General features: G+C 66.4%; 51 protein-coding genes, 1 tRNA gene and 1 pseudogene. 25 read left to right on the top strand and 28 right to left on the bottom strand.

Annotation, left to right across the window (positions count from 1 at the left end; translation table 11 throughout):
• The first annotated feature begins 16 nt into the window (after positions 1–16).
• Entirely contained in the window at positions 17–640 is a 624-nt protein-coding gene (locus K8V11_RS07725) for an alpha-ketoglutarate-dependent dioxygenase AlkB (protein ID WP_303912327.1), read from the top strand.
• On the top strand, positions 637–1,257 hold the full coding sequence (locus K8V11_RS07720; RefSeq protein WP_303912321.1) for a DNA-3-methyladenine glycosylase I: 621 nt from the start codon (positions 637–639) through the stop codon (positions 1,255–1,257). The genes K8V11_RS07725 and K8V11_RS07720 overlap by 4 nt, the downstream gene beginning before the upstream one ends.
• A 21-nt stretch (positions 1,258–1,278) precedes the next feature.
• Here K8V11_RS07720 and mgtE read toward each other — a convergent pair whose 3' ends face one another.
• Positions 1,279–2,625, bottom strand: coding sequence for a magnesium transporter (mgtE, locus tag K8V11_RS07715; RefSeq protein ID WP_303912318.1), 1,347 nt, complete (start codon positions 2,623–2,625; stop codon positions 1,279–1,281).
• 468 nt (positions 2,626–3,093) lie between these two features.
• On the opposite strand from mgtE, the gene K8V11_RS07710 reads away from it, so the two are divergent.
• Positions 3,094–4,206, top strand: coding sequence for a sorbosone dehydrogenase family protein (locus K8V11_RS07710; protein WP_303912315.1), 1,113 nt, complete (start codon positions 3,094–3,096; stop codon positions 4,204–4,206).
• 13 nt (positions 4,207–4,219) lie between these two features.
• Here the strand turns inward: K8V11_RS07710 and K8V11_RS07705 are convergent, their stop codons facing one another.
• Together K8V11_RS07705 and K8V11_RS07700 are read right to left on the bottom strand one after the other, a co-directional pair.
• The gene (locus tag K8V11_RS07705) at positions 4,220–5,248 is read right to left on the bottom strand and encodes an LLM class oxidoreductase (RefSeq protein WP_303912312.1); all 1,029 of its coding nucleotides are present in this window, start codon (positions 5,246–5,248) and stop codon (positions 4,220–4,222) included.
• A gap of 37 nt (positions 5,249–5,285) precedes the next feature.
• On the bottom strand, positions 5,286–5,888 hold the full coding sequence (locus K8V11_RS07700; protein ID WP_303912309.1) for a TM2 domain-containing protein: 603 nt from the start codon (positions 5,886–5,888) through the stop codon (positions 5,286–5,288).
• Positions 5,889–6,035: 147 nt separating this feature from the next.
• On the opposite strand from K8V11_RS07700, the gene K8V11_RS07695 reads away from it, so the two are divergent.
• From K8V11_RS07695 to K8V11_RS07675, 5 genes are read left to right on the top strand one after another with little or no spacing between them, the layout of a single operon-like run.
• Entirely contained in the window at positions 6,036–6,560 is a 525-nt protein-coding gene (locus K8V11_RS07695) for a TetR/AcrR family transcriptional regulator (RefSeq protein WP_303912307.1), read from the top strand.
• Complete coding sequence (locus K8V11_RS07690) at positions 6,557–6,967, top strand: multidrug efflux SMR transporter (RefSeq protein ID WP_303912304.1); 411 nt, start codon at positions 6,557–6,559, stop codon at positions 6,965–6,967. The genes K8V11_RS07695 and K8V11_RS07690 overlap by 4 nt, the downstream gene beginning before the upstream one ends.
• A complete protein-coding gene (locus K8V11_RS07685; protein WP_369693052.1) occupies positions 6,964–7,293 on the top strand; it encodes a multidrug efflux SMR transporter in 330 nt (109 codons plus the stop codon). Before K8V11_RS07690 ends, K8V11_RS07685 begins: the two co-directional genes overlap by 4 nt.
• Before the next feature lie 53 nt (positions 7,294–7,346).
• Entirely contained in the window at positions 7,347–7,682 is a 336-nt protein-coding gene (locus tag K8V11_RS07680; RefSeq protein ID WP_303912301.1) for a helix-turn-helix transcriptional regulator, read from the top strand.
• Positions 7,679–8,161, top strand: coding sequence for an SRPBCC domain-containing protein (locus K8V11_RS07675; RefSeq protein ID WP_303912297.1), 483 nt, complete (start codon positions 7,679–7,681; stop codon positions 8,159–8,161). The genes K8V11_RS07680 and K8V11_RS07675 overlap by 4 nt, the downstream gene beginning before the upstream one ends.
• Here the strand turns inward: K8V11_RS07675 and K8V11_RS07670 are convergent.
• The 7 genes from K8V11_RS07670 to K8V11_RS07640 form a co-directional block, all read right to left on the bottom strand.
• Positions 8,158–8,955 carry a siderophore-interacting protein gene (locus tag K8V11_RS07670; RefSeq protein WP_303912295.1) on the bottom strand — a complete coding sequence of 266 codons (798 nt, stop codon included), beginning with the start codon at positions 8,953–8,955 and terminating at the stop codon, positions 8,158–8,160. The genes K8V11_RS07675 and K8V11_RS07670 overlap by 4 nt on opposite strands.
• A gap of 110 nt (positions 8,956–9,065) precedes the next feature.
• Complete coding sequence (locus tag K8V11_RS07665; RefSeq protein ID WP_303912292.1) at positions 9,066–9,566, bottom strand: hypothetical protein; 501 nt, start codon at positions 9,564–9,566, stop codon at positions 9,066–9,068.
• A gap of 394 nt (positions 9,567–9,960) precedes the next feature.
• Positions 9,961–10,033 (bottom strand) — tRNA-Ala (locus K8V11_RS07660).
• Positions 10,034–10,126: 93 nt separating this feature from the next.
• Positions 10,127–11,482, bottom strand: a complete 1,356-nt coding sequence (gene glpR, locus K8V11_RS07655) for a gephyrin-like molybdotransferase receptor GlpR (RefSeq protein ID WP_303912288.1) — start codon at positions 11,480–11,482, stop codon at positions 10,127–10,129.
• Between the two features lie 214 nt (positions 11,483–11,696).
• Positions 11,697–12,329 carry a GNAT family N-acetyltransferase gene (locus tag K8V11_RS07650; protein WP_303912285.1) on the bottom strand — a complete coding sequence of 211 codons (633 nt, stop codon included), beginning with the start codon at positions 12,327–12,329 and terminating at the stop codon, positions 11,697–11,699.
• A gap of 93 nt (positions 12,330–12,422) precedes the next feature.
• Positions 12,423–13,835 carry a gephyrin-like molybdotransferase Glp gene (glp, locus tag K8V11_RS07645; protein WP_303912282.1) on the bottom strand — a complete coding sequence of 471 codons (1,413 nt, stop codon included), beginning with the start codon at positions 13,833–13,835 and terminating at the stop codon, positions 12,423–12,425.
• A gap of 76 nt (positions 13,836–13,911) precedes the next feature.
• The gene (locus K8V11_RS07640) at positions 13,912–14,817 is read right to left on the bottom strand and encodes a UTP--glucose-1-phosphate uridylyltransferase (RefSeq protein WP_303912281.1); all 906 of its coding nucleotides are present in this window, start codon (positions 14,815–14,817) and stop codon (positions 13,912–13,914) included.
• Between the two features lie 99 nt (positions 14,818–14,916).
• Between K8V11_RS07640 and K8V11_RS07635 the strand changes: the two genes are divergently transcribed.
• The 4 genes from K8V11_RS07635 to mscL all read left to right on the top strand — a co-directional run bounded on the left by K8V11_RS07635 (position 14,917) and on the right by mscL (position 17,428).
• Positions 14,917–15,543 (top strand): 5-formyltetrahydrofolate cyclo-ligase, encoded by a 627-nt coding sequence (locus K8V11_RS07635; RefSeq protein ID WP_303912278.1) that lies wholly within the window; start codon positions 14,917–14,919, stop codon positions 15,541–15,543.
• 92 nt (positions 15,544–15,635) lie between these two features.
• Positions 15,636–16,001 carry an FmdB family zinc ribbon protein gene (locus K8V11_RS07630; protein WP_303912275.1) on the top strand — a complete coding sequence of 122 codons (366 nt, stop codon included), beginning with the start codon at positions 15,636–15,638 and terminating at the stop codon, positions 15,999–16,001.
• A 173-nt stretch (positions 16,002–16,174) separates the two neighbouring features.
• On the top strand, positions 16,175–16,861 hold the full coding sequence (locus tag K8V11_RS07625) for an SAF domain-containing protein (protein WP_303912272.1): 687 nt from the start codon (positions 16,175–16,177) through the stop codon (positions 16,859–16,861).
• 138 nt (positions 16,862–16,999) lie between these two features.
• Positions 17,000–17,428: a large conductance mechanosensitive channel protein MscL gene (gene mscL, locus K8V11_RS07620; RefSeq protein WP_303912269.1), complete on the top strand. Its 429-nt coding sequence runs from the start codon at positions 17,000–17,002 to the stop codon at positions 17,426–17,428.
• Positions 17,429–17,708: 280 nt separating this feature from the next.
• On the opposite strand, the gene K8V11_RS07615 is transcribed toward mscL, so the two are convergent.
• The gene (locus tag K8V11_RS07615) at positions 17,709–18,278 is read right to left on the bottom strand and encodes a molybdenum cofactor biosynthesis protein B (RefSeq protein WP_303912266.1); all 570 of its coding nucleotides are present in this window, start codon (positions 18,276–18,278) and stop codon (positions 17,709–17,711) included.
• Positions 18,279–18,481: 203 nt separating this feature from the next.
• On the opposite strand from K8V11_RS07615, the gene K8V11_RS07610 reads away from it, so the two are divergent.
• The 4 genes from K8V11_RS07610 to K8V11_RS07595 are packed head-to-tail and all read left to right on the top strand — an operon-like array spanning position 18,482 to position 22,375.
• A complete protein-coding gene (locus K8V11_RS07610; protein WP_303912264.1) occupies positions 18,482–19,435 on the top strand; it encodes an ABC transporter substrate-binding protein in 954 nt (317 codons plus the stop codon).
• A gap of 5 nt (positions 19,436–19,440) precedes the next feature.
• On the top strand, positions 19,441–20,454 hold the full coding sequence (locus K8V11_RS07605) for an iron ABC transporter permease (protein WP_303912261.1): 1,014 nt from the start codon (positions 19,441–19,443) through the stop codon (positions 20,452–20,454).
• A complete protein-coding gene (locus K8V11_RS07600; protein WP_303912258.1) occupies positions 20,451–21,494 on the top strand; it encodes an iron chelate uptake ABC transporter family permease subunit in 1,044 nt (347 codons plus the stop codon). The genes K8V11_RS07605 and K8V11_RS07600 overlap by 4 nt, the downstream gene beginning before the upstream one ends.
• 14 nt (positions 21,495–21,508) lie before the next feature.
• Positions 21,509–22,375, top strand: a complete 867-nt coding sequence (locus K8V11_RS07595) for an ABC transporter ATP-binding protein (protein WP_303912255.1) — start codon at positions 21,509–21,511, stop codon at positions 22,373–22,375.
• Between the two features lie 4 nt (positions 22,376–22,379).
• On the opposite strand, the gene K8V11_RS07590 is transcribed toward K8V11_RS07595, so the two are convergent.
• The 6 genes from K8V11_RS07590 to K8V11_RS07565 all read right to left on the bottom strand — a co-directional run bounded on the left by K8V11_RS07590 (position 22,380) and on the right by K8V11_RS07565 (position 28,062).
• Positions 22,380–23,333, bottom strand: a complete 954-nt coding sequence (locus K8V11_RS07590; RefSeq protein WP_303912252.1) for a siderophore-interacting protein — start codon at positions 23,331–23,333, stop codon at positions 22,380–22,382.
• A gap of 91 nt (positions 23,334–23,424) precedes the next feature.
• Positions 23,425–24,870, bottom strand: coding sequence for a S1C family serine protease (locus K8V11_RS07585; protein ID WP_303912249.1), 1,446 nt, complete (start codon positions 24,868–24,870; stop codon positions 23,425–23,427).
• Positions 24,871–24,949: 79 nt separating this feature from the next.
• On the bottom strand, positions 24,950–26,551 hold the full coding sequence (locus tag K8V11_RS07580; protein ID WP_303912246.1) for a HAMP domain-containing sensor histidine kinase: 1,602 nt from the start codon (positions 26,549–26,551) through the stop codon (positions 24,950–24,952).
• Positions 26,552–26,718: 167 nt separating this feature from the next.
• Positions 26,719–27,402, bottom strand: coding sequence for a response regulator transcription factor (locus tag K8V11_RS07575; RefSeq protein WP_067476288.1), 684 nt, complete (start codon positions 27,400–27,402; stop codon positions 26,719–26,721).
• Positions 27,403–27,586: 184 nt separating this feature from the next.
• Positions 27,587–27,757, bottom strand: coding sequence for a 50S ribosomal protein L32 (rpmF, locus tag K8V11_RS07570; RefSeq protein WP_067476291.1), 171 nt, complete (start codon positions 27,755–27,757; stop codon positions 27,587–27,589).
• A gap of 44 nt (positions 27,758–27,801) precedes the next feature.
• Positions 27,802–28,062 (bottom strand): type B 50S ribosomal protein L31, encoded by a 261-nt coding sequence (locus tag K8V11_RS07565; protein ID WP_303912241.1) that lies wholly within the window; start codon positions 28,060–28,062, stop codon positions 27,802–27,804.
• Between the two features lie 799 nt (positions 28,063–28,861).
• Between K8V11_RS07565 and rpmB the strand changes: the two genes are divergently transcribed.
• The 5 genes from rpmB (at position 28,862) to K8V11_RS07540 (ending at position 31,190) form a co-directional block, all read left to right on the top strand.
• The gene (gene rpmB / locus K8V11_RS07560) at positions 28,862–29,098 is read left to right on the top strand and encodes a 50S ribosomal protein L28 (protein ID WP_303912239.1); all 237 of its coding nucleotides are present in this window, start codon (positions 28,862–28,864) and stop codon (positions 29,096–29,098) included.
• Positions 29,098–29,262 carry a 50S ribosomal protein L33 gene (gene rpmG / locus K8V11_RS07555; protein WP_067476300.1) on the top strand — a complete coding sequence of 55 codons (165 nt, stop codon included), beginning with the start codon at positions 29,098–29,100 and terminating at the stop codon, positions 29,260–29,262. The genes rpmB and rpmG overlap by 1 nt, the downstream gene beginning before the upstream one ends.
• 4 nt (positions 29,263–29,266) lie before the next feature.
• Positions 29,267–29,572 (top strand): 30S ribosomal protein S14, encoded by a 306-nt coding sequence (rpsN, locus tag K8V11_RS07550; RefSeq protein ID WP_303912234.1) that lies wholly within the window; start codon positions 29,267–29,269, stop codon positions 29,570–29,572.
• A gap of 6 nt (positions 29,573–29,578) precedes the next feature.
• Entirely contained in the window at positions 29,579–29,830 is a 252-nt protein-coding gene (rpsR, locus tag K8V11_RS07545; protein WP_303912232.1) for a 30S ribosomal protein S18, read from the top strand.
• 376 nt (positions 29,831–30,206) lie between these two features.
• Positions 30,207–31,190, top strand: coding sequence for an AEC family transporter (locus K8V11_RS07540; RefSeq protein ID WP_303912229.1), 984 nt, complete (start codon positions 30,207–30,209; stop codon positions 31,188–31,190).
• 27 nt (positions 31,191–31,217) lie between these two features.
• Here K8V11_RS07540 and K8V11_RS07535 read toward each other — a convergent pair whose 3' ends face one another.
• Together K8V11_RS07535 and K8V11_RS07530 are read right to left on the bottom strand one after the other, a co-directional pair.
• Positions 31,218–32,516, bottom strand: coding sequence for a TIGR01777 family oxidoreductase (locus K8V11_RS07535; protein ID WP_303912226.1), 1,299 nt, complete (start codon positions 32,514–32,516; stop codon positions 31,218–31,220).
• A gap of 134 nt (positions 32,517–32,650) precedes the next feature.
• Complete coding sequence (locus K8V11_RS07530) at positions 32,651–33,115, bottom strand: MarR family winged helix-turn-helix transcriptional regulator (RefSeq protein WP_303912225.1); 465 nt, start codon at positions 33,113–33,115, stop codon at positions 32,651–32,653.
• Positions 33,116–33,224: 109 nt separating this feature from the next.
• On the opposite strand from K8V11_RS07530, the gene K8V11_RS07525 reads away from it, so the two are divergent.
• On the top strand, positions 33,225–34,706 hold the full coding sequence (locus K8V11_RS07525; protein ID WP_303912222.1) for an MFS transporter: 1,482 nt from the start codon (positions 33,225–33,227) through the stop codon (positions 34,704–34,706).
• A 31-nt stretch (positions 34,707–34,737) separates the two neighbouring features.
• On the opposite strand, the gene K8V11_RS07520 is transcribed toward K8V11_RS07525, so the two are convergent.
• Positions 34,738–36,795 carry an acetoacetate--CoA ligase gene (locus K8V11_RS07520; RefSeq protein WP_303912219.1) on the bottom strand — a complete coding sequence of 686 codons (2,058 nt, stop codon included), beginning with the start codon at positions 36,793–36,795 and terminating at the stop codon, positions 34,738–34,740.
• 232 nt (positions 36,796–37,027) lie between these two features.
• On the opposite strand from K8V11_RS07520, the gene K8V11_RS07515 reads away from it, so the two are divergent.
• A complete protein-coding gene (locus K8V11_RS07515; RefSeq protein ID WP_303912217.1) occupies positions 37,028–37,690 on the top strand; it encodes an LppP/LprE family lipoprotein in 663 nt (220 codons plus the stop codon).
• Positions 37,691–37,780: 90 nt separating this feature from the next.
• The gene (locus K8V11_RS07510) at positions 37,781–38,836 is read left to right on the top strand and encodes an oxygenase MpaB family protein (protein WP_303912215.1); all 1,056 of its coding nucleotides are present in this window, start codon (positions 37,781–37,783) and stop codon (positions 38,834–38,836) included.
• 83 nt (positions 38,837–38,919) lie between these two features.
• Here K8V11_RS07510 and K8V11_RS07505 read toward each other — a convergent pair whose 3' ends face one another.
• The 8 genes and pseudogenes from K8V11_RS07505 to K8V11_RS07475 form a co-directional block, all read right to left on the bottom strand.
• Positions 38,920–39,480, bottom strand: a complete 561-nt coding sequence (locus K8V11_RS07505; RefSeq protein WP_303912212.1) for a hypothetical protein — start codon at positions 39,478–39,480, stop codon at positions 38,920–38,922.
• A 252-nt stretch (positions 39,481–39,732) separates the two neighbouring features.
• Positions 39,733–39,867 (bottom strand): annotated as a pseudogene (locus tag K8V11_RS14660) (type IV toxin-antitoxin system AbiEi family antitoxin domain-containing protein); the annotation flags it as partial.
• A 425-nt stretch (positions 39,868–40,292) separates the two neighbouring features.
• On the bottom strand, positions 40,293–41,921 hold the full coding sequence (locus K8V11_RS07500) for an AMP-binding protein (protein ID WP_303912209.1): 1,629 nt from the start codon (positions 41,919–41,921) through the stop codon (positions 40,293–40,295).
• A gap of 144 nt (positions 41,922–42,065) precedes the next feature.
• Positions 42,066–42,932: a CoA ester lyase gene (locus K8V11_RS07495; RefSeq protein ID WP_303912206.1), complete on the bottom strand. Its 867-nt coding sequence runs from the start codon at positions 42,930–42,932 to the stop codon at positions 42,066–42,068.
• A complete protein-coding gene (locus K8V11_RS07490) occupies positions 42,929–43,459 on the bottom strand; it encodes a MaoC family dehydratase (protein ID WP_303912204.1) in 531 nt (176 codons plus the stop codon). The genes K8V11_RS07495 and K8V11_RS07490 overlap by 4 nt, the downstream gene beginning before the upstream one ends.
• On the bottom strand, positions 43,456–44,601 hold the full coding sequence (locus tag K8V11_RS07485; protein WP_303912201.1) for an acyl-CoA dehydrogenase family protein: 1,146 nt from the start codon (positions 44,599–44,601) through the stop codon (positions 43,456–43,458). Before K8V11_RS07485 ends, K8V11_RS07490 begins: the two co-directional genes overlap by 4 nt.
• A gap of 18 nt (positions 44,602–44,619) precedes the next feature.
• Complete coding sequence (locus K8V11_RS07480; protein WP_303912198.1) at positions 44,620–46,728, bottom strand: acetyl-CoA carboxylase biotin carboxylase subunit; 2,109 nt, start codon at positions 46,726–46,728, stop codon at positions 44,620–44,622.
• Between the two features lie 9 nt (positions 46,729–46,737).
• Positions 46,738–48,318, bottom strand: a complete 1,581-nt coding sequence (locus K8V11_RS07475; protein ID WP_303912195.1) for a carboxyl transferase domain-containing protein — start codon at positions 48,316–48,318, stop codon at positions 46,738–46,740.
• A gap of 271 nt (positions 48,319–48,589) precedes the next feature.
• Between K8V11_RS07475 and K8V11_RS07470 the strand changes: the two genes are divergently transcribed.
• Positions 48,590–52,156 (top strand): indolepyruvate ferredoxin oxidoreductase family protein, encoded by a 3,567-nt coding sequence (locus tag K8V11_RS07470; RefSeq protein WP_303912192.1) that lies wholly within the window; start codon positions 48,590–48,592, stop codon positions 52,154–52,156.
• The last annotated feature ends 29 nt before the right edge of the window (positions 52,157–52,185 follow it).

Below are 52,185 nucleotides of genomic sequence, written 5' to 3'. Positions count from 1 at the left end.
CCCCCAGCAGGCGTGGATCGTGCGAGCCGCGCGCGAGCTCGGACGCGGCCCCGTCCCCTATCACTCGGCGAAGATCGGCAACGGGCAGATGAGCGTGAGCACGCTTTCCCTCGGCTGGCACTGGTACCCATACGGATACAGCCGCTCCGCGGTCGACGTCAACGGTCGCCGCGTCGCCGACGTGCCCGAGTGGCTTGTGCGTCTCGGCCACCGCGCCATCGAAGAGGTCACGGGCAGCCACGCCGAAGGGGCCGCCCACACGATCGACGCCGCACTGCTCAACTTCTACGACACCAGCGCCCGAATGGGCATGCACATCGACGGCGAAGAATCCTCCGACGCCCCGATAATCTCGCTGTCCATCGGCGATACCTGCACGTTCCGCTTCGGCAACACCGAAACACGCACGAAGCCGTACACCGACGTCGCCCTCGCCTCTGGCGACCTGTTCGTCTTCGGCAGCCAGTCGCGTCGCGCCTACCACGGCGTTCCCAAGATCACCCCGGGAACCGCGCCCGAGGGCTGCGGACTGGGCTCAGGCCGGCTCAACATCACCCTCCGTGTCACGGGCATGGCCGACGACTCTTCCTCGATAGCAAATAGCGCACCATCACACGAACACAGCGAAGGAAGCTCATGACCACCGAACCCGAATCCCCTGCCCTCATCGTCGGCGACGACGGGCTTTCCCGCCCAAGCTGGGCCGAATCCAGCGACCTCATGCGCGAGTACTACGACACCGAATGGGGACTCCCCGTCCGCGACGAGCAGGGCCTCTACGAAAGAATCACGCTCGAAGGCTTCCAATCGGGACTGTCCTGGGCGACGATCCTGCGCAAGCGCCCCGCCTTTCGCGAGGCCTTCCACGACTTCAACCCGGACGTCGTCGCAGAATTCACAGAGACAGATGTAGAGCGGCTCCTGGAAAACGCCGACATCATCCGCAACCGCGCGAAGATCAACGCCGCCATCAGCGGTGCCCGAGCCACACTAGATCTACGCGATGACGGCGGGCTCGTGAAGTTCGTCTGGTCGTTCCAACCCTCGACCACGCCCGCTCCGCGAACCTACGAGGAGATCCCCACCCAGTCCGAAGAGTCGAAGGCGCTCGCCAAGGCGCTGCGCGGGCGCGGCTTCCGTTTCGTCGGACCGACGACGATGTACGCGCTGATGGAGGCGATCGGCATGATCGACACCCATCTCGTCGGCTCCCACCGGCGCGGGTCGTCCGGGGTGTGGCCGGCGGACGCGCTTTAGGCCCGAGCCGCCCCGCTCAGCTCAGAGCCCGAGGACCGTGATGGCGACGGTGAAGTACAGCAGTAGGCCGGTGGCATCGCAGAAAGTCGAGATGAATGGTGTGGAGAACACCGCCGGGTCGACCTTGCACGCCTGCGCCACCAGCGGCACAAGACCGCCGACCGTCGCCGCAATCGGGCAGTTGAGGATGATCGTCAATCCGACGACCGTACCGATCCCCACGCCGTAAACCAGCGATGCCACCGTGAAGGCAAGCGCGCCAAGGGCGATGCCGAGAAGGAACCCGGTGCGGAGCTCCTTGAACGCGACTTTCATGAAATCGCGTTTGCGCACGTTGCCCAGGGACAGCGCTCGGGTGACGGTGGTCGCGGCCTGCGAGCCGGTGTTGCCGCCGATACCGGTGAGGAGGGGGATGAAGAGAGCCAAAGCGACGACCTGGGACAGCGTCTCCTCGAAGATCTCGAGCACCTGCACCGTGAGGACGGCGGAAATGGCCAGCACGAGCAGCCAGACCACGCGCGACTTGGCAACCGTGGCGACCGGCGTCAGCAAGTAGGGCCGGCGCAGCGGCTCGGAGCCGCCGGCACGTGCGGAATCCTCGTCGACCGCGCGCTTATCCAGCGCAGCAGCGTCGCCGATCGGGAACACCCCGACGAGACGCTTCTCGGTATCGACGACGGGGAACAACAAGTCCCCGGAGTCGAGAACGCGGCGAGCGACGGTCTCCGCGTCGTCTGAGGTGTACGCGTAAGGCGGATCCGACTCCATGAGCTCGGCGGCCTCGCGGTCGCCGTCGCTGCGGAGCAGGTCGATGGGGTTGAGTTTACCGACGAGCACCAGCACGTCGGAGACAACCGGGATCTCGGCGAGGGCTTCGAGCGAGGCGTGATGGGAGCGGATGCGGTGGAGCACCTGATCGACTGTCTCATGCTCCTTGGCGTAGACCGCCGGTTCCATCGTGCGGCCCACGGAGTCGCGGGGATAGCCGAGCAGCTTGGTGACCTGGCCATGGTCCTCTGCGGTCATCGCCGCCATGAGCCTCTTCGCCACGCGCGCCGGCAGCTCGTCGAGGAGGCGCGCCTGCTCGTCCGGTTCGAGGCCGGCAAACACCTCGGAAACCTTGGCGTCGCTGAGCTCGGCGACGAGATCGGCCTGGGCTGCGGTATCGAGATCGTCGAAAATCTCGATCGCCTTGGTCTTGTCGAGAAGGCGGAACAAGACGGCTGCGTCGCGGGTCGGGATCTCGTCGAAGGCATCGACGATTTCCCAAGCGGGCATCGTCGCGCAAATCTCCGAAAGCTCGGGCAGCTCGCGGTTCTCGATCAGAAAGTGCAGGTAGTCGGTGTGTACCCCGGTGGCGTCACTCATGGCTTGGTCCCCTGTGCACGCGTGCGACCGCAGCTCTTAGCTGCGGTCTCTTCGAATTCGCCTGACGTGCGCCCCTGGACGCCTATACAAGGGCCGCGGCGGCGCAGAACCGGACCATTGAGGCGCACCGAGATCGACTCATCGGATCCGACATCTCGCGCTCACCTCCTACGATCGTGCCCCACGCGAACCGTGTTCTACCGCCCACCACCGTAGCCGGAGTGTGCGCGCATTTGCATTTTTACCGCTCCCGACCCGGACCCGGCACCGTCGTAGCGTGGGGTTTCGCGATTACCACGCGCGCGACTGGCCAGGCCGGTAATTTGAGAACCTACCCAGACCCCGTCCCCGTTCTCGGATCGCGGCGAAAGGACGACGCACATGGCCCCCACCTCGAGGAGCTGGCGCCGCCGGGCCCGGCGGCCGCTCGCATTTGGTTCGGCGTCGCTTGTCGCCATGGCACTGACTGTGAGCATCGGAAGCGGGCCGGCAGACGCCGTCGATGTGTCGTCGGTGACTGAGTCGCTCCCCTCCTCCGCCGACATGCAGGGCCCCGGAAGCCTCGGATCGCTGGCCCCCGGGTCCAACGGAGATGGAGACGCAGACACGTTGCCTGCACCGACCGTCGTCGCCGAAGAGTTAGTCGTCCCCTGGGACATCGCCTTCGTTAACTCTGATACCGCACTGGTGAGCCAACGCGACTCAGGGCAAGTCATCGAAGTCTCGGGCAACGGATCCAAGCGCGTCGCGGGCATCATCGAGGACGTCCACCCCGAGGGCGAAACCGGGCTCCACGGACTCGCCGTGCACGAGGGTTACCTCTACGCCTACTACGCGACCAGCGAGGACAACCGCGTCGACCGGTTCGACATCACCGGCGAGCCGGGTTCGCTCGGCCTCGGGCACCGCGAGGAGATCGTCTCCGGTCTACCGATCGGCAACATCCACAATGGCGGGCGCATCTCCTTCGGGCCCGACGGCAAGCTGTACCTCGCCGGCGGCGACTTTCAGGAGCTCAGGGACGCCATATTCACCCAGGACCCGTATCACCCGGCAGGGAAAATCCTCCGATATAACCCCGACGGCACGATTCCCGGCGACAATCCCTGGCCGCAATCTCCGGCCTACAGCATGGGCCATCGCAATGTGCAGGGCCTCGCGTGGACAGACGACGGCACGATGTATGCCGCCGAGTTCGGCCAGGACGAGTGGGATGAGCTCAACAAGATCAGCCCGGGCGCGAACTACGGATGGCCGACCGTCGAAGGAAAGGGAGGCCCCGCGGAATTCACCGATCCGGTGCAACAGTGGCGTCCTTCCGAGGCGAGCCCCTCGGGAATGGCGTACGCCGGCGGCAAGCTCTACATAGCCAATCTGCGCGGGGAACGAATCCGCACGGTGGACGTGTCCGACGACTATCGTTCCGAAACCCAGTTCACCGGACAATTCGGCCGGCTCCGCCACGTCGAGGTCGCCCCGGACGGCAGCCTGTGGGTGCTGACGAACAATACCGATGGGCGCGGGGTGACTCGCAATGGCGACGACAAGATCCTGCGCATCAAGCTGCCGACGGGAATCTAGCCCCTGCCCGACGTCATACCTGCAACGCGGGGAACCTGGGCACGACGTGCTCGCCGAGCTCTTCAATAACGTCGCTTGCAGGTCGGCGACCGGCCTTGAGCCCGATGATGACGTGATTGACGCCGATCGAGTGCAGCGATCCGAGTAGCTCTAGGAGCTTGTTCCGGCCGAGACTGAAGCCGAACTTCATAGGCGTGGCGGGTGCGTCCGGGTCGTCGAGGAGATCGACCGGTAGCGACTGGGCGAAGGGTTTGAAAGTGTCCTCGCCGACATTGCGGCGTACGGCCTCGCGCCACTGCGCGACCTTGAATTTCTGTTCCCGAAGGGCACGCGGGTAGGTGAGCCAACCGTGGCCGTTGCGGGCGATCCAGTCGAAATCTTGCTGGCTCGTTCCGGTGATGAGCAACGGGACCTCGGCCGCGAGCGGTTTGGGGACGACGTCGCCGCCCATGAGCGCCCCGCCGCCCCACCGGGTCGGCCGAAACGAGGTGGCGTGGGCGTGCCGCATGACCTCGATCGTCTCGCGAAAGAGCGCGCCCCGGTCCTGAACCTGCTGGCCGAAGGCGGCGAACTCGCGCTGCCTGTCGCCCGAGGCGGCACCCATTATGAATCGTCCGCCGGAGAGCCGGTCGATGCTCGCGGCCTGTTTGGCGAGGATGAGCGGATGGTAGAACGGCGCCACGATGGAGCCGGAACCGAGCGCGATCTCGCTGGTCTGCCCGGCGATGAAGGCGAGGTACGTCCAGGGGTCGAAGATCTGCCCGACGTCACCGAAGTCCGGGTCGCGAAGGAGGATATCGCGCACGTAGAGTCCCGCGAATCCTGCCTGTTCTGCCGCTTGTGCGCGTTCGACCTGATGCTCCATGCGGGGAGTGTCGCCGCGGTAGGACTCGATGGGAAAGAACAGGCCGAGAGTCATCGAACCGGGAGCGAACACGCGCCGCCAGCCGGGAAGCTCGGTGTGGGGTCGGCCGGAGGGTTCGAACGGCGAAGAATACGTCCGTTCCGTTCGGGCATTCTCGGCCCCAGTTTTGTCACTCACCGTTGAGACCTTATCTAGTCGCGCAGCCCGATCGCCCTCAGTACAGCGGGACCCCGCGGCTGTCGTACCCGTACGAACCCGAGCGGAAGAGGATAAGCAGGAATTCGATGAATGCCCATAACCCCACTGCCATCAGTCCGACAAAGCCTATAGCCACCACGACGGTCAACATGCTCACCAGCCACATGACGAGCTGGATTACCCCGCGACCATTGTGCCCCAGATAGAAGTTGTGCACGCCGAGGCTTCCGAGGAAGAAGGCGAGCAACGCCGCGGCGGCATGCGATTTGGGTCGTACCAGGGCAGGATTCATCTGGCCGTATGCGGCGGCGTGCGGCAGTAGTTCGCGCCCCGAGCCGGGCATGTATCCCATTCGGGAGTCGTACGGCGTCGGCACGTGTGCCGGCGCACCGTAACCGGGGTTCGCATAGGGGTTCGCCGCGTATTGGTACGGGTTCGGATCCGCGCCGAATAGCGGGCCTACCGCCGTCGGCGCCTCGGGCTCCGGAGCCATGTACGGGTTCGGCGCCGACGGCGTCCCATCGCGCGCGCCCTCGGCAAACGGGCCCGCGAAATCGGCGTTCCCGAATCGATCGGAACCGTACTCGCCGGTGGGTTCGAAATCGTATGGGCGAGTCATGCCCCTCCTCTTGATGCTCCGCGGATCATTCCCAGATATTTCCGAGCATATGCCCGCAGGCCGACATTGTGCACCGGCCAAACCCTGAGATCTACCCTGATTTTCCCCGAATTTACTTACCTACCATCTGGTAGGTATCGTCTGAATGTGGCACTTTCGAAGTCGGAACTCCTGGAAAGCGCGGTCGAGATTCTCGCCCGCGGCGAGCCGTTGACGCTCGACGCGGTCGCGCGGGCCAGTGGTCTCACCAAGCCCGGCGTCATCCACCACGTCGGCTCCAAAGAGGGGCTCATGGTCGCCGTGGTGGACCACGTCATCGACCGCTGGACCGAAGACCTCGACGCGCGGCTCCCTTCAGATGCCACCGACGTCGATCGCCTTGCCGCCTACGTCGACCACGCGTTGTCGACGGACTTCGACCCTTCCGACCTCGCCCCCCTCGCCGACATCAGGCTGCGCGAGACCCTTCGGGATCGGTGGACCGAGAAGCTGTCGTCCTGGCTCGTGGCCTCTACCCAGGGGCCACTCCGGGCGCGACGAACCGCTGCGCGTCTCCTCGCCGACGGCGCGTGGTTCAACTCGGCGGCCGGCATCGAGATCATGAGCGAGGACGAGCGCGCCGAAGTGCGAAGAATCGCGCAACAACTCATCTTCGGAGGTGAGATCCAATGAGCACCCAGACCCAATCCCCAACACAGACTCGCGTTCCGCGCAGCGCGTGGGCATTCCTCGCGGCGGCAATCGCCTCGGAGGTCACGGGTTCGCTCTCACTCAAAGGTGCGCTCGACCGCCCCGCGCTTTACGTCCTCGTCGCCGCCGGCTTCGTCTTCGCTTGCGTCTTCCTCGCCCAGGTACTCCGGCGCGGCCTCCCTATCGGCGTCGCCTACGGAATTTGGGGCGCCGCCGGCGTCGCGGCGACGGCCATCCTTTCGACCTTGATCTATGGTGAGCCCTTCTCCGCGCTCATGGGCATCGGCATCATTCTCGTCATCGCCGGGGTCGTCCTCATCGAACTCGGCGGCAACGATTCGGCTGCCGACGAATCCACCCCGGCGGCTGCAGAACGGGGGAACGCATGAACTTCATGGCCTGGGCCTTCCTCCTTCTCGCCATCGCTTTCGAGGTAGCCGGGACGTTGTCACTGCGCATGCTCGCCGTTCACGGCAAGCGCTGGCTGGTACCGATCATCGCCGGCTACGCCGTTGCCTTCACGAGCCTGTCGATGTCCCTGTCCCACGGCATGCCGCTCGGCGTCGCCTACGGGACGTGGGTTGCCGTCGGCGTCGCACTCGTCGCCATCCTCGGGCGCCTGCTCTTCAAGGACCCTTTCACGAAACGCATGGCAGCCGGCGTCGTCCTGGTCATGGCCGGAGTGCTCCTCATCGAAATCGGAGCGACTTACTAACCGGCGACTCCCGACCATTGCGCACGCCCACCGTGGGCCCTATACTTAGCCTTGTGGCTAAGCATTCCGACGAGCTGGATACAGTGCTGATCGCGCTGGCCGACCCCACCCGGCGATCAATCATCAGGCTCCTGGGCGCCGGCCCCGCAACAGTCGGCACCCTCGCCGAGCCTTTCGACATCACGCTCCCGTCGTTCATGAAGCACATCCGTTCGCTCGAGCGCGCCGGCGTCATCCACACCTCGAAGTCCGGCCGGGTACGCACCTGCGAACTCGACCGCGCCCGACTTTCCATCGTCGACGACTGGCTCGCCGACGAACGCGCACTGTGGAACGCGCGCACCGACCGCCTCGAGCAAATGGTCACCAACCCAGAGGAGCCATCATGAGCTCGCACCAATTCGACCCGCAACGCGATCTCCGAATCCAACGCGTCATGCACGCACCGAAGGAGCGCGTGTGGAGAGCGTGGACCGATCCGGAGCTACTACAAAAGTGGTGGGTCCCGGCGCCCACGGTCGCGCGCATCGAGCGCTTCGATCCCACGGCGGGTGGCGCGTTCGTCACACAAATGAGCGACGACGGCGAAAACTTCGTTCCCCACACCGACGGCATCTTCCTGCTCGTCGAGCACGAGAGCCGCATCGCGTTCACCAATGCCATCTCGAGTTCCTGGCACCCCGCGCTCCCCGCTCCTATGGGCATGACGGCGGAGATCACACTCTCCAGCCGCCCTGAGGGCACCGACTATCTAGCGATCGTGCGCCATGCCGATCCGCAAGCCCGTGCCAAGCACGAGGAGCTCGGGTTCTACGAAGGCTGGGGAGCTGTCACCGAGGCGCTGGCAAACCTCTCCGAGTCCCTCTAACTCGGGGCAGCCTTGCCCAACTTCCAGTACCCCGAGAACGTCACGTTCGCCTTGGGGACGCCGCACTCCCCCACGAGGTAGCGGCGTGCCCCCGTGGCGAGCCCGGACTCGCCGACGGCGAATGCATAGAGGTCGCTGCTGATCCCCTCTTCTTTCAACGCCGGTAGAGCGGCGACCCCCGGATCCTCGCCCGCTTCCCGCACGACCCACCGGACGTTCACGCCGTCGGGAGCGTTGACGAACTGCTGGTCGCTCTCGTCAAAAGTCTCGATAATGGCAGTTCCGCGAGCATCGCGCGGCATATCGCGCAAGATACCGAGAGCCGCGGGCATGCCGCTCTCGTCGGCGACGATCAGACACCGTTCGGCGTCGACGGGGTCCCACCCGCACCCCTGGTCGATGAAAGCCACCTCCGCCCCCGGCTCTACCGACGCCGCCCAAGGCCCGGCAACACCATCGGTGCCATGCACCACGAAGTCGACGTCCATCTCTGCGGGATGCTCGCGGAATTGCCTGATCGTGTAGTTCCGGATCACCGGCCGCGCACCCTTTGGCAGCGTGAGGTACTTGAGGTATCCGCCGATGCCGAACTTCGTCGGCATCTTGTGGAGCCCGGCGTCGCCCCTGACCGGAATTGCGAGGCGGAACCACTGGTCGAACCCCTTGTATTCGAAACGCTCGAGGTCCTTGCCGCCGAAGGTCACCCGAACGATGTGCGGCGATACCTGCTCGCGGTGTCGAACGATGACTCGGACGAGACCGGAGTCGGAGTGTGTGACGCTGATGTTGGGCATTCCCAACCGCCTTCCCTGGGTGAGGTTGCCGCGTTGACTTAGGTGAGCCTATCTTGTCACGTGGAACCTCGTATGTGACGTCGGGCTCTCCGCGCGCCCCCGCGCCGCGCCTATCCCGTGTGCCGGAGGTAGGACAGCACCATGCCGACGGGAATGCTCACGGCCAGAATCAGAAGCAGCGCGCGATATGCCAGCAGCCGCAGCGCGTCACCGGAGGTATTGCGGGCGCTCCGTGTATCCAGTGAGGCGATAACCAGAGCGGCGACCAACACGGCTGAAGACACGAACACGACGAGGCTCGTCTCGGCCAGGGTTCCGGCGATAACGCCTGCACTGCCGATATTCCACGCGGCACACTGCGCCCAGCCCGCCGCCGCGCGGCTCGTCCCCCAATGTCGACGCGCCCAGCTCATCATCACTTGCGCGGCCCCGACGACGAGGACCAAGAATGCGGCCATCCAGCTACCACGGTAGACATCCAACGGATCCGTCACCGCGGCCACGAGCCCGCCGGCAAAAATCCCCGCCCAGCCGAGTGCCCACATCGCTACCGCCGGAAGGCGATTCGGACGCATCGCGCCCACGTGCTCACGCTCCGCCTCTCCTGCCACTTTCCTGCCCCCTCTATTTCCACATCGTCGCCGGTGGGCCCCACTAAGTGAACCTATATCGCCGATGCACGCGAGCCTCATGCGCGGTGCATCATGGCAAGCGCGACGTGCCAATCAATCCCGTATCGATCAAGCTCGATGAGAAAGAGTCGAACTGGTAAACCGCCCTCAACACCATTCTAGAAACACGAGACATAGGCGAGCGCCACGACGTAGTCGAACCCCACTGGCGGCTCTGCCGGTCTCGATACGGCGGAGCTATTAGACGGAAGATCCCCACCCTTAGGCCGCCGTGCTCTGGCATTGGCTCGCCGATGGGCCAACTTGTGCCCAAGAACGAAGTAGAGGCCGTCCCCGCCTTGGCGGAAACGGCCTCTACCCGAAGTTTCAATTGTGGAGCTAAGGGGAATCGAACCCCTGACCTTCTCGATGCGAACGAGACGCGCTACCAACTGCGCTATAGCCCCTAGCCGGAGAACGGGTTTCCCGCCCTCTCAAGCAGCGTCCATCATAGTAACACCACTGCCCGAGCGGACCGGAAATCGCCCTCCCCGGATGCTTTAAACCGCGCGGCGGCTCGCGGCCCGCGGCTCGCGCTCGCTGCGCTGAGAGCGGACCCGCTCGCGGCCGACGAGCTCGCGCTCCTGCGCTACCGCTGCCCGCGAGGACTCGAGGTGATCGAAGATCGGATCCTCATCGTCGACCTCGAGGACGACCGAGCCGGGGCGCCGCAGCCGCTGCGGGACCACGGACAGCTCGACGTCATGCCGCGATTCGACGCCAAGGCGCGCGCGCCGCAGCCGCTCGATGCGGCGAGCCCGCAGGCGCTGCTCCATGCGCACCTGCTTGCGAAGGAACCACAGATAGGTGCCCAGAAGCACGGCGCCGATGGCGGTGACGGCCCACAGGTGCGGGGTCACGATGAGCGAGAGAACCGCGAACAGGATCACGAAAGCGAGCAAACCGAGGGTCGTGCGCTGACGGCGGACGGCGCGTCCCGCAGCGGCTTCCCGATCGGCGCGCGGGTCGTACACGCCACGGCCGCGGCGCTTCTCGACGAAGTCGTAGTCGGCGTCGTCGAGCTCGGGCTCGGCCGGGCGGTCCGCTTCGCGAGCAGCGGCGCGCGCGGCGGAAGCCGCCTCGTGGCGCTCGCGAAGCGTCTGCGGTCGCTCGCTCTTGGCCGAGGCGATTTCGGTGTCCTTGTCGAACACCTCGCCGTCGATGACGAACGTCTCGGATTCGGCCTGCGGCTCCGCGGGCACTGTCTCGGCGGATCGTGCCGTCGCCTTCTCCGATGCCGGTGCTTCGACGTCGTCGTCGAACGCTGCGGCACCGTCGGAGCTGAACGTCGCCGTCACTTCCACGCGGGAGCGTTCGGCGGCGGAGACCTCGTTCGGGCCGACCGTCACGCGGTCGGCGGTGATCTCGGCCTCGGACTCGGGAACAGATGCTGGTTCGTTCCCCTCGGCGCGCGCGAGCGAGGCGATGTCTTCGCGCGAGCTCGGCTCGGCGTCGGCGGGCGACGTCCCTGCCGACACGACCCGCTCGGGCACAGGCGCCGCCTCGCGCGTGTCGATGGCGCGGCGCAGACGGAGCGCGCGGTTGTCGGCGACGTGGCGAGCGTGGTCTTCCTCGATGCGTGCGAGCCACGAGTCCGCCTCGACGAGCTCGGCGTCGGTAGAGCCCTCGCCCGACGGCATGCCGAACAGCTCGGTGTCCAGGACCTCGTCCTCCGCGGCCACGGCCACGCGGCCGCGGCGGGGCTGGAGCTTCCGCCCGCCGCCGGCGTGCAGCGTGCGAGTCTGGGCGAGACCGTCGCCGGCGCGGCGGATGGGCTTGCGTGCGCGGATCGCCATCGGCGCAAGCACGAACAGCCACACCGCGACCAGCACGACGATGAGGAGCGAGCTCGACATGTAAAGCCTTCCCTAGTGGGTTCTTGCTTTGTGCATCCGATCCGGATGCGACGTTGACCCAACGCTAGAAGCTCTTCGCCCGCTATCTATGCAGGCACGCCGCACCCGCGAGAGGAAAGTCACCCTTATTTTTTCCTGGGTTCACCGCGGGCGGTTTGCGCGCCCATAGCGCAGGGATTTACCGCCGATGAACTCGGGGCGAAGAAAACAATTCTTACTTCGCGTAGGCGGCGCGTCCGCTGATCACCAGATCCTTGACCACGGGCATGACCCGCTCCGAATCGAGCGCCGCGAAGAGGAGATGGTCCCGGCGGGCGCCACCGATTCGCAGATAGTTACGCAGCCGCCCCTCCTCCAGGAACCCGGCGCGCCGCAGCACCGCGAGGGAGGCGAGATTATCGGGCTTTACCGTGGCCTCGAGGCGCTGCACGCGCACCGAATCGAAGGCGATGTCCACGGCGAGTGCCACTGCCGCCGATCCGATCCCGGACCCGGTGTATTCGTGCCCGATCCAGTAGCCGAGCCACGCCGACTGGTTCGCTCCGCGCACGATCCCGCCGATCGTCGCCTCACCGGCAAAGCGTCCGTCGACGTCGATCACCATGGGAAGGGCGGTGCCGGCCTTGCGCGCTTCGCGTTGCGCGCGCACGATCCGCTTCCAGCGCCTCGGCTGGTAAGCGGTGTCCCACTGCTCGGTGATCTGCGGTTCCCACGGCTCAAGGTGCGCACGTCCCGCGCGACGCAGGCGCGCCCATTCGGCAGCGTCCTTCTTCGACGGTTCGCGAAGATGGACCCGCGCTCCCCCGACGTTCAGGAGCGCGCTCGGCAGCGGCATGGCCTTGGTCATGACGGCGGACGACGAATTTCCCAGGACTCCCCCACTCATCGGGTCTCTCGCCCCGGATAGCCTGCGTTCGGCATCCACCGGGCGCCGCCTTCCCTACCCACGCTGAGCCAGGAACATGACTTCGACCTCTTCGCCGGCCCGCACGTGCACGGTCTCCTCCGGGATCGACACGAGGCAGTTGGCCTCGGCCAGCGCCGCGAGGAGGTGCGTGGACGCGCCGTCGGCGCCGCCGAAGGCGCGCACGAGGTATTGGCCGGTTTCGTCGTCGCGCATGAGCTGGCCACGTAGGTACCCGTGCCGACCCTCTACGGAGGTAATGGGTGCGATCGTGCGGGCGAGCACCGTGCGGCGCGCCGATTGGCGTTTGCCGAGCGAGATGCGCACCAGTGGCCGGACCATGACCTCGAAAACCACGAGCGCACTGGCCGCGTTGGTGGGCAGAAGGAAGGTGGGGACCTCGTCGCGGCCGAGGCGGCCGAAGCCCTGCACCGATCCGGGGTGCATCGCCGCGCGGTAGAGATCGAGGGTGCCGAATTCGCGGATCACCTGGCGGGCGCGGGAGGTGGCCTCGCCTCCGACGGCCCCGGAGATCACCACGATTTCCGAGCGCATGAGCTGCTCGGCGAGCACCTCGCGGAAGCGGGACGGCTCGGTGGAGACGATGCCGACGCGGTGCACGTCGGCGCCGGCGTCCTGGGCGGCCGCGGCCAGCGCGTAGCTGGTCACGTCGTACACCTGGCCCGGGGCGGTCTCGCGGTCGATGTCGACGAGCTCGTCGCCGATGGAGATGATCGCCACGCGCGGCTTCGGGTGTACGAGGACGCGTGAGCGCCCCACCGAGGCGAGCAGGCCGACCTGCGCTGAGCCGATCACGGCGCCCTGGCGCACGGCGACATCGCCGGGCTGGACGTCGTCGCCGACGCGCCGCACGAACTGTCCGGAGAGCACGCGGCGCCGCACGTCGATCTCGAGGGCGCGGTCGCCCTGGCGTTCGGTGGCCCAGTTGAGCGGCAGCACCGCGTCCGCGATGGTCGGCAGCGGCGCGCCCGTGTCGACGCGCACGCACTGCAGTGCGCTCATCCCGCCGGCCGCGGCGGATCCGGCCATCGTCTGCCCGACGACCGAGAGCGCGCGAAGCCCGGATCCGCCGGCGGGCTGCCGATTCGAGGCAACGTCGCCGGTCGCGGCGTCCTCGCCCTCGACGTCGCCGGCCGACTCCTCGTCCGAAGGATCGTCGCCATCGGCTCCGGGCTCTTGGGGATCATCGGCTCCTCCGTCATCGGCGATATGGTCCTGCCGCACGGCCGCGGGTTGCGTCGGCACGAGGTCGACAGAACGGACGGCGTAACCGTCGATCGCGGCCTGGTCGAAGGATGGCAATGCGCGCTCGGCCACCACTTCCTCGGCGCACAGCAGGCCGAGGGCATCGAAGATTCCCACGCGCACGGGGCGCGGGCTCATGGCGGCGGCGGTTACCTCCGCTAGCTGGTCAGCGACCGAACGCATGTGTCGTCCTCGTCTTCGTCCTGATGATCGGTGTCGGTGGCCGGATCGGTCCGGCCGGGGCGCGGGCGGGAGTGGCCTAGGAGTCCAGGCGGGAGCCGAGCCACGTGCGCAGTTCGGCTCCGTAGGCATCCGACTGCAGCGCGAAATCGACGCACGCCTTGATGTATCCGCCCGGGTTACCAAGGTCGTGGCGGGTGCCGTCGTGCACGACAACATGCACCGGGTGGCCGTCCTCGATGAGCTTCGCGATCGCGTCGGTGACCTGGTATTCGCCTCCGGCGCCCGGCTCGATGGCGCGCAGCGCGTCGAAGATCGCGCGGTCGAGCAGGTAGCGCCCCGCAGCCGCGAGGTTCGAGGGCGCGTCCTCTCGGGCGGGCTTTTCCACCATGCCCGTCACGCGCTTGACGGACGGGTTGTCGGTGTCCTCGGTCGCGAAGACACCGTAAGAGGAGACCTCCTCGCCGGGGACCTCGAACGCGCACAGCACGGTCCCGCCGAACTCGGCGCGCACCTCGGACATCCGCTCGAGCACGCCCATCGGGAGCACGAGGTCGTCGGGCAGCAGTACCGCAACGGCCTGCTCCTCGGGGTCGAGGATCTGCTCGACCTGCCCGATCGCGTGGCCGAGGCCGAGGGGCCGCTCCTGGCGCACGGATTCGACCTCGATCAGCCCGGGCGCGCGCTGGACCTTGTGCAGCAGCACGTCCTTGCCGCGCCGCTCCAGGGTACCCTCAAGTGTCGGATCTTCGGAGAAGTGGGCCATCACGCCGACCTTGCGCTCGGAGGTGATGATCGCCAGACGATGCGCTCCCGCTGCCGCCGCTTCCTCGGCAATGAGCTCGATCCCCGGGGTGTCGACGACGGGAAGTAGCTCCTTCGGCACCGTTTTCGTCGCAGGCAGGAAACGCGTGCCGAGGCCGGCCGCTGGCACCACTGCCGTTGCGAACTGGGCGTTTCCGGATGGAAGATCCGTTGAAGTCATGGCGCCAGCATAACTATTTGCCGTGCGCCGCCCATTCAGGCGCGCGGATTTTTCCCGCCACTTGCCCACCGCCGCCGCGCGCTGGCTTAGGCTCGGGGCGTGAATGGTTCGCCAGGCCGGGCAGATTCCGCCCTCGTCGCCGCCAAGAAGTCCGTCCGCGCCGCGGTCGCAGAGCGTCGTTCGGGGATGACGTCGACGCTCCGCTCCGCCAATGACGCCGCCATTCGCCGGCGCCTCATCGAATTCGTCGGCGCCCTCCGTCAGCCTGCGACGATCTGTGCCTACGTCCCCGCCTTCGGCGAGGCGGGCGGCACCGACCTGCCGGCGACGCTCGCCGACGCCGGAGCCCGTGTACTGCTTCCGGTCACGGGAGAGTCCGGCCCGCTGGACTGGGCGGAATTTCGCTCGCTGTCCGACCTGCGCCCCGGGCGCTTCGGGATCGGCGAGCCCTCGGGGCCGCGGCTCGGCACGGATGCCATCGCGGAAGCCGACGTCGTCGTGGTGCCGGCCGTCGCGGTGAGCACGACCGGCCTGCGCCTCGGCCGGGGCGGGGGTTTCTACGACCAGACGCTCCCCGCCGCGCGCCCCGATGCATTGTTGGTGTGCGTTCTCGACGCCGCCGACGTTCTCGACAGCGTCCCCGTCGAACCCCACGATCGTTCCGTCGACGCCGTGATCACCGAGGAAGGCGTACGCCGATTTCCCGCCGGCGGCCGAGGGGAATAAAATCGGCAACGGTTCGTTTCTCGTCGGAGCGTAGGGTTCTCCGCGGGCTCACGCACACACGGGATTTCAGGAAAGCAGGGGTTGACCTCACCATGCCGATGTATTCGTACAAGTGCCGCGACTGCGAGACGGCGTTCGACATCCGTCAGGAGTTCAGCGACGCCTCGCTCACGGAATGCCCGAATTGCGGCGGCTCCCTGCGCAAGCTGTTCAATTCCGTCGGCATCACATTCAAGGGTTCGGGCTTCTACCGCAACGACAGCCGCGCCGCTTCGAACTCGAATTCCGGTTCCTCGTCGGGATCCACCTCTGACGCCGGAGGTTCTTCATCCTCTTCGTCGTCCGAGTCCTCGTCCTCGTCGTCCAAGGAGTCGAAGGGCTCGAACTCGTCCGGCAGCTCCGGTTCCGCCGGCGCTTCGTCGTCGAAATCCACGACGAACTCGAGCTCGGGTTCCTAACAATTCCTCCTCCGCCGGCGCTCAGTGCGCCGGCGATCCACAGACCTTCGGTTATCCACAGCGGTTGATTTCGCTGCCGTTCTGCGGCCCTTTTCCGCAGGGGATGCTGCATACAGTCGCAGGCGAGCGCGCCCTCCGCGTTCGGCCCAGCTTCCCTACCGAAGGTGTCTTCCGTGCCCACTTCCGGATCCGTCCGCACGCCCGGCTCCGGCCGGGGCAATTTCGAACGTTCCTCAACTCCGCGCCCCGGCGCACTCTCCGCTTCTCCCGTCGGCTCCCTCGATTCGTGGCGCTCACGGCGCCGTCTGCGCTCCATCGGTGCGGTCCTGCTTGTTCTCCTCGCGGCCGCACTATTCGTCCGCGACCGGCTGGACACGGCGACGGTGCTCGTCGCCGCCGCAGATCTCGGCGAGGGCCACCCCCTTGTCCCCGCCGATGTGCGCGAGGTCGAGGCTCCGGGCTCGTTGGTCCCTGCGTCGGCGCTGTTGTCGTGGACTGAAATCGAGGAGCGGGTACTCGCGTCCGCGATGGGTGAGGGCGAAATTCTCACCGCCTCTCGCCTCGACGTTCCCGAAGAACGAGGTTCCGACGAGGTGCGCACCGTGTCGATCCCCGTCCCCGACAAGGGCACGCTCGCGATGCTGCATCCGGGGGCAGTCGTCGATATTTTTTCGTCCACGCCCGGCCCGGGAGGAGAAGCGAATCAGGCCATTGCCACTGGGGCGAAAGTGAAGGAAGTTCCGCGTGATTCTCGTGGTGAATCTGCTGGTACGGTCGCCATTCAGGTGCCCACCGGTGACGCCCCGGCTGTCGCCGCAGCTGCCGTCGAGAGCCCTGTAATCCTCGTTCTGGTGGAATAGAACACTTAGAGAAACCTTGTTTAAGTAGGCAATTTTCCTAGCCGGTCAAGGCCAGATATTGATAATGTCCCGAGCGATAGGTTAATTCGGTGCAAAGCGCCCAGCTTCCGGGCTGCTTCGCTTCTATGGAGGAGAGTCATGCTCAAGGGCTTCAAAGAATTCATCATGCAGGGCAATGTCATCGACCTTGCCGTTGCAGTCGTTATCGGCGGTGCGTTCACCGCTATCGTTACCGCTTTCACCGAGGGCATCGTCAATCCGTTGGTCGCACTTCTCGGCGGCAATAGCGAGGTCGGATTCGGCTACCAGATCCTCGACAACAACCCGGAGACCACGCTCCAGTTCGGCTCGGTCATCACCGCAGCCATCAACTTCCTGCTCATCGCGGCCGTGGTGTACTTCATCCTCGTCGCTCCGATGAACAAGATGAAGGAGCGCATGGCCAAGGACGACGGCGTCGAAGCTCCGGCCACCGACAACGAGCTGCTCACCGAGATCCGCGACCTGCTCGCAGGCCGTCCGCTGGCGCACCCGAAGGACCCGGCCGCTCCGCAGAACCTGGAGTAGTCCGGCACCTCACGGCGAAGCGGGCTTTCCCGCCCAGCCCACCTACAGGACAACGCCCTTCTCATCCACCGTGATGAGGAGGGCGTTGTTCGTCGTAGTGACGTGAACTGAATCCATCGCCGCCGGAACTCCCCTGCCCCGGGTACATGCTGCGGAAGACTCTGTCGAGACGGGCCTTCTTACGCGCCCGCTCCCGGGCGGACTCGCCGTCGTCTCCGTGGTTTTCTCCGCCTGGCACGGAACCGTCGGCTGCCCCATTGCCGGACATAGTCAGCGCCTTCTAATTGCGGGAAAAGTCCATGTCGGTCTCGTCGAAGTCCGCGCTGTCTCCGAGTTCGGCCAACTCATCGTCGTCGAATTCGTCGAAGGCGGCCGACAGCTCGTTGACCACGAAGGCGACGAGCGGGGCGAGGGTCGACATGCCATCGCGAACGGCGGCGCGCGAGGAGGCGATATTGACGATCACCGTGCTGCCGGAGATCCCGGCGACGCCGCGCGAGGTCACCGCGTCCATCACCGAGGCGCCGATCGCCGAGAAACGAATCGCCTGTTCTATGCCGAGCAGCCGTTTGTCGAGGATTTCCTCAGTCGCCTCCGGTGTGACATCTCGGAGCCCCGCGCCCGTACCGCCGAGGGTGATCACGGCATCGACGCCACCCACGACGGCCGTCTCCAGCGCGTGACGAATCTCATCGACATCGCTACGAACGCCGACAACCGCGTCGACAATGAATCCGTCTTCGGCGAGAAGTTCTGAAACCAAGGCACCGATCGTGTCGGGATGAGCATCGACCTCATCGTCGATAACCACAACGAGTGCCCTTCCGGCATGTGCCTTGTCCTCATTCATGGCCGTCACGTTATCACTCCGGTCCGACCAATCGGCAGGCTCGGGCAACATTCTCAGCCGCCTCCCCCGCTGCCCTCGTCTTGTGGTCGGATCGCCTCAACCTATATTCTGGGTCCTCTTAGAAACCTTAGCTAAGGCTGACCTATACTCGTGGATGGCAATTCCCCGTTTACCCACAGCCGCTCTCACCGAGGAGAACCACAGTGAATCCCACTTTCGGCAGGCGCAAGAAAATCCTTGCTTCATTCGGCATCGCGGTCGCCGCCGCCGCCGGGCTCACTGCATGTTCGCGCGGCGAGGGTGAGGCGGAATCGGGTGCCGAAACTGCGGACACCGCCTCCTCTGTGGCAGCGCTCGGATTCGGCGACGCCGACACCCTCCTCTCCCTGGGCATCCAGCCCACCGTGGTCGCACCGTTCGGCACCACCGGCGATACGAGCGAGAAGGGCGTCGGCCCATGGGCCGAAGATCTCTTCACCGGCGACGCCCCGGTAATCATCGAGAATCTCGGTCAGGGGCTCACCGCCGACGCGGTGGAAAAGGTGTCTTCGGCGTCGCCGACCCAGATCGTCGCCGTCAATCAGGCCGTCGACGAGCAGGCCAAGAAGGACCTCGAGGCGATCGCGCCTCTCACGACCCATTCGGACGAGTACGACGACTACGAGGTCCCTTGGGACGTGCAGGTCCGCGATATCGCCGGCGCCGTCGACAAGCAGGCCGAGGGTGACAAACTCATCGAAGAGGCGAAGCAGGCCTTCGCCGACTACCGCGAGGCGCATCCCGAGCTCAAGGGCAAGAAGGCTGCTGTCGCCCTCCCATACAGTGGTCGGCTCGGCATCATGACCGAAGAGGACGGCCGCGGTGTCTTCCTCACCGAGATGGGTTACGAGATCCCGGATGAGCTGCAGAAGGCCGAGGAGGGCGCGTTCTTCATGGACCTGTCCCCGGAGAACTACAGCATGCTCGACCAACTCGATGAGCTGTTCATCCTCGAGTACGGAGGACAGGAGAACGAGGTCCGCGAGAACGATGCGTTCCAGAACCTCGACATCGTCAAGGAAGACCGCGTCAAGTACATCGGCCAGGATCTCGGCAATGCGATGAGTATGCCGAATCCGGTCACCATCCCGTGGACGCTCGACAACTTCGTCGAATAACGAGAGTGAGCGCGACGTCTCTCGCAACGCGGCCCGCCCCACGGTGGGCCGCGTTCGTCGGCATCACGGCCGCGGTCCTCGTGGTCATCCTCATCGCCTCGCTGCTCTTCGGAGCGAGGTCGATCCCGTTCGGTGAACTGTGGACCATCCTGTCCTCGGGGCCGAACGGCGGATCATCCGACGAGCACACGATCGTGTGGGGACTCCGGTTCCCGCGAACCATCCTCGCCGCGGCCGCCGGCGCCAGCCTGGCGGTCGCCGGGGCGTTCGCGCAGTCGTGGACGCGTAACCCGCTCGCAGACCCCGGCATCATCGGCATCACCGCCGGAGCGTCGTTCGTCGTTGCGCTGTTTTTCTCCTTTGGCCTCGTCGGCGGAATCTGGGAGTCGCTCGCGGCGCTCATCGGTGCCGCCGCCACCGCGGCCATCGTCATTGCCTCGACGCAAAGGACCCACGACTCGCTGACCCTCATCCTCGTCGGTGTCGGGATGACCACCGCGCTCACGGCCGCGACGACGCTCGTCGCGCTGCAGTCCTCGCGCGTCTACGACGGCATGCGCCAATGGGTCGTCGGCTCGACGGTCGGCAAGGACGGCGGCGACATCGCCATCGTGCTCACCGGCCTCGTCCTAGGCCTTCTCCTCGCGGCCGCCACGGCGCGGCCCATGGACATCCTCGCGTTGGGAGACGACGTCGCCTCGGGCCTCGGCAGCTCCCCCGGCACAACCCGCGCTCTCGCCGGCGTGGTCGTCGTCGTTTTCGCGGGCATGGCCACAGCCGCCGTCGGCCCGATTGTCTTCGTCGGCTTCGCCGCACCACACATCGTCCGCCCCTTCACCGGGCCCACACTGACCCGGATGCTCATACCCGTCGCTTTCGTCGGCGCGGCGGTCACGGTCGCCGGGGACATCCTCGGGCGCCTGCTCATGCGTCCCGGCGAATTGGAGGTATCGATCGTCCTGGCCTTCGTCGGTGCTCCGTTCCTCATCCTCGCCGTCGCGAAGGGAATGGCACGATGACGACGGACGTCGACGCCCGCCCGGTCCGCACGGCGCGCCACAGTGGCGGCCACCCCGTCGCCACGACGGCGGTCTTCCTCGTCATCGCCGCGACGTGTTATCTCCTACTGCTCGGCATCGGACCGACGAAGCTCAGCCCCTTCGAGGTCATCAATGTGCTCACAGGCGGCGGAACAAGGCGGGCGATCAACGTCGTCTGGGATCTGCGTCTGCCCGTCGCGGTGGCTACGGTCATCGTCGGGGCGGCGCTCGGACTGGCCGGTTCGTGGACCATCACGATGACCCGTAACCCGTTGGCCTCCCCCGATTTTCTCGGCGTCTCGGGCGGCGCCTCGGTGATGGTCGTCGCGGGCACCTCGTTCATCGGCCCGGCACTCTCCCTCGGCCTCACGGGTTTCTGGCCGCGAGCCGGCCTCGCGATGATCGGCTCGTTGGTCATCCTGGGAATCCTCATACTTCTGGGCGGCTTCGGCGGCTCCAGACGCATTGTGCTCATCGGTTTCTCGCTGGCGCTGATGTGCCAGTCCGCAGTGTCGTACATGCTGCTCAAAGCCGAGATCAACTCGTCTTCCCAGTCCCAACTATGGCTGGCCGGTTCCACCGAAATGGTGCGAGGCGATGCCATCGTCCCACTCATCGCCGGAATTGTCCCCATCGTTCTACTCGCCTCGATCGCCGGGCATCAGGTCAAGTACCTCGCGCACGACGACGACACGGCGCTCACCCTCGGAATCGACATCGGTAAGGTACGCGCGCTGCTCCTGGTGTGCGCCACCGGGCTGGTCGCCGTCACCGTCTCGGTGGTTGGCCCGATCACGTTCGTTGCTCTCGTCGCCCCGCACCTGGCCCGGCTAGTGGCGCGCACACCGACACCACCCCAATGGGCCTCGGCGGCGGCGGGAGCCGCGATCCTGTCGGCGTGCGCTGTCGCCACCTCGTTCCTTCCCATCACGGTGCCGGTCGGTTTGATGACGAGTATTTTCGGCGGCGTCTGCCTCGTCCTCCTCACCCTCGTTTCCCTCCGCAAGACCTCGGCCTAGAAAGAGCAATGATCATGAGTTCGAATTCGGATGCGGCACAGGGCCTACGCCCTCAGTCTCCCGCCGACTCAGGCGCGACCGTCACCGTAACCAACCTGCGCTCGGGATACGCGGCGGGGCCGGACGTATTCGCGGGGGTCAATCTCACGGCGAGGCCCGGCGAGGTCACGACGCTCCTCGGGCCCAACGGTTGCGGCAAGTCCACCCTGCTGCGCAGTATCTCGCGGCTGCTGGAGCCGCGAGAGGGCGAGGTCAAAGTGGACGGTAGTAGCGTTTACGGCCTGCGCCCGAAGGAGTCCGCCCAGCTCATCGCACTCCAGCCGCAGACACCCATAGCGCCGGACGGGCTCACTGTCGGCGAACTCGTCGCCCGTGGCCGCTATCCGCACAGGGCACGGTGGCGCGGTGAATCCGCGCATGACCGAGAAGTCATCGACGCAGCGGTGAAGGATGCGGAGCTGACCGAGTTCGTCGATCGCGATGTCGCCTCGCTGTCCGGAGGGCAGCGCCAGCGCGCCTGGTTCGCGATGGCACTGGCGCAGGAGACGCCTGTGCTGCTTCTCGACGAGCCCACGACCTACCTCGATCCTGCGCATGCGATCGACATGCTCAACCTCGTTAAGAAGGTTGCGCGCGACGGTCGCACCGTGGTCATGGTGCTTCACGATTTGATGCTCGCGGGGATGTTCTCCGACCGCATGGTGATGATGCGTGACGGCGTCGTCATATGTGATGGAAACCCGGCCGAGGTGTTGACCCCGGCAAACCTGGAGTCGGTGTACGGCCTCGACGCGGAGATCATCGACGATGCGCAGGGCGGCTACCCGATCATCGTGCCGCGCGGTTCGGCCAACGGTCGCGTGGCCTCCGAGGGCTGCTGATCGCCTAGCCGGCCGCGGCCTTGCCGAGCTTCCAGTAACCCATGAAGGACACCGCGCGCTTGTCCACGCCGAGCTCCTTCACCAGATGTCGCCTCAGACGTGTGACAGCGCCGGCCTCGCCCGCCAGCCAGGCGTAGTGCCCGCCTGCGTCGACGTCATCCGCGGTGTCCCACAGCGTTTCGTCGGCGTCTGCGGTCTCCACGGCCTGAGTCGCCGCCTGCCGGTCACCGAGAAATTCGGGCTTCCCGGCGAGGAAATCACGGACCTGCCGCTCCATCGCCTCACCGGGGTTCTCCCCTGCCGAGCGCGCCAGCCGGTGCACAGTCCACGACGGATCGGCCTCGAAATCATCGAGGTCTGCGGTGTCCGGCGCCTCGACGACGATGCACACGTCTGCCCCGTCGGGGATCGTCCCCGATTCCGCGATCGCGGCGACCGCGGGCAGCGCGGTCTCGTCCCCTGCGATGAGAATCGTCGACGCGCCGCCCGGCTTCCATTCGATGCCGCCGCGCGAGCGCTTCGATCGCTCGTCGGGTCCGATTATCGTGACCGGGTCGCCCACGCTCAAAGAGTTGAGCCACCGCGCCGATGGACTCGTTGTCCCGTGAAGTACGAAGTCGATCTGCAGCCATTCGCCGTCCGGATCGATTCGGCGGACGGTGTAGGTCCGCCACGTCGGCGGCGTTTCCATGGCCCGGGAGTCGCGGTAGAGGTTGATCATGCCCGAGTCGTCGGGAAAATCCTCGGGCCCGAGGTCGGGCATCGGTAGGTGTTCGCCCGCCCCTTCGTCGTACGGCGGGAACAGAACCTTGATGCGCTGGTCGAGCCCGGCACGGCCGAAATGCTGCAGGCAGTCACCGACCACCTGTACGCGCACCATCGAGGGACGCGAAGTGTCGATGGCGTCGACAGTGGTGTGGAACAGCCGGTAGGAAGGCCTGTCTTGAGGTTCGCTCACCTTGGGATCCTCTCGCCGAGAAGAAGAGGGAGGAAACTCCCCTTTCACTCAGCCCAACCTACCTGTTATAAGCCTTACCTATCCACCTGGTCTATTCGCCTTCGCCGAGAGTGACCTCGACCGTCTGTTCCTCACCCTGACCGCGTGTGGAATAGGTGAGAGTCACCTTGTCGCCGGGGCTGTGAGAGCGCACTGCGGCGACCAGGGCGTCGCCGGATTCGATGTTGCGGTCGTCGACCTTGGTGACGACGGCGTCCTCGGGAAGCCCGGCCTCCTGCGCTGGCCCGCCCCGCTCGACACCGGCGATCTGTGCGCCGAGAACCTGGGATTCGTTGAGCACGCTCGCGCCCAGCACGGCGCGGGTTGCGTAGCCCTGCTCGATGAGCTGTGTGGCGATGCGCTGCGCCTGCTCGACGGGGATTGCGAAACCCAGGCCGATCGATCCGGCCTCCTGCCCGCTACCGAGCGAGGCGATCGCGGAGTTCATCCCGACGAGGTTGCCGCCCATGTCGACGAGGGCGCCGCCGGAGTTGCCCGGGTTGATCGCGGCGTCGGTCTGGACCGCGTCGATGACGGTGGACTGCCCGGATTCGGCGCCGCCGGCCATGACCGGGCGGTTGAGAGAGGAGACGATACCGGTGGTCACAGTCCCCGACAGGCCCAGGGGCGAGCCGATGGCGACGACGTTCTGCCCGACCTTCAGATCGCTGGAGGAGCCCAGGGCGATGGGCTGGAGGTCGTTGCGGTCCTTGACCTCGATCACCGCGACGTCGGAGGCGGCGTCCGCGCCGACGACCGTCGCGTCGGCAACGGAACCGTCGTTGAAGGACACCTGGATCTTTCCGCCTTGCCCGGCGACCGCGACGACGTGGTTATTGGTGAGGATCTTGCCGTCCTCGGACAAGATCACGCCCGAGCCTTCCCCGCCACCGGAGCGGCCTACGGCCGTGATCGACACGACCGACGGGAGGACCTTCTCGGCCACGGATTCGACGGTGCCGTCGGTGGGCTCCGAGGCGGGCACGCTCGCGGCGCCACCTGATGCGCCGAGGATCGTGTTGCCCGAATTCGAGGAGCCGCCGTAGTTTGCGCCGACCACTCCGCCGACTCCGCCGGCGAGGACCACCGCGGCGACGATCCCCAGCGCGGTGAGGGCACGGGGCGAGCGCTTCTTCTCCGCAGGTCCCGCAGCGCCTTGGTAGGGAGGAACTCCGCCGTCATGGGCGAATCCACCAAAGTACTGGGGCTGGGTGCCGCCGGGTTGGTTCGGTGCGCCCGGCTGGCCGAATGGGTGGCCTTGCGGGCCCTGTTGTCCGGGTTGGCCGGGCTGGCCGGGCTGCTGACCGAATTGCGGGTTCCCGGCGGTCGGCTGCTGCGCGAAGGGCGGGCGGCCTATGCCCTGCGGGCCCTGGGGCTGTCCCTGTGACTGCTGCGGGATCGGCGCAGTGTGGCCGTCCCCATTCCACTGCGGCTGCGGGTTCTGATCCGCGCCTGTCTGCTCGCCGTTACCGGCTCCGTAATTGTCGTTTCGTTCCATGATGTCGATTCTTTCGCTTCATGCTGTGCGGTGTCTGTGAGCCATGTGGGACCTACGTGGGAAACGTGCGCAGCCGCAGTCAGCGACCGTTAGAGGGCGGCGTCTTGCCGCTTTTCCCACGTCCGGACCCACGCTTTACCGGGGCCGCCTTGGCATCGGCCCGTGCCGATTCTCCCGTGGCTGCTTCCGAGTAATTGGGCTCCTCGGGGGACGTCGGTGTTCCCGGCAACTCCATATGAAGCAGCGCTCCCCCGCCGGGCGCCTCGCGCGCCTCGATGGTGCCACCGTGCTTGACGACGACCTGCCGGACGATCGCGAGGCCGAGACCGGAGCCGGGCATCGTGCGCGATTCTGTGGCCCGGTAGAAACGCTCGAATACCAGCTCGCGATCGGACTCGGGAATTCCCGGGCCCTGGTCGGCGACATCGAGCGTGAGGAGGTTGTGCGACGCGGACATCCGCACTGTCACCGTGCCGCCGGACGGCGACCACTTGGCGGCGTTGTCGCACAGGTTGAGCAGCGCGCGCTCCCACGCGGAGTCGTCGCCATAGAGAAACCAGTCCACCTTCTGCACGTCGAACTCCACGTTCTGACGGCGGCGCCGCACACGCTCCATGGACGCGCCGAGCGTGTCGGCGAGGTTGACCAGCTCGATGGTTTCCGCGCCGGCATCCTGGCGAGCGAGGTCGACGAGGTCACCGACAAGCGTCGAGAGTTCCTCGATCTGCGCGACGACGTCCCTCTCGAGGTCCCTGCGGTCCTCTTCGGGGATGTCCGGGGCATCGGGCCGGTTCGCCGCTATGAGGAGTTCCGCGTTCGTCCGCAGCGAGGTGAGCGGCGTCTTGAGCTCGTGGCCTGCATCGGCGACGAGGCGCGATTGGCGTTCGCGGCTCTCCTGCAGCGCGATGAGCATCTGGTTGAATGCGTAGGTCAACCGGGCGAGTTCGTCGTCACCGGCGACCGGGATCGGCCGCAGGTCGTCGGTGCGGGCGACGCGCTCGACGGCGCGCGTGAGTCTGCCGACCGGCGCGAGACCGGTCCGTCCGACCGCGGTGCCCGCTGCGGCGGCGAGAATAATGCCGAGCGCGCCGACGATCGACAGCACGATGGCGAGCCTGTTGAGCACCTCCCGCGTGGGGCCGAGGTCCTGCGCGAGGATGAGCGTCGAGCCGTCGCGGTTGGCCACCGCGATGATCTGTTTGCCCTCCGCGGTGCGCATCGACGAGGACACCTCGCGGTCATAGACCTTGTGCTCGGCCTCCCCGATCTGGAACGGCAGCCTGTAGGGATCGTCCCGGTACGGGCCGTAGGTGAGGCCGTCGCGTGTGATGACGATCGGCTCGAGATCAGGGTTGAAGGTCGTGAGCGCGGCGATCCACGTGCGGGGCTGGGTGTTCGCGGTATCCGCGGCGCCGAGCTGCAGCATGGTGACGGCCTGGCGCTCGAGCCGTTTGCTCGCGTTGTCTACAAGCGCGTTGGTGACGACGAAGTACGCGGCGACCGTCATGAGCGCCACGGCCACGCCGACCGTGGTCGCGGCGAGCAGCGCGACGCGACGGCGAAGCGACATCGGCGCCGACTTCGCGCGCAGCTTCGCCGCCTGGGGCATCGTCGCGGACTCCGAGACTCCGGGCTCGGGGAGAACGGGAACTCCGCCGTCATAAACGGGGTGTTGACCCATACCCGGCTCCTGCCGGGAGGCATCTGCGGGATCGCCGCGCGTACCGTCCGGCTGCGATGTTCCAGAGGGCTGCGTTGATCCGGTCGGCTCGATCCGCCGGGGTTCGGGCGCGCCGGGACCGCCGGTCGCCGACTTCTTGCGGCTCCGGCGGCCTGGAAGGCCAAGCACTATGGGTTCTCCCGCAGGACGTAACCGACGCCGCGGACTGTGTGGATGAGTCGGCTTTCGCCCTCGCCCTCCGTCTTGCGGCGGAGGTAACCGATGTAGACCTCGAGGGCGTTGCCGCTCGTCGGGAAGTCATAGCCCCACACTTCCTCGAGGATGAGGGAGCGCGTGAGCACGCGGCGGGGGTTGTGCATGAGCAGCTCGAGGAGCGAGAACTCGGTGCGGGTGAGCTGGATCGGGCGTTCGCCGCGGCGCACCTCGCGTGTGCCCACGTCCATCGTGAGGTCCTCGAACGTGAGGGTCTCGTTCTCCTCCTCCGAGCCGCTGCCGGTGCGGCGCAGGAGTGCGCGCAGGCGGGCGAGGAGCTCTTCGAGGGCGAAGGGCTTCTGCAGGTAGTCGTCCGCGCCCGCGTCGAGCCCGGCCACGCGCTCGGAGACCGCGTCGCGGGCGGTGAGCATGAGGACCGGGATGTCGTCGCCGCGGCTACGAAGGATGCGGCACACCTCGAGCCCGTCGCGACGCGGCATCATCACGTCGAGGATGAGCGCGTCGGGGCGGTTCGAGTCGACATGATCGATCGCCTCGACACCATCGCCGGCAAGTTCGACGTCGTAACCATTGAAACTCAGCGACCGTCGAAGCGATTCGCGGACCGCCTGGTCGTCGTCTACAACAAGGATTTTCATGTTGCCAGTCTTACAGCTTTCACTGTGCACTCGCTGAGCACTCGCGCAAAGGTTGGTCAGAACGCCGCTTTAGCTGGACGAATGACAACTGTGCAGAAATGCGAAACGTCGCACGGGCGCTGCAATGTGTGCAGCGAACGTGCGACGTGACGGAACTAAACGCCGGTGCGCGACCGAACCGCTATTAGCGGTCGAGATCGACGAGGCCGAGCTTGGCGGCCTTGACCAGGCGACGCGGGATGGCGACCTCCTGGCCGTCGATACGCGTGTTCTGCAGGGCCTGGTTGTTGGCCTTCCACTGCGAACGGCGGGAGTGGGTGTTGGCGCGCGACAGGCGCCGCTTGGGAACTGCCATGATGGGTCCTTACCTTGAAAAAGTCGGGGGCTGTGCGGCCGGAATTACTTGTTGCGGCGAACGCGGTTGCCGTAGCGACGCTGGAACTTCTCCACGCGGCCGGCGGTGTCCATGACGCGCTGAGCGCCGGTCCAGAACGGGTGCGACTCGCTGGTGACGTCGGCGACGATCAGCGGGTACTCGTTGCCATCTTCCCACTCGACCTTGCGGTCGGACGAGATCGTGGAACGGGTGAGGAACTTGGTTCCGGTACCAGCATCCTGGAAAACCACCGGGTGGTAGTCGGGGTGGATGTCCTTCTTCATCTGCTTTGATTCCTCTACTTTTGGCTCTTTACCTATGGGCACACGAAACATCTCCGGTCCAGCTACCCCGCCCGGCGGGGACTGTCCGGGGAATGCGCGTCGATCTCCTGTGCAACTCGCCCTCGCGGACGCGGAACGGATCTCGGTCGTGCGCCGTGTCAGTGGAGTACCGCAGGCGGGCCGGTCGACTCGCAAGCGACGCAACCCTATCTCGTCGCCCCAGGTAGACCGGGGCAAACAGGTCTGCACCGAGGCCACGGTCTGACCCGCGAACTCCGATACCACCACACACGCTTGTGTCGATCGTACCCCCAGGGGCGCACAAGACAAATTCGCCACAAGCGGCTCTCGCCACCGCCTCTCCCAATCCCCTACGGGCGCGCGTGAACCTCCAGGGAGGTCGCCACGTCCGACGTCATAGGGTGGATTTTATCCGCACGTGCCACAGCGGGCCGGAAGGCCCTATATATAGGACGCTCCGAGACGGGTGCGCGAAAGCGCTGGTGTGCGCCGCGGCGGTCGCCGATTACCAATTTCGGACCCAACGCTGTAACTTAGACACTCGCTGTTGTCTGCACGTTTGCTATCGCCCATTTGCGCGAGATGAACATACGGATGCGGACTTACGAACACGACGCAACCAGCGCGCTGAGACGAGCCCACACCAGGGATCCGCCGCAGAGTGTTGGCCGAGAGTTCCGGATCGGCATTTTCGCCATTCGGTTCCGCGGCCTCCTGCGCGTTTCACGATTCGTAGGTCCTGCAAGGTTCATTCCGCCAGGGAGAAGGAGATCACGCCATGTCGGCGTACTGCCAGGTAACGGGACGGAAGCCAGGCTTTGGTAAGTCCGTCTCGCACTCGCACCGAAGGACCAACCGACGCTGGAACCCGAATATCCAGCGCCGTAGCTACTACTTGCCCTCCGAGGGACGTCGCATCACGCTGACCGTCTCCACCAAGGGCATCAAGACCATTGACCGCGACGGAATCGAGTCCGTAGTGGCCCGCATCCGAGCACGTGGGGAGAAGATCTAATGGCACGTAACGATGTCCGCCCGATCATCAAGCTCAAGTCCACGGCCGGCACCGGGTTCACGTACGTGACCCGCAAGAACCGCCGTAACAACCCGGACCGCATCACGCTGAAGAAGTTCGATCCGGTTGTCCGCAAGCACGTCGAATTCCGAGAGGAGCGCTAGCCATATGGCAAAGAAGTCCAAGATTGCCAAGAACAAGCAGCGCCGCGCCAAGGTGGAGCGATTCGCCGAGCGTCGCGCAGAGCTGAAGGCCATCATCAAGAACCCGGAGAGCACCGACGAGGCGCGTTTCGACGCCCAGACCGCTCTCAACAAGATGCCGCGCGATGCTTCGCCCGTGCGTCTTCGCAACCGCGACGTCCACGATGGCCGTCCCCGCGGTTACCTCCGTAAGTTTGGTCTCTCCCGCGTTCGCATGCGCGAGATGGCCCACCGTGGCGAGCTGCCCGGTGTGACGAAGTCGAGCTGGTGATACTCAATGGCTAACAAGCGCATCCCGAAGAAGTCGCGGATCCAAGAGGGCCGTCGCCCCAAGAAGAACCCGCTGAAGACCGCTGGTATCGAGGTCGTTGATTACAAGGACATCAACACCCTCCGTACCTTCATCTCCGATCGTGGCAAGATCCGTTCGCGCCGCGTGACGGGCCTGACGCCGCAGCAGCAGCGCCAGGTCGCCACCGCTGTGAAGAACGCGCGCGAAATGGCGCTGCTCCCCTTCACCAGCCGGTAGGCACCCCGCTCGGATCTCACCCGAGCACCCGCGCCGCACTTTGCGGCGCACCCAAGTCCCGCGGCCCGGCCCTGACTCCTAACCCAGGGCTAGCCACCAAGGACAACAGCGCCATCGAAGACCGAGGTGAGCGCGACTCCCTAATTGGGGACGTCTGCGCCCTCGGTCTTCTGGCATTTGGGGACCGGTCGCCTATCGCGTTCGCCGCATTTCCCCGTGTATCGCCCATGGCGCGTTCGCATGCCGACCTGGCGGTTTCACACATACGTGGCGCCGGGAGTTAAATGAATACGGTTTTCGCGCGCGACCGGCCCGTTTCCTGGCGCGCGAAGCCCGGCCAGGTACCAGTTATCCCCGAGGTGAAGGAGCGTGCGGCGTGCTCGGTGTGCTCTCCGGCTTCGGGGTCATCGCGGTCGTGATCGCCGTCGGCTGGATCTGCGCGCGCACAAACGTGCTCGGCTCGGACGGCCAGCTCGTACTCAACCGCATGGTGTTCTTCGTCGCGACGCCGGCGCTACTTCTCAATTCCCTCGCCCAGCGCGACATCCGCGACGTGCTGTCGGGAATCTTCCTCGTGTCCGCGGGCACAGCCGTGATCGTCGCGCTCGTCTATGTCGCGCTCGCACGTGGGCTGCTCGGTCGCCGCGGGCCGACTCTCGTCATGGGCGCGATGTCCGCCTCGTACGTGAATTCGGCGAACCTCGGCATTCCCATCGCGCTTTACGTGCTCGGCGATCTTGCCTTCGTCGCCCCGCTCATGCTGTTTCAGGTATGCCTTCTGCAGCCCGTCATCATCGCCATTATGGATCGGCTCATGACGGCGGAGGCCGCCTCTTCCGAGGGAGCCAGTGGCTACGGCTCTCCTTCGACCGGTGTTGCCGGGCGTTCCGGCGCCCTGGCCGCTCTCGGCCAGTCCGCCCGGAACCCGCTCATCATCTCGGGCATTCTCGGACTCGTTCTGGCGGCGCTGCCGTGGAAGCTGCCCGAACGTGTGCTTGAGCCTATCCACCTCATTGGACAGGCCTCCGTTCCCGGCGCGCTGCTCGTGTTCGGGATGTCGCTCTACGGCGTGCGAGTGCTCGAGCGCGGCATTTCCCCGCGCACGGACGTCGCGCTCGTGACGATTCTCAAGATGATCGTGCAGCCGCTTCTCGCCTGGGGCGTCGGTCTCGCTCTCGGGATGGAGGGGCACGCACTGTTCACGGTGGTCGTGGCCGCGTGCCTGCCGACGGCGCAGAACGTGCTCGTGGTGGCGAACCGCTACGGCCGCGGCGTCCTGCTGGCGCGCGACTCCGCCGTCACAACTACTGTTTTGGCTCTTCCCGTGCTGATCGGCGTTGCGGCTGTGCTCGCGGGTTAGTCGGTCTGATCGCGGCGGGGAGACCGGTTAATCCGACGCGTCGCCGCGATACGGACGCAGCTCCTCGCGTGTGAGCTCGTGGCGCAGGGCAGGTTCGAGGTCATTGAATCGGAAGATGTGCCCGGAGTCGACGAGTGCGGTGGGCTCGGCGCGCTGATTGGCGAAGGCGAGCTCGTCGGCTCCGCGCGAGCCGAGCAACAGCGCCGGACCGAATTTGGGAACCGGGATCGCCGCGGGCCGGCGCAGAACCTTTGCGAGGGTCTTGGTGTATTCGGCGTTGTCGACGCCTCCCGGGGCGACCGCGTTGACCGGCCCGGCAAGCTCCTCGTCGAAGAGTGCGTGGTGGTAGACGTCGATCAGGTCGTCGAGCGCGATCCACGGGAACCATTGGCTGCCCTTGCCGAGGCGCCCGCCGAGTCCAGAGGAGACGATCCGCGCGAGCATCGGCAGCAGTCCCCCGTCGCCCGCCTGGACCAGCCCGGTGCGCACGGGGACCACGCGCGCGCCCGACTCACGTGCCGGATCCCACGCGCGCTCCCACTCCCCGACTATCGCCGCGAGGGGCCCGTCGCCTCTGACCGAGGTCTCCGAGAGAACTTCCCTGCCGCGGTTCGGCCCGTAGTAGCCGACCGCCGAGGCCGAAACGACGACCGGAGTTTCCGCCGCGGCGACGGCATGGGCCAAGGCACGGGTGGGTTCGACCCGCGAGGAGCGCACGGCTTCGAGGTGTTTGTCGGTGAAGCGGCCCGCGATGGGTTCGCCGGCGAGGTGGACGAGCGCATCGACGTCATCCAGAAGGTGGCGCGACGGGCGTGTGGGATCCCAGTAGCGCGTGCCTGGGCCGGCGTCGCGCGGCGAGCGGACGAGTCGGATGACGCGGTGTCCGGAGGTGGTGAGAAGCGCGCAGAGCGCGGACCCGACGGTCCCGGTGGATCCGGTGACGGCAATGGTCCACCGCGGTAGGAGCCGTCCCGAGTCGGCGCCGTGGCCAAAGTCGAGGTAGCCGGCGAGTCGGTCGGCGGCCGCGAGGTCGCCCGCGAGTGTGGAGTGGCGGAAGGCTGCGAGGCGCTCGAGGCCGAAGGCGGGGATTCGCGCGGAGACATCATCGCCGACGATGCACCACGGTTCGCCGTTCGGGCCCGTGACCGCCTCGAGGTAACGGGTGTGGCTCCAACCGGTGACGGCGGCGCGGCGGGAGTCGTCTTCGCCCACGGGAATGAGCGGGGCGTGGCCCGGGGTCAGCCTGCGTTCGGCGCCCGGCCTGGCGAACCACTCCGCGACGCGCTCGTAATCGTGGTGCAGGAGCTGGCGGGCGTGAAGCGACATGTCTTCTCCTCGTCGGTCGCGACCGGGCACGGATCGGCGCCGCGGTCGCCAGGGCTTGGCGCCCGTCTGCCTCCACCTTCCATCACCTACGGCCGTCGCGCCATGGTTCGCGGTGATCGTGAGGCGTGCCCCGGTTAGATTCGCGACCAGGATTCGGTGCGGATGGCAGCCTCGTATCCGCCGACGACTCGTGTGAGAAGGTCGATGAAGGCGGTCTGTTCCGACTCGTCGAGCTCGGCCAGCCCGCGAGCATAGAATCCCAGGTGCATGTCGAGGTCCGCGTCGAACCTCTCCTTCCCCTCGGCGCTAGGCGAGAAGACCCACGCCGCGCGCGCCCGTGAGCGCTTCTTCTCGACATACCCGGCCTTGACCGCCGCGTTGACCTGCCGATTGACAGTGGACTGCTCGAGGTTCAGTTTGTCGGAGATATCGCGAAGCGTGTATTCCTCACCTCCGCTGAGCAACCACAGGATCCGCGCGTCGGCCGCGCCGAGTTTCGCGTTCGCGGTCGCGCCACGCCGCGACTGTTCGAGGCGATTGAGTAGCGAGGCAACCTCGCGGTCCGCGCTGAGCCCGGACGTATTCGAGCTGTCGTGCATCTCACACCACCTGGAGCTTGTCCCCCGCCGATTACGGTATGTAGATTACACACATTGTATGTAATTTACATAAACGAGCACTTACCTACTGACACTTTGAAGGATTTGCATGGATGCCACCACCTCGGCGGCATTACGCGCCGGCCGGTTCCCCACAGAGATCGTCGTCGCGATCCTGTGCCTCGGTAGCTTCTCGGGCGCGCTGATGCAGTCGCTCGTCATCCCGATCCAGGCGGAGCTGCCGCAGCTCCTCGGCACCTCGGCCGGGAACGCCTCGTGGGCGGTCACGGCCACGCTGCTCGCCGCCGCGGTGACGATGCCGGTGACCGGCAGGCTCGCCGACCTCTACGGCAAGAAGGTCGTGCTGTGCGCCTCGGCGGCAGTCCTCGCCGTCGGCTCGCTCGTCGCGGCGGTCGCCGGCGGACTCCCCCTGTTCCTCATCGGCCGCGCTCTACAGGGCATGGCGATGGGCTACATCCCGGTCGCCATCTCGATGGTCCGTGAGGTTTCCCCGCCGCAGAAGCAAGCGGGTGCCGTAGCCACCGTGTCGGCGACGATGGGCGTCGGCGGCGCGATCGGCCTTCCGCTCGCCGCCTGGATCACCGAGCAGTTCTCCTGGCATGGACTGTTCTGGATGTCGACCGGGCTCGCGATCGTCGTATTCGCGCTCACCGCACTCATCGTTCCCCATGTCCGGGATGCGCATCCCGCGCACATCGACGTGCCCGGCATCATCGGCCTCGCCGCCGGCCTCATCGCGTTCCTCGTCGGCATCTCGAAGGGCTCCGAGTGGGGCTGGTCGAGCGCGACGACGATCGGCAGCATCGTCGGCGGCATTCTCATCCTGATCCTCTGGGGCGCGTTCGAGCTACGCCAGTCCGATCCGATCGTCGATCTTCGTTCGACGGCGAACCGTCCGGTGCTGTTCACCAACCTCGCTGCCGTTGCGATCGGCTTCGGGATGATGGCCCAGATGATCGTCGTACCGCAGCTGCTCGAGATGCCCGAGATCACCGGCTACGGGCTCGGCCAGTCGATCCTCGCCGCCGGTCTGTGGATGGCACCGGGCGGCCTCATGATGATGGTCTTCGCGCCCGTTTCGAGCCGACTGATGAACTCGATCGGCGCGCGCATCACCCTGGCCATCGGCGCCGTGGTGCTCTCGTGCGGCTATCTCGTCGGGCTGTTCCTCATGAGCGCCCCGTGGCAGCTCATGCTCGCCACGCTGGTGTGCTCGGCCGGCGTCGGCATCGGCTACGCGGCAATGCCTACGCTCGTCATGGACAACGTGCCCTCGAGCGAGTCGGGCTCCGCGGTCGGCGTCAACGGACTCATGCGGTCGGTCGGCACGACGATCGCCGGTGCCGTGATGGCCGCGATTCTCACGAGCCAGACCGTCGCGCTCGTCCCGGGCACTCCGGAGATCCCCACGCACGACGCGTTCAAGCTGTGCTTCCTCGTCGGAGCCGCCGCGGCGCTGCTCGGCGCAGGCCTCGCACTGTGCGTCTCGCGCGCCAAGACGAAAACCGCATCACTTGCTGACGCCGGAGAGCCGAGCCAGGCCGGCGAGCCGGAACCCGCGCGCTCCTAAAAATTCGCCCGGAACGCGGCGCCGAGCACCCTCACCAGGTGTGTTCGGCGCCGCGTTCTGCGTACCAGTCGAGCAGGTCCGGGTCGTCGATCGATTGCCGGTCGACGTTGACGTCCTCGCGCCCGGCGAGGATCGCGGTGACCGGCACCTCGAGCTTCTTGCCCGTCTTCGTGTGCGGGATGCCCGGCGCCTGGGAGATCTCGTCCGGCACGTGCCGCGGGGACAAGTCCGCGCGGATCGCGGCGGTGATGCGATCGCGTAGTGCGGCGTCAACCTCGGCATTTTCCGCAGGAACGACGTACAGAGGCATCCAGTATTTCGCATCCGGCCCCTCGACGCCGAGGACGAACGCCTCCGCCACGCCGTCGATCTCCTCGACGACACCGTAGATGTCCGCCGAACCCATGCGGATGCCGTTGCGATTGAGCGTGGCATCGGAGCGGCCGTGGATTGTCACCCCGCCGCGTTCGTTGATCTTGATCCAGTCGCCGTGGCGCCACACCCCGGGAAAATGCTCGAAGTACGCAGAGCGGTACCGCGTACCGTCGGCATCGTTCCAGAACTCTACGGGCATAGAGGGCATGGGGCGGGCGATGACCATTTCGCCGACCTCGCCGATCAAGTCCTCCCCTTCCGGCGACCACGAGCGCAGGTCGCAGCCCAGATAGGCGGCGGAAAGCTCACCTGCGTACACCGGGTACGCGGCCTGCCCGCCCGCGAAGGCGGAAACGACGTCGGTTCCGCCCGAAATGGACAGCGTGGGCACGCCGCCCACCTCGTCGTAGATCCAGTGGAACGAGTCCGCAGGCATCGTCGAACCGCTCGAGCCGATCGCACGCAGCGCGGACAGGTCGAACTGCGCCGCCGGACGAAGGCCGGCTTTGCGGCTCGCGAGGATCTGCCCCGGCGAGGTGCCGAAGATCGTCACCTTCTCGCGGGCGACGGCCTCCCACAGCGCCTCCGGCGGGCGCGTCGGGTGTCCCTCGAAGCACACGGCGGTGGCGCCGACGATCGGCGCGGACGTGCGGTAATTCCACATCATCCAGCTCGGCGTGGTGAACCACAGCAGCCGATCCCCCGCCCGAAGCCCGGCGTGGAGGCCGAGCACCTTGAGGTGCTCGAGCAGCACGCCGCCGTGGCCGTGGACGATCCCCTTCGGCGTACCGGTCGTCCCCGAGGAGAACAGCACCCACAGCGGATGATCGAACGCCACCTTCTCGACCGCCGGTTCGCCCTGTTCTTCCACGAGTTCGCGGCCGCGTGCGAGCGCTTCGTCCCACGACTCCGCGCCCACGAGCGCGCCGGGAGCCCCCGGTTCGGCGCCGCGGCGCACCTCGATGACACGCACATCGCCGGGCAGCCGCTCGGCGAGGTCTGCGGTGTCCGCGCGCTTGTCGTGCCACTTGCCCGCGTTTCGGTAGCCGTCCGCCGCGATGAGCACCACCGGCTCCAGCTGCCCCATGCGCGCGGCCGCCGCGGCGGGCGCGTAGTCCTGCCCACACGCCGTCCATACCGCGCCGATCCACGCGGTGGCGTAGAACGCGACGATCCCTTCGGCGATGTCCGGCACGTAAGCCGCCACCCTGTCACCGGGCCGCACCCCTGCGTCGATGAGCCGCGCGGCCAGCGCAGCTGATTCCTCGCGCAGCTGCGCGAACGTCAGCTCGACCCGGCTTACCTCGCCAGCGTCCCCCGGCTCGGAGACGGCGATGACGGCGGACACACTCGGATTTTTCGCCTCATGGGCGAGCACGGCGTCGACGAAATTGCCGCGGAAGCCGGGGAACCAGCGGGCGCCGGGCATGACGTCCACCTCCAACGCGTCCTCCGGCGCGAGCAGCGGGTCGCCGGGCTCTCCGAAACCATCGACGTCGAAGTGCCTACCCACTGCGGACCAGAAGTTCCCGATTTCCGCCACGGACCAGGCGTGCAGCGCTTTGTAGTCGTCCGGGGCCCCCGCGTATCCGTACTCCGCAGCCGCGCCGCGCGCGAACTCGGTGCGCTCGGACTCCTCGACCTGCTGCGGCGACGATTCCCAGATCGGCATGTCGTCCTCGGCTGCCGCCCCGGCGGTGTCGGACTCGCTCATCTTCGATCCCCTTCTTCTGTGGCGTGGGTTACGGACCAAATTACCCGCTCCTCGGACCGAACAACAGCCTTTCAGTTAATTGGGACTAATTCGTTTTCTCGGCTCTGGACGGATTTGGTGTGCGTCCCAATCGAGGATCGTCGAGCACTTCCCGCTGTAACGGCGCTCGGACGACGCACAATAGGAATGGCGAAACGACTTCCGCGCCAAGCCCGACAGACAGGGGTTCACGATGCACGACCTCAAGCCCGTCCGCGTCACGCTCGGGGCGTTCGCCGCCGCGGCCGCCCTCGCCCTCTCTGCGTGCGGTTCCGACTCGGCCGAACAATCCGCCCCGACGGCGATGACCACTGTGTCGGAGTCCGCCGGCAACATCTCGCAGCCGAGTCCGTCTGCTTCGTCTTCTCTGACATCCAGCGCGCACGCCTCCGGGAGCGCCGCCGGACAGACGAGTTCCAACCAGCGTGAAGATGAAGGCAACTGCGGCGTCGACCCGAACGCTTCCGCGATCACGGACAACATCAGCCAGGTGCCCGCCCCATCTCTCGATGGCCTCACGTGGACCTACAAGGGCGACAGCAACTACGACAAGTGCGCGACGCTCTCCTACGCCACGGTCGAACAGTCCGAGCAGGGCAACTCCCAGTTCCAGAACCAGCTCATGCTCTTCCACAAGGGCGAGTACCTGGGAGTCGGATCGGATACCGTCCAACAGCATCAGGTGATCGCCACCACCGACGATTCGGTGACCGTACGCTACAAGGACTGGGAGGCACTCGACACCGCGGGCGCGCCCAACGCAGAGGCCTCGAACTATACGACCGACGTGACTTTCACCTGGGACGGATCCCGGGTCGTCCCGCAGGGCCGCTTCCCGAATCTCTCCTTGGGCTAACCCGGCAGGAGAATTCGGGTGTGGCGCGGATCACTCCCGAGTGCTACGGTCGGCCACACAACGTTTGACAAATGCCTAAGGGGTGTCCAAATGTCCACTCGCACCAAGAAGCGCTACATCCGCGAGGACGAGGGGTTCTTCCCGCCCGATTCGGTCGCGCGAAAGGTGTGGTCCTACCCCACCTCGGCGCTGCTCGGGTTCATTCGCGCCGTGACGATCGAGCACCTCGACCCCGACCTTGCCGCCTCTGTCGACGCGAGCGGACAGGTGCTCCAGCGCCCCGGCCTTCGTTACGACCGCACGGTGCAATACTTCGCGACGGTGCTCTACGGCGACGCCCGCACGGTAATCAAGTCCTCGGACGTGCTCATGAAGATCCACTCGCGCGCCCGCGGCCATAACCCCGTGACCGGCGGCACCTACGACTCCAACCGCCCGTCCTCGCAGCTGTGGATACATATGACGGCGTGGCATTCGATCCTCTACGTCTACGAGAAGTTCGGCCCGGGCCCGCTGCCTGCGGACGAGGAGGATCGCTACTGGCGCGAGTGCGCGATCGCGGCGGCGTTCCAACCGATCGAGCCAGCCGACATCCCGACCTCGCGCGCCGAGGTACGCGAATATTTCGAGGCATGGCGCCCGCACCTGGCGGCCTCTGAGGCGGCGCAGTACAACGTCGATTTCATCCTCGACGGCATGCGCACGATCTTCACCACACTCCCGGGTTGGATGCGCGCGGTGTCTGCGCCGGTGATTCGCGCGGGCGTGGTGGCCACGTATCCGCACTGGATGCGCACCATGATGGGCGTCCGGCAATCACGCCTCGTCGATTCAGGTGTGACGGCGGTCCTCCGCATCGCCATGGCGCGGCTCAACCGCGACCCCGAGGGACAGGCGAAATTCCTCCAAGCGATCTCGCCCCACGGCGGGCCGGTACTCGCCCCGCACCTCCGCGGGGAGGCACCGGAATCTTCCCGGGTCTGGACGCCCGCCGAGGCGCGACAGGCCTTCGGCGATCCCCGGCCCCCGCTGGTCCAATATGCGGACATGCTGCGCGAGCGCGAGGCCGACGCTGCCGAGGATCCTTACACCCACGGCCACCATGATCCGCTCCTGGAGTTCGCAACCCCGAAGGCCGAGGCCTAGCGCCGCATCCTTCTTCGTGCCCCTGCCGCCGGGGCTTCGTGGCTCTCCCCTGCCGCGAACGGGCTGAGGATGGAGCAGCGAAGTTATGCCGCGAGGTGTCTCGCCTGGGCGAATGCGGATTCGAGCCGGGTGCGGAGTTCGTCAGGCGTGGCTAGGTCATCCCATGTCCACCGCACCACGGTGTACCCCTCGGCGCGTAGATCCTGTTCGCGTCGCCAGTGCTCCCGAAGCCGCTTCTCCTGCTCCCGTGTGGTGCCTGCCCCGACGATCTTTGCCTTCCCGTCGGCCTCGCCGATGAGCTTGAGCGCGCGCCAGAGGAAGTCGACACGATACTGTCGCCCGCTCCTGGTGGTGATGAGGACCTGTTGCTCGGGCTGAGCGATGCCGAAATGGTCGAAGAACAAGCGACTGCGCGATTCGAGGGCCGACTGCGAAGCTGGCGAGGCGAACGTGAGGGCACTAATCCCTGCCTGCATATTCTTGAGATTTCGCTTCGACCCAAAGTATTCGACGAGCACGTTCTTGCTGACCAGGTGCCTGTACAAAGCGGCCTCGATCGCTACGACTGCCGAAGAAAATCCGTAGGTCGTTGCCACGTCGAGAAGTGTGCGTTCGATTCCGGTGACCTTGAACCCTGCGATCACCACGACCTCCTCCGCTGGCAACGGTCTCCGATGCTGAATGCAGACCGAGGTTTGACCCGATCGAGGCGTGTCCGAATGTCTGGTAACCACAACTTTCCCCAAGGGAATGTCCAACGTTGGAAGACCGTGCATCAGCGCGGCACTGCAGTGTGACAAGGTCCAATCACACTGAGAGCGCAGGGAGAATCCTGCAGCTCGGAGTAAATGTCTGCTCTCGGCGTATTGCAGGTCGATCGGCGGTTCGAGGTATACGCCTGAGCAGATTCGGACCAACTTGCCCGCGCGTACAAGGCGAGCAATTTTCGCCTTCGACGCTCCCCGATCACTGAGATCTTGAGTGGTAACGAATCGGACGGTGGACTCTTCCAGCTGCAGTATTTTCGGCATACCTGCAGTCTCGAGTTCGACGTGATGTGGCTATGCCGGCGAGCGACACCTATCGCACTTCTGTGGACGTCCGCTCTGGGGCTGTGAAATTCGTGATTGTGCACGTCCAGCAGACAAAGCGGAATCGAAGGATGCATCGAATCATCGAATATTGCCGGAATTCAGAACATCTCAAGCTACACACCAACTCGCGGTGCCACACACCAACCTGTGGTCCAAGAAACCACTCTGGGATCGCAGTTTTCGCGCCCTGAGGTTGGTGTGTGGGGCCTGGAGTTGGTGTGTAGCCCCGGAGGTTGGTGACTTGCGGCGCCTCGGCGCGGCGCGGCGGGGGCGCGTCGTCGGTCGGCCGGCGCGGCGGGGACGCGTCGTCGGTCTGACGGCGCGGCGGGGGCGCGTTGCCGGCCGGCCGGGTGGGACGGAGGCTAGGCGGGGCCGCCGCCGGCGAGGAGTTTCTCGGCCGCCGCGCGCATTTCGACCTTGCGAACCTTGCCGGTCACCGTCATCGGGAACTCCTCGACGATGTGGACGTACCGCGGGATCTTGTGGCGGGCGAGCTTGCCGTCGGCGAAGGCGCGCAGGGACTCGGCGGTTATCTCGTCCGCGCCGGGCGAGAGCCGAATCCAGGCCATGAGTTCTTCACCGTACTTCGCATCGGGGACGCCGATAACCTGAGCATCTACGACGTCAGGATGGGTGTAAAGGAATTCCTCGATCTCGCGCGGGTAGATGTTTTCGCCGCCGCGGATGACCATGTCCTTGATGCGGCCGGTAACCTGGATGTAGCCGTCGGAGTCCATGACGCCGATGTCGCCGGTGCGCATCCACCCGTCGACCAGCGCCTCGGAGGTCTTTTCCGGGTTCTCCCAATAGCCGAGCATCACCGAATAGCCGCGGGTGCACAGCTCGCCCGGCTCGCCGATCGGCAACGTCTCGCCCGTCGACGGGTCGGCAATCTTCACCTCGAGATGCGGGCCGACGCGGCCGACGGTGGAGACGCGACGATCCACGGAATCGTCGACCCGGGTCTGGGTGGAGACCGGCGAGGTTTCGGTCATGCCGTAGCAGATGGAGACCTCTTCCATCCCCATCTCGCCCATCACGCGGCGCATCGTGTTCTCGGGGCACGGGGAGCCGGCCATGATTCCGGTTCGCAGCGAGCCGAGGTCGAAGTCGGCGAGGTTATCGAGGGCAAGCTCCGCGATGAACATCGTGGGGACGCCGTACAGGCTGGTGCAACGCTCCTTCTCGACCGCCGTCAACGACGCGACCGGATCGAAGGTCGGTGCCGGGATCACCATCGCCGCGCCGTGAGAGGTGCACGCGAGGTTACCCATCACCATCCCGAAGCAGTGGTAGAACGGCACCGGAATGCACACGCGGTCCTGCTCGGTGTAGTTCACGAGCTCGCCCACCATGTACCCGTTGTTGAGGATGTTCGAGTGCGACAGGGTCGCGCCCTTGGGAAATCCGGTCGTCCCCGACGTGTACTGGATGTTGATCGGATCCGCCGCCCGCAGGGACGAGGCGATCTCGGACAGCCGCTGCTCGTCGGCGGGCGTGTCGACGATCGTCTGCCACTGCTCCGATTCGAACAGCACGACCTCGCGTACCCCGGGCGTCTCGGGGCGGACCTGCTCGAGCATGCCCGCGTAATCGGAATCCTTGTAGCTCTCCGCGGCGAGGACCACGGAGATCCCCGACTGTCCCAGAACATAGGTGAGCTCGCTCGTGCGATAGGCCGGGTTGATGTTGACCAGGATCGCGCCGATCTCCGCCGTCGCGTATTGCACCACCGTCCACTCCCAGCGGTTCGGGGACCACACGCCGACGCGATCGCCTGCCGTCACTCCGAGGTCGAGGAGGCCGGTGGCGACCTGCCGCACGATGCCGAGGAACTCCGCGTAGGTGAAACGCACCCCGGCGTGCACGTCGACGAGGGCGTCGCGCTCGCCGAAGCGCTCGGTCGTTCGCGCGAGGTTCTCGCCGATCGTCGTGGTGAGCAGCGCGGGCTCGGTGGCGCCCTGTGCGTGGGATAGCGAGAGAGCGGACATCAGTTCCCTCCAACGGGTAAGGACCACGATCTGCCGCGGCCCAGTCGAAACACTTGTGATTGTGACTTAGACCATAGTCCGCCGCGAAACCGCCGGCCATCCACCGAAAGTGGAGGGCTGCGCGCGGGGCGCCTCCGACCTAGCTCAGGCGTTCTCGGCCCGGCGCATCGTCGCCTCGGCCTGGGCGATCACGGGCCCATCGACCATGCGACCGTCGAGCTTGAACACCCCGCCGTTCTCCTCCGCGGCGGCGAGAACCTTGCGCGCCCACTCCACCTCCGCGGCGGGCGGGGCGTAGGCCTCGCGGATCACCTCGACCTGGGACGGATGAATGCAGGCCGTCGCCGCGTAGCCGAGCGCGACGGCGTCGACGGCTTCCGCGCGCAATCCGGCGGTGTCGGCGATGTCGAGGTGCACCGAGTCGATCGCGAACGGACCGAAAGCGGCAGCCGCGAGGGCAACCGCCGAACGGGCGTGCCGAGGGACGTCGCGGTACTCATCCGCCGTCCGGCCGAGTTCGACCTCCTCGGGCTGGAATCGCGACGTCGCACCGCCCATCGCGGCGACGAGGTCCTCGGCGCCCCACATCATCCCGACGCAGCCGACCGTGCCCGCGATCTCCGCGGCGTTGACGACCCCGCGCGGGGTTTCGATCAGCGCGATCACGTCCGCGCCCGATGCCCTCGCGGCATCACGCACGTCGTCGGCCGATTCGGTTTTCGCAAGCATGACGGCGGACGCGCCCATCTGCTTGGCGGTCTCGGCATCTTGTGCGAAGTCCGGGGTGTCGACGGCGTTGAGGCGCACCATATAGCGGCCGGGATCAAGCTCGCCGGCAGCCGAGAGGAGCGCCTCGCGCGCCTCGCGCCGGCGCTCCGGGGCCACGGCGTCCTCGAGGTCGAGGATCACCCCGTCCGCACGTTCGAGAGCCTTCGCGAACCGTTCGGGCCGGTCGGCCGGGCAGAACAACAGCGCCGGACCCGGCGGCCTCCACGTGGGCTTCACGATCATTCGGTCTCCCCTTCCCCACCGTCCGGGCGGCAGCGCACCAATGTCTTGCGCACCGCCTTTGCCACGATGTCGCCGTGTTGATTGCGCCCGATGTGCTCGAGCGAGACGATGCCTTCGCCGGGCCGCGAGCGCGATTCGCGCTTCCCGACACACAGCGTTTCGCCGTAGAGGGTGTCGCCGTGGAACACAGGCTTCGGAAACGAGACCTCGGAGAAGCCGAGGTTCGCGACGATCGTGCCCTGGGTGAGCTGCGCGACCGAGAGGCCGACAAGGGTGGAGAACGTGTGCATCGAGTTCATCAGCCGCTCTCCGCCGAAGCCCGGCTGCTCGGCCGCCCACGCGGCGTCGAGATGGAGCGACTGGGTATTCATCGTCAGGGTCGTGAACAGGACGTTGTCCGCCTCGGTCATGGTGCGGCCGGGCCGGTGCTTGTACAGCGTGCCGACCTCGAATTCCTCGAACCACAGCCCCCGCTGCACGACCTCACGGACGACCTCGACCTCGCCGCTTGCCTTTCCCGCGCTCACAGTCCCAGCCCCCGCGCGATGAGCATGAGCTGGACCTCGGTGGTGCCCTCGCCGATCTCGAGAATCTTCGAATCGCGGTAGTGGCGCGCCACGCGCGTCTCGTTCATAAATCCGTAGCCGCCGTGGATCTGCGTCGCATCGCGGGCGTTGTCCATCGCCGCCTCGGACCCAATCATCTTCGCGATCGCGGCCTCGGATTTGAACGGCTTGCCGGCGAGCATCAGCCGCGCGGCGTCGTAGTAGGCCAGGCGGGCGGCGTGGACGCGAGCCTGCATGCGCGCGATCTTGAAGCTGATCGCCTGGAACTGCGAGATCGGCTGCCCGAAGGACTTCCGGTCCCGCGCGTAGGCGATGGAATCGTCGACGCAGCACTGCGCCGCCCCCACCGACACCGCTGCGATCGCGATGCGTCCCTCGTCGAGGATCGACAGGAAGTTCGCGTAGCCGCGGCCGCGCTCGCCGAGCAGGTTCTCCTCCGGCACCCGCGCGTCCGAGAAGCTCAGCGGGTGCGTGTCCGAGGCGTTCCAGCCGACCTTGTCGTAGGCCTTCTCGGCAACGAAACCAGGGGTGCCCGACGGCACGATGATCGTCGAGATCTCCTTCTTGCCGTTCTCCCGCTCGCCCGTCACCGCCGTGACCGTGACGAACTTCGTGATGTCGGTACCGGAGTTCGTGATGAACTGCTTGGCGCCGTTGATCACCCACTCGGAGCCGTCGAGCTTCGCGGTGGTTTTGGTGGCACCGGCGTCCGAACCGGCATCGGGTTCGGTGAGCCCGAATCCCGCGAGTGCCTTACCGGCGGCGAGGTCCGGCAGCAGCGATTGCTTCTGCTCCTCGGTGCCGAATTTGAAGATCGGCATCATGCCGAGTCCGACGCCGGCCTCGACCGTCATCGCCGTGGACTGGTCGACTCGGCCGAGCTCCTCGAGTGCGAGGGCGAGGGCGAAGTAGTCGCCGCCCATGCCGCCATATTCCTCGGGGATCGGAAGCCCGAACAGGCCCATCTCGCCCATCTGCGCGACGATGTCGTAGGGGAAGCGATGCTCGCGGTCGTTCTCCGCGGCCTGCGGCGCGACGACCTTGTCCGCGAAGTCCGCGACCGTCTTCTTCAGTTCGGCGTAGTCGCCTTCTAGTTCAGCCATGGTGGATTCCCTCGTTCTCTACTTTTGTGGTTCTTCTACGTCATCGATGACGGCGAGCACCGCATCCGCTCCGACCTGCTCGCCCTCGCGCACCTTCAGGCGCACGATGCCGGCTGCCGGGGCCCGCAGGGTGTGTTCCATCTTCATCGCCTCGACGGCCAGGACGGCGGCACCCTCCGCGACCTCGTCGCCTTCGGCGACATGGACCGCCACGACCGATCCCGGCATCGGTGAGGTGATCGCACGGTTATCGGAGGCGTCGATCGCATCGCGGGGAACGCGCGTGGGCAGGAGGTGGAGGGTCCAGCTGCCGGAATCGCTGGAGACCCACACCGCGCGCACGTCGCCGCCGGGATCGCGTTGCAGCGTCGTCGTGAAATCGGAGGTCTCGCCGTCACAGGTCACACGGAATACGGACGGCCCGCCGAGCACGTAGCTCTCGTAGGACTCCTCCACCGGGGCGTCGACGTCGCCGGCGCGCTGGAGGCCGAGCTTGCCCGGGAGGAGCCGCTCGTCGTCGGCCGACCGGAGCCGAGCGACGACGGGCGTCTCCGCGCCGACCTCGAAGCGAGCGACGAAGTCCGCCGGCCCGCCGAGCCGCCAACCCCGGCCGGCGTCGAAGCCGGCATGCCCGCGAGCGCGGCTCGGCTCCTGCGCCGACTCGATCGCCTGGCACGCCGCAGCAAAGGCCGACGCGGGCACCAGCGGCGGTGCGTACCCCGAGCCTCCGCCGTCATCGGCGACGAGCTGGTCGAGCAGGTTGGTGTCGAGATCGCCGGAGCGCACCCTCGGCTGCGCGAGCAAGAATCGACAGAAGTCGAGGTTCGTACCGACCCCGTCGACGCGCGTGGCGGCGAGTGCCGTGTCGAGCCTCGTGAGTGCCGCGTCGCGCGTTGGCGCCCACGCGATGATCTTCGACAGCATCGGGTCGTAATTGCCGCCGACGACGGTTCCCGGCCGGAGCCCCGAGTCCACGCGGATCCCGTCGCCGGACGGCTCCTCGAGCGCGAGAACCGTGCCCCCAGTGGGCAGGAATCCACGCGCCGGGTCCTCGGCGTAGACGCGCGCCTCGATCGCGTGCCCGCGCATCGAGACCTCGTCCTGCGCGATCGGAAGCTCCTCGCCCGCGGCAATGCGGACCTGGCATTCGACGAGGTCGACGCCGGTGACCATCTCGGTGACGGGATGCTCGACCTGCAGACGGGTGTTCATCTCCATGAAGAAGAACTCGTCCGGAGCGTTCGCGGAGACGATGAACTCCACGGTGCCGGCCCCGCGATAGCCGACCGAACGCGCCGCATCGCACGCAGCTGTGCCGATCCGTTCGCGCGTGGCGGCATCGAGCAGCGGGCTCGGCGCTTCCTCGATGACCTTCTGATGGCGGCGCTGCAGCGAACACTCACGCTCACCGAGGTGGATGACGTTGCCGTGGGTATCGGCGAGGATCTGCACCTCGATGTGCCGTGGGGTGTCGACGAAGCGCTCGATGAACAGCGTGTCGTCGCCGAACGAGCTTGCCGCCTCGCGCCGCGCGGTCTGCAGTGCTGCAGCGAGTTCGGACCGCTCGTGTACGAGGTGCATGCCCTTGCCGCCGCCACCGGCAGACGGCTTGATGAGCACGGGGAACCCGACCTCTTCCGCGCCGGCGATGAGTTCGTCATCGCTGAGGCCCGGCCGCGAGATTCCAGGGACGGTCGGGACGTCCCGCCGGGACACCGCGGCCTTGGCCGAGATCTTGTCGCCCATTTCCCTAATGGATGACGCCGCCGGCCCGATGAACTCCACGCCCGCGGCGTCGCAGGCGGCGGAGAACTCGGCGTTTTCGGAGAGAAAGCCGTATCCCGGATGGATCGCCTGGGCACCCGTCGCCTTTGCGGCGGCGAGGATCTTGTCGATCACGAGGTACGACTCGTTCGCGGCCGCCGGCCCGATATGGACGGCGACGTCGGCGGCGTGGACGTGTTTCGCGTCGCGGTCGGCATCGGAGTACACCGCGACCGAGCGGATACCCATCTCGCGCAGCGTCCGGATCACGCGGCAGGCGATCTCACCTCGGTTGGCGACGAGCACGGTGTCGAACGCGCGAGGTCCGGCTGGCGAGGCGAAGTGTTCGGTGGAGACGGTCATGAGCTCACATCACATCCGGAAGATGCCGTTGGAGATGGGCTCCAGCGGCGCGTTGGCGGCGGCAGCGAGGCCGAGGGACAGAACCTTGCGGGTATCGGCGGGGTCGATGATCCCGTCATCCCACATGCGCGCCGTCGAATAATAGGCGCTCGACTGGTTTTCGAACTGCTCGCGAATGGGGCTCGCGTAGTCCTCGTATTCGGCGTCGGTGAACTCGCCACCCGAGCGCTCGACCTGGTTCTTGCGCACCGTGGCGAGGGTGTCCGCCGCCTGCGGCCCGCCCATCACGGAGATCCGAGCGTTGGGCCACATCCACAGGAAACGCGGCGAGTACGCCCGGCCGCACATCGAATAGTTCCCGGCGCCGAAGCTGCCGCCGATGATGATCGTGAACTTCGGCACACGCGCGCAGGCGACGGCCGTGACCATCTTTGCGCCGTTCTTCGCAATGCCGCCAGCCTCGTACTGGCGGCCGACCATGAATCCCGTGATGTTCTGCAGGAATACCAGCGGGATCTTGCGCCGGTCGCACAACTCGATGAAGTGCGCGCCTTTGAGCGCCGACTCGGAGAACAGCACTCCGTTGTTGCCGATGATCCCGACCTGGTGGCCGTCGATGCGTGCGAAGGCGGTGACGAGCGAGGCACCGTATTCGGGCTTGAATTCGGAGTACGCCCCGCCGTCAACAATTGTAGAGATGACCTCGCGGACGTCGTACGGCGTCCGCGAATCAGTGGGGACCAAATCGTAGAGATCGGTCTGTGGTCGCGCCGGCGCGACCGGGTCGACGACGTCCCATTCGGCGTCCGCCGGTGGCGGGCACGTGGCGACGATGTCGCGCACCTTGGCCAGGGCGTCCTGATCGTCGGCCGCGAGGTGGTCGACCACGCCCGAGGTCTTCGCGTGCAGTTCGCCGCCGCCGAGTTCTTCGGCCGTGACCTCCTCCCCTGTCGCCGCCTTCACCAGCGGCGGGCCGGCAAGGAAGATCGTGCCCTGGTTGCGCACGATGACCGCCTCGTCGCTCATGGCCGGCACGTACGCCCCGCCTGCGGTACACGAGCCCATGACGGCGGAGATCTGCGGAATTCCCTGCGCGCTCATCCGCGCCTGGTTGAAGAAGATGCGGCCGAAGTGATCGCGATCGGGGAACACCTGATCCTGCTGCAACAACATGGCGCCGCCGGAGTCGACGAGATAGATACAAGGCAGGTGATTCATTGCCGCGATCTCCTGCGCGCGCAGGTGCTTCTTCACCGTCTCCGGATAATAGGTACCGCCGGAGACCGTCGCGTCGTTGGCGATGATGAGGCATTCGCGCCCGGACACGCGGCCGATTCCGGCGATAACACCTGCCGCGGGCGCCTTGCCGCGGTACATCCCGTAGGCGGCAAGCGGCGCGATCTCGAGGAACGGACTGCCCGGATCAAGCAGGCCGTCGATGCGATCGCGGGCCGGAAGCTTTCCGCGCTCGATGTGGCGCGCGCGGGCCTTCTCCCCGCCACCGGCGGCGACCTCCTCGCGCGCGGCGCGTAGTTCTTCGAGGAGTTCGATGTGCGCCGTGCGATTCTCGCCGGGCGTGCGTGCAGCCATTCCTCGTCCCCTGACCGTTTCCCGCCGAGCCAAGTCCATGCCGAACCAAGCTTCGGTTATTTTCGATTAACTGTAATTCGATAGTAGTGACACCCCTCACAATTGTCCACCGAATCCTGTTTTGTGGCGTAGTTCACACCTATTGGGTATGTTCTGGGTCACACGCAGTTGCGCACCCGCACCTGCGAAGTGCGCACGGAGCGCGTCACCACCCCCGACGCGACCCCGCCGCGCGCGATAACGATGAATACGGAATGGTTCGGTGATCCCCATGACCTCAGTACTCGGCCCCCATCGGCATAGCGATGCAGAGCACCTCGGCGATTTCTCGCTTGAGGACCGCTACACGCGCGAATCCGGGACGATCTTCTTGTCCGGCATTTCGGCGCTGGTCCGGATGGTGCGCGATCGGGCGATCATCGATCGCCGACTCGGCCTCCACACCGGTTCGATGATCTCGGGGTACGAGGGCTCACCGCTGGCCGGATACGATCTCGAGATCTCCCGCCGCGCCGCCAAATTCCTCGAACCCTTCGATGTCCACCATCGCCCCGCCGTCAACGAGGAACTGGGCGCGACCACCGTGATGGGTTCACAGCTCGCAGGCACCGCCGGCACTCTCGCCTCGAGCCCGAATTCCGGCTCTCGCCCACTCGACGGCGTCGTCGGCTACTGGTACGGCAAGGCGCCTGGCCTCGACCGGGCGACTGATGCGCTTCGTCACGCCAACCTCATCGGGACAGGATCCCGCGGCGGCGCAGTCGCTCTCGTCGGAGACGACCCGGGCGCCAAGTCATCGACGGTGCCCTGTGCCTCGGAGATGGCGCTCGCGGACATGTACATGCCGATCCTCTACCCCGCCGATTCCCAGGACATCCTCGACCTCGGCGTGCACGCCGCGTTCATGTCGCGCGCCTCTGGACTGTGGACCTCGCTGAAGATCTCGGCGCACGTCGCCGACGGCTCGTCGACCGCGGTCGTGTCCCCCGACAGGATCTCACCGGTCCTCGAACCGCTCGGGGAGAGCCCGCACGTTCCGAGCGGCAAGCTTCTCGGCCGTAACCTCATGGAGCTCGAGCAAAATCAGCTCACCACCCGCATCCCGCGCGCACTCGAATACGCGCGGCTCAACGGAATCAACAAGCTCATCACGCACACCGGTGACGACCGCATCGGCATCGTCGCCGCAGGCAAAACATACATGGACGTGCGCTCGGCGCTGTTGCGCATGGGGCTCGACGAGGAAGAACTGGGTCGCCGCGGCGTGCGCCTGCTCAAGCTCGGAATGGTCTACCCGATGGAGCGCGAGATGCTTTTCCGCTTCGTGGACGGGCTCAGCGAGGTGATCGTCGTCGAGGAGAAGCGAGATTTCATCGAGACGATGATCCGCGAGATCCTCTACGATCGCCCTCACAACCCGAACGTGCGTGGCAAGTCCAACGAGGACGGCTCGACGCTGTTCTCCCGCTTCGGCGAACTCGACATCGATTCGGTGACTCGCGGCCTCGCCCATCGCCTCGGCGCCGTCCACCACATCGAAGCCGCCGAACGCTGGCTCGACACCGAGACTCGACGGCCCACTCGCATCGAGTTACCGCTTATCCAGCGCACCCCCTACTTCTGTAGTGGTTGCCCGCACAACGCGTCGACGAAGACGGCGGACGGCACGCTCGTCGGAGCGGGGATCGGCTGTCACGCGATGGTGCTGCTGCAGCCGGAGGAGCAGGTCGGCAACGTCGTCGGCGTCACCCAGATGGGCGGCGAGGGCGCGCAGTGGATCGGCATGGCGCCGTTTGTCGGCGAGCGCCACTTCGTGCAGAATCTCGGCGACGGCACACTCGACCATTCCGGCTCGCTCGCGATCCGCGCGGCCGTCGCCGCCGGCGACAACATCACCTACAAGTTGTTGTTCAACGGCACGGTTGCGATGACCGGCGGGCAGGACGCGGTCGGCGGCAAATCGCTGGTCGAGACGCTTCGCATGCTGCAGGCGGAGAAGGTCGCGAAGATCGTCGTCACCACCGACGATGTAAAGCGCACCCGTCGTCTCGGCCTCCCCGCAGGTGTCGAGGTGCGGGACCGCGCGGACATGATCGACGTGCAACGAGAACTCGCCGCCGTCCCCGGGGTCACCGTTCTCGTGCATGACCAGCACTGCGCCGCGGAGAAGCGCCGCAAGCGCAAGCGCGGCGACTACCCCACGCCCACCCAGCGGGTCGTCATCAACGAGCGGATCTGCGAAGGCTGCGGCGACTGCGGCAAGAAGTCGAACTGCCTGTCGGTTCACCCGGTCGACACCGAGTTCGGCCGCAAGACCCAGATCGACCAGTCCTCCTGCAACCTCGACTTCTCCTGCCTGTCCGGCGACTGCCCGTCGTTCGTCACGGTCACCCCAGGCGAGAAGAAGAAGGTGCCCGCGGCGCGCGCCGCCTCGCTGGACGCCGCCGCCCTCCCCACGCCTACCCCGGAGCAGTATGACGGCGGAGGCGCGGGTTTCTCCATGCGGATCACCGGTATCGGCGGCACGGGTGTCGTCACCCTGTCCGCGGTGCTCGCGACGGCCGCGGTGATCGATGGCAAGCATTCGCGCACCCTCGACATGACCGGGCTCGCGCAGAAGGGCGGCGCCGTCGTCTCGGACGTGAAGATCTCGGGCACGCCGCTCCCGCAGGCCGCTAAGGTCGCGACCGCGAACTGCGATCTCTACCTTTGTGCGGACGGACTTGTAGGAGCGGACCAGACGAATCTCAAGGTCGCCTCGCCCGAGCGGACCGTGTCGGTGTTGTCGACGGCGAAGATCCCCACCGGCAAGATGGTCATCGACACGAAGACCTCCTACCCCGCCGCCTCCGAGGTTTCCGGGCGTATCGGAGCGAGCTCGCGCCGTGTGGTTGCCCTCGATCCGATGGAGCTGTCCATGCAGCTTTTCGGGGATACGTCGGCCGCGAACATGGTGCTCGTCGGCGCCGCGTACCAGTCCGGGTCGCTGCCCATCAGCGCTAAGTCGATCGAGCGCGCCATCGAACTCAACGGCGTCGCGGTCGAGCGCAACATCCAATCCTTCCGCCGCGGCCGCCAGGCAGTCGAAGACCCCGCCGGCGTTACCGCGGAAGTCGAGCGCCTGCATCCGGCCCCCGCACCGCGTGCGCTGTCCGGCGAGGAACGCTCGATCCTCTCGAGCGTCGACTCGAGCGGAAACCGGCTAGAGGAAATTCTCACCGTCCGCGTGCCAGAGCTGCTCGCCTACCAGGACGCACGCTATGCGCAGCGCTATGCGGACCGCGTCGAATCGGTACGGCGAGCCGAAAGCGAGTCATCTCCGGGTTCGACAGTCCTCGCAGAGGCTGTTGCCACCTACCTGTTCAAGTTGATGGCGTACAAGGACGAGTACGAGGTCGCTCGCCTTGCCATCGACCCGGAATTCACGGCTCAGGTCACCGACGACTTCGGCGAGGGCGCGAAAATGGCGATACGACTCCATCCGCCGGTACTCCGTGCGATGGGGATGAAGAACAAGATTGCGCTCGGCGAATGGGCGCGTCCCGCGCTCGTCGGTCTTGCCAAGGCGAAGCGGCTTCGCGGTACGAAGTTCGACGTGTTCGGCCGCACGGAGGCGCGCAAACTCGAACGCGAGCTACTCGCCGAGTACGAGTCGTTCGTCGACCGGCTCGTCCATCACATGCGTGCGGAAACCCCGGACGCGATGTGGCTCGCACGGGCTGCCGCTGTCGCGGAGTTGCCGGACATGGTTCGCGGCTATGAAGGAATCAAGGAACGCAACGCCGCCGAGTACCGCACGGAGATGGAAGCGCGCACCTCGGAGCTCTTCGCAGGCTGAGCACAACGCCGCGGCCGATTATGGCGGAG

The sequence above is a fragment of the Dietzia timorensis genome (assembly GCF_020742175.1).
In the GTDB taxonomy this organism is placed as follows: Bacteria; Actinomycetota; Actinomycetes; order Mycobacteriales; family Mycobacteriaceae; genus Dietzia; species Dietzia timorensis_A.
The sequence above is the reverse complement of the archived record's forward strand: the minus strand, read 5'-3'. Positions and strand labels throughout refer to the sequence as shown.

Excerpts from the sequence above, each read along its gene's own strand:
- K8V11_RS07510 (WP_303912215.1), top strand. The coding sequence starts at position 37,781 with ATGTCCACTCGCACCAAGAAGCGCTACATCCGCGAGGACGAGGGGTTC.
- K8V11_RS07585 (WP_303912249.1), bottom strand. The coding sequence starts at position 24,870 with ATGGAACGAAACGACAATTACGGAGCCGGTAACGGCGAGCAGACAGGC.
- K8V11_RS07520 (WP_303912219.1), bottom strand. The coding sequence starts at position 36,795 with ATGAGCGAGTCCGACACCGCCGGGGCGGCAGCCGAGGACGACATGCCG.
- K8V11_RS07690 (WP_303912304.1), top strand. The coding sequence starts at position 6,557 with ATGAGCACCCAGACCCAATCCCCAACACAGACTCGCGTTCCGCGCAGC.
- K8V11_RS07480 (WP_303912198.1), bottom strand. The coding sequence starts at position 46,728 with ATGACCGTCTCCACCGAACACTTCGCCTCGCCAGCCGGACCTCGCGCG.
- K8V11_RS07675 (WP_303912297.1), top strand. The coding sequence starts at position 7,679 with ATGAGCTCGCACCAATTCGACCCGCAACGCGATCTCCGAATCCAACGC.
- K8V11_RS07650 (WP_303912285.1), bottom strand. The coding sequence starts at position 12,329 with ATGACCAAGGCCATGCCGCTGCCGAGCGCGCTCCTGAACGTCGGGGGA.
- rpsR (WP_303912232.1), top strand. The coding sequence starts at position 29,579 with ATGGCTAACAAGCGCATCCCGAAGAAGTCGCGGATCCAAGAGGGCCGT.
- K8V11_RS07535 (WP_303912226.1), bottom strand. The coding sequence starts at position 32,516 with ATGTCGCTTCACGCCCGCCAGCTCCTGCACCACGATTACGAGCGCGTC.
- K8V11_RS07475 (WP_303912195.1), bottom strand. The coding sequence starts at position 48,318 with ATGGCTGCACGCACGCCCGGCGAGAATCGCACGGCGCACATCGAACTC.
- K8V11_RS07495 (WP_303912206.1), bottom strand. The coding sequence starts at position 42,932 with ATGATCGTGAAGCCCACGTGGAGGCCGCCGGGTCCGGCGCTGTTGTTC.
- rpmF (WP_067476291.1), bottom strand. The coding sequence starts at position 27,757 with ATGGCAGTTCCCAAGCGGCGCCTGTCGCGCGCCAACACCCACTCCCGC.
- K8V11_RS07700 (WP_303912309.1), bottom strand. The coding sequence starts at position 5,888 with ATGACTCGCCCATACGATTTCGAACCCACCGGCGAGTACGGTTCCGAT.
- K8V11_RS07615 (WP_303912266.1), bottom strand. The coding sequence starts at position 18,278 with ATGAATGAGGACAAGGCACATGCCGGAAGGGCACTCGTTGTGGTTATC.
- K8V11_RS07630 (WP_303912275.1), top strand. The coding sequence starts at position 15,636 with ATGCCGATGTATTCGTACAAGTGCCGCGACTGCGAGACGGCGTTCGAC.
- rpmB (WP_303912239.1), top strand. The coding sequence starts at position 28,862 with ATGTCGGCGTACTGCCAGGTAACGGGACGGAAGCCAGGCTTTGGTAAG.
- K8V11_RS07580 (WP_303912246.1), bottom strand. The coding sequence starts at position 26,551 with ATGGGTCAACACCCCGTTTATGACGGCGGAGTTCCCGTTCTCCCCGAG.
- mgtE (WP_303912318.1), bottom strand. The coding sequence starts at position 2,625 with ATGAGTGACGCCACCGGGGTACACACCGACTACCTGCACTTTCTGATC.
- K8V11_RS07640 (WP_303912281.1), bottom strand. The coding sequence starts at position 14,817 with ATGACTTCAACGGATCTTCCATCCGGAAACGCCCAGTTCGCAACGGCA.
- K8V11_RS07470 (WP_303912192.1), top strand. The coding sequence starts at position 48,590 with ATGACCTCAGTACTCGGCCCCCATCGGCATAGCGATGCAGAGCACCTC.
- K8V11_RS07600 (WP_303912258.1), top strand. The coding sequence starts at position 20,451 with ATGACGACGGACGTCGACGCCCGCCCGGTCCGCACGGCGCGCCACAGT.
- K8V11_RS07515 (WP_303912217.1), top strand. The coding sequence starts at position 37,028 with ATGCACGACCTCAAGCCCGTCCGCGTCACGCTCGGGGCGTTCGCCGCC.
- mscL (WP_303912269.1), top strand. The coding sequence starts at position 17,000 with ATGCTCAAGGGCTTCAAAGAATTCATCATGCAGGGCAATGTCATCGAC.
- K8V11_RS07720 (WP_303912321.1), top strand. The coding sequence starts at position 637 with ATGACCACCGAACCCGAATCCCCTGCCCTCATCGTCGGCGACGACGGG.
- glp (WP_303912282.1), bottom strand. The coding sequence starts at position 13,835 with ATGCGTTCGGTCGCTGACCAGCTAGCGGAGGTAACCGCCGCCGCCATG.
- K8V11_RS07565 (WP_303912241.1), bottom strand. The coding sequence starts at position 28,062 with ATGAAGAAGGACATCCACCCCGACTACCACCCGGTGGTTTTCCAGGAT.
- K8V11_RS07595 (WP_303912255.1), top strand. The coding sequence starts at position 21,509 with ATGAGTTCGAATTCGGATGCGGCACAGGGCCTACGCCCTCAGTCTCCC.
- K8V11_RS07530 (WP_303912225.1), bottom strand. The coding sequence starts at position 33,115 with ATGCACGACAGCTCGAATACGTCCGGGCTCAGCGCGGACCGCGAGGTT.
- K8V11_RS07485 (WP_303912201.1), bottom strand. The coding sequence starts at position 44,601 with ATGGCTGAACTAGAAGGCGACTACGCCGAACTGAAGAAGACGGTCGCG.
- K8V11_RS07500 (WP_303912209.1), bottom strand. The coding sequence starts at position 41,921 with ATGTCCGCTCTCTCGCTATCCCACGCACAGGGCGCCACCGAGCCCGCG.
- K8V11_RS07575 (WP_067476288.1), bottom strand. The coding sequence starts at position 27,402 with ATGAAAATCCTTGTTGTAGACGACGACCAGGCGGTCCGCGAATCGCTT.
- glpR (WP_303912288.1), bottom strand. The coding sequence starts at position 11,482 with ATGTCGAGCTCGCTCCTCATCGTCGTGCTGGTCGCGGTGTGGCTGTTC.
- rpsN (WP_303912234.1), top strand. The coding sequence starts at position 29,267 with ATGGCAAAGAAGTCCAAGATTGCCAAGAACAAGCAGCGCCGCGCCAAG.
- K8V11_RS07670 (WP_303912295.1), bottom strand. The coding sequence starts at position 8,955 with ATGCCCAACATCAGCGTCACACACTCCGACTCCGGTCTCGTCCGAGTC.
- K8V11_RS07525 (WP_303912222.1), top strand. The coding sequence starts at position 33,225 with ATGGATGCCACCACCTCGGCGGCATTACGCGCCGGCCGGTTCCCCACA.
- K8V11_RS07685 (WP_369693052.1), top strand. The coding sequence starts at position 6,964 with ATGAACTTCATGGCCTGGGCCTTCCTCCTTCTCGCCATCGCTTTCGAG.
- rpmG (WP_067476300.1), top strand. The coding sequence starts at position 29,098 with ATGGCACGTAACGATGTCCGCCCGATCATCAAGCTCAAGTCCACGGCC.